Source organism: Streptomyces sp. NPDC088354, assembly GCF_044753585.1.
GTDB lineage: Bacteria > Actinomycetota > Actinomycetes > Streptomycetales > Streptomycetaceae > Actinacidiphila.
In genome coordinates, this window is the sequence record NZ_JBIVNJ010000049.1 from 1 (window position 1) to 43,775 (window position 43,775).

At 71.1% G+C, this 43,775-nt stretch carries 42 protein-coding genes and 2 pseudogenes; 20 read left to right on the plus strand and 24 right to left on the minus strand.

Annotated features, from left to right (window positions below):
* The first annotated feature begins 119 nt into the window (after positions 1–119).
* Positions 120–833 carry an SDR family oxidoreductase gene (locus ACIP98_RS37395; RefSeq protein ID WP_319663632.1) on the plus strand — a complete coding sequence of 238 codons (714 nt, stop codon included), beginning with the start codon at positions 120–122 and terminating at the stop codon, positions 831–833.
* A gap of 1,032 nt (positions 834–1,865) precedes the next feature.
* On the opposite strand, the gene ACIP98_RS37400 is transcribed toward ACIP98_RS37395, so the two are convergent.
* Together ACIP98_RS37400 and ACIP98_RS37405 are read right to left on the minus strand one after the other, a co-directional pair.
* Positions 1,866–2,156 (minus strand): hypothetical protein, encoded by a 291-nt coding sequence (locus ACIP98_RS37400; protein WP_401980706.1) that lies wholly within the window; start codon positions 2,154–2,156, stop codon positions 1,866–1,868.
* A 179-nt stretch (positions 2,157–2,335) separates the two neighbouring features.
* On the minus strand, positions 2,336–2,701 hold the full coding sequence (locus tag ACIP98_RS37405; protein WP_401980709.1) for a DUF3099 domain-containing protein: 366 nt from the start codon (positions 2,699–2,701) through the stop codon (positions 2,336–2,338).
* A 2,460-nt stretch (positions 2,702–5,161) separates the two neighbouring features.
* Between ACIP98_RS37405 and ACIP98_RS37410 the strand changes: the two genes are divergently transcribed.
* Both ACIP98_RS37410 and ACIP98_RS37415 read left to right on the plus strand, forming a co-directional pair.
* A complete protein-coding gene (locus ACIP98_RS37410) occupies positions 5,162–6,280 on the plus strand; it encodes a SpoIIE family protein phosphatase (protein ID WP_401980711.1) in 1,119 nt (372 codons plus the stop codon).
* 471 nt (positions 6,281–6,751) lie between these two features.
* Positions 6,752–7,510: a phosphotransferase gene (locus ACIP98_RS37415; RefSeq protein ID WP_401980712.1), complete on the plus strand. Its 759-nt coding sequence runs from the start codon at positions 6,752–6,754 to the stop codon at positions 7,508–7,510.
* A 211-nt stretch (positions 7,511–7,721) separates the two neighbouring features.
* On the opposite strand, the gene ACIP98_RS37420 is transcribed toward ACIP98_RS37415, so the two are convergent.
* The 4 genes from ACIP98_RS37420 to ACIP98_RS37435 all read right to left on the minus strand — a co-directional run bounded on the left by ACIP98_RS37420 (position 7,722) and on the right by ACIP98_RS37435 (position 10,506).
* Positions 7,722–8,087 (minus strand): hypothetical protein, encoded by a 366-nt coding sequence (locus tag ACIP98_RS37420; protein WP_401980715.1) that lies wholly within the window; start codon positions 8,085–8,087, stop codon positions 7,722–7,724.
* Positions 8,084–8,341 (minus strand): hypothetical protein, encoded by a 258-nt coding sequence (locus ACIP98_RS37425; RefSeq protein ID WP_319663638.1) that lies wholly within the window; start codon positions 8,339–8,341, stop codon positions 8,084–8,086. The genes ACIP98_RS37420 and ACIP98_RS37425 overlap by 4 nt, the downstream gene beginning before the upstream one ends.
* Positions 8,342–9,141: 800 nt before the next feature.
* Positions 9,142–9,459, minus strand: coding sequence for a hypothetical protein (locus ACIP98_RS37430; RefSeq protein ID WP_401980718.1), 318 nt, complete (start codon positions 9,457–9,459; stop codon positions 9,142–9,144).
* Between the two features lie 453 nt (positions 9,460–9,912).
* Complete coding sequence (locus ACIP98_RS37435) at positions 9,913–10,506, minus strand: TetR/AcrR family transcriptional regulator (RefSeq protein ID WP_401980719.1); 594 nt, start codon at positions 10,504–10,506, stop codon at positions 9,913–9,915.
* A 111-nt stretch (positions 10,507–10,617) separates the two neighbouring features.
* Between ACIP98_RS37435 and ACIP98_RS37440 the strand changes: the two genes are divergently transcribed.
* A complete protein-coding gene (locus tag ACIP98_RS37440) occupies positions 10,618–11,643 on the plus strand; it encodes an NADP-dependent oxidoreductase (protein ID WP_319663641.1) in 1,026 nt (341 codons plus the stop codon).
* Between the two features lie 400 nt (positions 11,644–12,043).
* Here ACIP98_RS37440 and ACIP98_RS37445 read toward each other — a convergent pair whose 3' ends face one another.
* Positions 12,044–12,910 (minus strand): helix-turn-helix transcriptional regulator, encoded by an 867-nt coding sequence (locus ACIP98_RS37445; RefSeq protein WP_319663643.1) that lies wholly within the window; start codon positions 12,908–12,910, stop codon positions 12,044–12,046.
* 472 nt (positions 12,911–13,382) lie between these two features.
* On the opposite strand from ACIP98_RS37445, the gene ACIP98_RS37450 reads away from it, so the two are divergent.
* Together ACIP98_RS37450 and ACIP98_RS37455 are read left to right on the plus strand one after the other, a co-directional pair.
* The gene (locus ACIP98_RS37450) at positions 13,383–13,853 is read left to right on the plus strand and encodes a VOC family protein (protein WP_401980723.1); all 471 of its coding nucleotides are present in this window, start codon (positions 13,383–13,385) and stop codon (positions 13,851–13,853) included.
* Positions 13,854–13,987: 134 nt separating this feature from the next.
* Positions 13,988–15,454 (plus strand): dihydrolipoyl dehydrogenase family protein, encoded by a 1,467-nt coding sequence (locus ACIP98_RS37455; protein WP_401980726.1) that lies wholly within the window; start codon positions 13,988–13,990, stop codon positions 15,452–15,454.
* A gap of 698 nt (positions 15,455–16,152) precedes the next feature.
* Here the strand turns inward: ACIP98_RS37455 and ACIP98_RS37460 are convergent.
* Positions 16,153–16,755 (minus strand): CGNR zinc finger domain-containing protein, encoded by a 603-nt coding sequence (locus ACIP98_RS37460; RefSeq protein WP_401980728.1) that lies wholly within the window; start codon positions 16,753–16,755, stop codon positions 16,153–16,155.
* Positions 16,756–16,832: 77 nt separating this feature from the next.
* Between ACIP98_RS37460 and ACIP98_RS37465 the strand changes: the two genes are divergently transcribed.
* Positions 16,833–17,627 carry an MBL fold metallo-hydrolase gene (locus ACIP98_RS37465; protein WP_319663647.1) on the plus strand — a complete coding sequence of 265 codons (795 nt, stop codon included), beginning with the start codon at positions 16,833–16,835 and terminating at the stop codon, positions 17,625–17,627.
* Positions 17,628–17,663: 36 nt separating this feature from the next.
* Here ACIP98_RS37465 and ACIP98_RS37470 read toward each other — a convergent pair whose 3' ends face one another.
* Positions 17,664–18,299, minus strand: coding sequence for a hypothetical protein (locus ACIP98_RS37470; RefSeq protein ID WP_401980730.1), 636 nt, complete (start codon positions 18,297–18,299; stop codon positions 17,664–17,666).
* A 266-nt stretch (positions 18,300–18,565) separates the two neighbouring features.
* Positions 18,566–19,342 carry a hypothetical protein gene (locus ACIP98_RS37475; protein ID WP_401980731.1) on the minus strand — a complete coding sequence of 259 codons (777 nt, stop codon included), beginning with the start codon at positions 19,340–19,342 and terminating at the stop codon, positions 18,566–18,568.
* Positions 19,343–21,040: 1,698 nt separating this feature from the next.
* Between ACIP98_RS37475 and ACIP98_RS37480 the strand changes: the two genes are divergently transcribed.
* The 6 genes from ACIP98_RS37480 to ACIP98_RS37505 all read left to right on the plus strand — a co-directional run bounded on the left by ACIP98_RS37480 (position 21,041) and on the right by ACIP98_RS37505 (position 25,484).
* Positions 21,041–21,373: a MerR family transcriptional regulator gene (locus ACIP98_RS37480; protein WP_319663650.1), complete on the plus strand. Its 333-nt coding sequence runs from the start codon at positions 21,041–21,043 to the stop codon at positions 21,371–21,373.
* 62 nt (positions 21,374–21,435) lie between these two features.
* Positions 21,436–22,239 carry a hemolysin III family protein gene (locus ACIP98_RS37485; protein ID WP_401980734.1) on the plus strand — a complete coding sequence of 268 codons (804 nt, stop codon included), beginning with the start codon at positions 21,436–21,438 and terminating at the stop codon, positions 22,237–22,239.
* A 421-nt stretch (positions 22,240–22,660) separates the two neighbouring features.
* On the plus strand, positions 22,661–22,861 hold the full coding sequence (locus tag ACIP98_RS37490) for a cold-shock protein (protein ID WP_319663652.1): 201 nt from the start codon (positions 22,661–22,663) through the stop codon (positions 22,859–22,861).
* 299 nt (positions 22,862–23,160) lie between these two features.
* Positions 23,161–24,675 carry a DEAD/DEAH box helicase gene (locus ACIP98_RS37495; RefSeq protein WP_319663654.1) on the plus strand — a complete coding sequence of 505 codons (1,515 nt, stop codon included), beginning with the start codon at positions 23,161–23,163 and terminating at the stop codon, positions 24,673–24,675.
* A 46-nt stretch (positions 24,676–24,721) separates the two neighbouring features.
* Positions 24,722–25,126: a CBS domain-containing protein gene (locus tag ACIP98_RS37500; RefSeq protein WP_401980736.1), complete on the plus strand. Its 405-nt coding sequence runs from the start codon at positions 24,722–24,724 to the stop codon at positions 25,124–25,126.
* Between the two features lie 46 nt (positions 25,127–25,172).
* Positions 25,173–25,484 carry an SCO5918 family protein gene (locus tag ACIP98_RS37505; RefSeq protein WP_319663656.1) on the plus strand — a complete coding sequence of 104 codons (312 nt, stop codon included), beginning with the start codon at positions 25,173–25,175 and terminating at the stop codon, positions 25,482–25,484.
* A gap of 178 nt (positions 25,485–25,662) precedes the next feature.
* Here the strand turns inward: ACIP98_RS37505 and ACIP98_RS37510 are convergent.
* The 4 genes and pseudogenes from ACIP98_RS37510 to ACIP98_RS37525 all read right to left on the minus strand — a co-directional run.
* Positions 25,663–26,015 (minus strand): annotated as a pseudogene (locus tag ACIP98_RS37510) (helicase); the annotation flags it as partial.
* A gap of 39 nt (positions 26,016–26,054) precedes the next feature.
* Positions 26,055–27,101, minus strand: a complete 1,047-nt coding sequence (locus tag ACIP98_RS37515) for an amidohydrolase family protein (RefSeq protein ID WP_401980740.1) — start codon at positions 27,099–27,101, stop codon at positions 26,055–26,057.
* A gap of 388 nt (positions 27,102–27,489) precedes the next feature.
* The gene (locus ACIP98_RS37520; RefSeq protein WP_319663658.1) at positions 27,490–28,074 is read right to left on the minus strand and encodes a DUF6518 family protein; all 585 of its coding nucleotides are present in this window, start codon (positions 28,072–28,074) and stop codon (positions 27,490–27,492) included.
* Between the two features lie 321 nt (positions 28,075–28,395).
* Complete coding sequence (locus tag ACIP98_RS37525; protein ID WP_319663659.1) at positions 28,396–29,004, minus strand: TetR/AcrR family transcriptional regulator; 609 nt, start codon at positions 29,002–29,004, stop codon at positions 28,396–28,398.
* Positions 29,005–29,112: 108 nt separating this feature from the next.
* On the opposite strand from ACIP98_RS37525, the gene ACIP98_RS37530 reads away from it, so the two are divergent.
* From ACIP98_RS37530 to ACIP98_RS37540, 3 genes are all read left to right on the plus strand, one after another.
* Positions 29,113–30,123, plus strand: coding sequence for a zinc-binding dehydrogenase (locus ACIP98_RS37530; RefSeq protein ID WP_319663660.1), 1,011 nt, complete (start codon positions 29,113–29,115; stop codon positions 30,121–30,123).
* Positions 30,124–30,142: 19 nt separating this feature from the next.
* The gene (locus ACIP98_RS37535; protein WP_401980743.1) at positions 30,143–30,745 is read left to right on the plus strand and encodes an NADPH-dependent F420 reductase; all 603 of its coding nucleotides are present in this window, start codon (positions 30,143–30,145) and stop codon (positions 30,743–30,745) included.
* Positions 30,746–30,808: 63 nt separating this feature from the next.
* Positions 30,809–31,897 (plus strand): alkene reductase, encoded by a 1,089-nt coding sequence (locus ACIP98_RS37540; RefSeq protein ID WP_401980744.1) that lies wholly within the window; start codon positions 30,809–30,811, stop codon positions 31,895–31,897.
* Positions 31,898–32,319: 422 nt separating this feature from the next.
* Here the strand turns inward: ACIP98_RS37540 and tatC are convergent, their stop codons facing one another.
* From tatC to ACIP98_RS37575, 7 genes and pseudogenes are all read right to left on the minus strand, one after another.
* Complete coding sequence (gene tatC / locus ACIP98_RS37545; RefSeq protein WP_401980747.1) at positions 32,320–33,273, minus strand: twin-arginine translocase subunit TatC; 954 nt, start codon at positions 33,271–33,273, stop codon at positions 32,320–32,322.
* Positions 33,274–33,528: 255 nt separating this feature from the next.
* Positions 33,529–33,816: a Sec-independent protein translocase subunit TatA gene (tatA, locus tag ACIP98_RS37550; protein ID WP_401980749.1), complete on the minus strand. Its 288-nt coding sequence runs from the start codon at positions 33,814–33,816 to the stop codon at positions 33,529–33,531.
* Between the two features lie 34 nt (positions 33,817–33,850).
* A pseudogene (locus tag ACIP98_RS37555) lies at positions 33,851–33,955 on the minus strand (LexA family protein); the annotation flags it as partial.
* A 211-nt stretch (positions 33,956–34,166) separates the two neighbouring features.
* Positions 34,167–34,580 (minus strand): hypothetical protein, encoded by a 414-nt coding sequence (locus ACIP98_RS37560; RefSeq protein ID WP_319663665.1) that lies wholly within the window; start codon positions 34,578–34,580, stop codon positions 34,167–34,169.
* 217 nt (positions 34,581–34,797) lie between these two features.
* Complete coding sequence (locus ACIP98_RS37565; protein WP_401980751.1) at positions 34,798–35,226, minus strand: ATP-binding protein; 429 nt, start codon at positions 35,224–35,226, stop codon at positions 34,798–34,800.
* Between the two features lie 533 nt (positions 35,227–35,759).
* A complete protein-coding gene (locus ACIP98_RS37570) occupies positions 35,760–36,557 on the minus strand; it encodes a zf-HC2 domain-containing protein (RefSeq protein WP_401980753.1) in 798 nt (265 codons plus the stop codon).
* 93 nt (positions 36,558–36,650) lie between these two features.
* A complete protein-coding gene (locus ACIP98_RS37575) occupies positions 36,651–37,007 on the minus strand; it encodes a sigma factor (RefSeq protein WP_401980756.1) in 357 nt (118 codons plus the stop codon).
* Positions 37,008–37,660: 653 nt separating this feature from the next.
* Here ACIP98_RS37575 and ACIP98_RS37580 point away from each other — a divergent pair.
* From ACIP98_RS37580 to ACIP98_RS37595, 4 genes are all read left to right on the plus strand, one after another.
* The gene (locus ACIP98_RS37580) at positions 37,661–38,215 is read left to right on the plus strand and encodes a cupredoxin family copper-binding protein (RefSeq protein WP_319663668.1); all 555 of its coding nucleotides are present in this window, start codon (positions 37,661–37,663) and stop codon (positions 38,213–38,215) included.
* The gene (locus tag ACIP98_RS37585; RefSeq protein ID WP_401980759.1) at positions 38,212–39,225 is read left to right on the plus strand and encodes a metallophosphoesterase family protein; all 1,014 of its coding nucleotides are present in this window, start codon (positions 38,212–38,214) and stop codon (positions 39,223–39,225) included. The genes ACIP98_RS37580 and ACIP98_RS37585 overlap by 4 nt, the downstream gene beginning before the upstream one ends.
* Positions 39,222–39,677, plus strand: a complete 456-nt coding sequence (locus ACIP98_RS37590; protein WP_401980760.1) for a hypothetical protein — start codon at positions 39,222–39,224, stop codon at positions 39,675–39,677. Before ACIP98_RS37585 ends, ACIP98_RS37590 begins: the two co-directional genes overlap by 4 nt.
* A 67-nt stretch (positions 39,678–39,744) precedes the next feature.
* Complete coding sequence (locus ACIP98_RS37595; protein WP_319663671.1) at positions 39,745–40,035, plus strand: hypothetical protein; 291 nt, start codon at positions 39,745–39,747, stop codon at positions 40,033–40,035.
* A gap of 556 nt (positions 40,036–40,591) precedes the next feature.
* Here ACIP98_RS37595 and ACIP98_RS37600 read toward each other — a convergent pair.
* From ACIP98_RS37600 to ACIP98_RS37610, 3 genes are all read right to left on the minus strand, one after another.
* Positions 40,592–41,386 carry an anti-sigma factor family protein gene (locus ACIP98_RS37600; RefSeq protein ID WP_401980763.1) on the minus strand — a complete coding sequence of 265 codons (795 nt, stop codon included), beginning with the start codon at positions 41,384–41,386 and terminating at the stop codon, positions 40,592–40,594.
* Between the two features lie 25 nt (positions 41,387–41,411).
* Positions 41,412–42,014 (minus strand): sigma-70 family RNA polymerase sigma factor, encoded by a 603-nt coding sequence (locus tag ACIP98_RS37605; protein ID WP_319663673.1) that lies wholly within the window; start codon positions 42,012–42,014, stop codon positions 41,412–41,414.
* 277 nt (positions 42,015–42,291) lie between these two features.
* Positions 42,292–43,494, minus strand: a complete 1,203-nt coding sequence (locus ACIP98_RS37610; RefSeq protein WP_401980765.1) for an IS110 family transposase — start codon at positions 43,492–43,494, stop codon at positions 42,292–42,294.
* Between the last annotated feature and the right edge of the window lie 281 nt (positions 43,495–43,775).

Genomic DNA, 43,775 nt, shown 5'->3' on the forward strand with positions numbered 1-43,775 from the left:
CCGCATACTGATCCGTCGAGCAACGAGCCGCTACCGCTGGGACGCCCGACCCACCACCCGACGCCTCACATGATCCATTTGCCGGTCGGTCTAAGACGTTTCTTCGGAAGAAGGTCACCATGGGCACTCAGGATCAGAAGGTTGCTGTCATCACCGGCGCGTCTCAGGGTCTGGGCGCCGGGATGGTCGAGGGCTACCGCAAGCTCGGCTACGCGGTCGTTGCGACCTCGCGCACCATCCCTGCATCGCACGACGAGGGAGTCCTCACCGTCCAGGGCGACATCTCCGACCCGGCCACCGCCGAGCGTGTCATCGCCGCGGGCGTGGAGCGCTTCGGCCGGATCGACACCCTGATCAACAACGCCGGCATCTTCATCGCCAAGCCCTTCCACGACTACACGCAGGACGACTTCGCCGCGGCGATCGGCGTCAACGTGGCCGGCTTCTTCCGCATCACCCAGCTCGCCGTCCCGCACATGCTCGCCCAGGGCGGCGGTCACATCGTGAACATCACCACCAGCCTGGTCGAGGCTGCCAACTCCAACGTGCCCTCGGTGCTCGCCTCGCTGACCAAGGGCGGCCTGCAGTCCGCCACCAAGTCCCTGGCCATCGAGTACGCCACCCGCGGCATCCGCTCCAACGCCGTCGCCCCGGGCATCATCAAGACCCCCATGCACGCCGTGGAGTACCACGAGACCTACGCGGGCCTGCACCCGGTCGGCCGCATGGGCGAAATCAGCGACATCGTCGACGCGGTGCTCTACCTGGAGAACGCCTCGTTCGTCACCGGCGAGATCCTGTACGTCGACGGCGGTCAGAGCGCCGGCCACTGACGCGCACACCTGCAGGCCCCGGACACCGGGACGCTGGTGACCCGGTCCCCGGCCGGCCAGGAGAAACCGGCTCCTGCTCGGGGCATCCCTGCTCACGCAGGAGCCGGGATGCGCCGGCGCCGCGGCTGGGACGGCAGTGGCGGACGGCATGGTTCTTTGGGTGGGGTCGAGGGCCGGGTCGTGGGGCGCCGGCCGGGCCCGCCTCCCGGCTGCGCCCTGGTCGAGGCCGACCGTGTCCGCCCCGGCGCCGTCGAGCACATCGCGGCCCTGCCCGTGGATCACGTCGACCTCGACCTGTCGGTAGTCCTCGCCGTCGCCTACCGCCCGGCCCACCCCCGAACGCCTCCGACGGCGCGGTCAGCGCCGCCCCACCAGCGACCCGCGCCAGTGGCCTCGGCAGCCCGTCGGGTTCCCCAGCCCCACCCCAGGATCGCGCCGCTTGCGCGGAGCACGAGTCGCCAAGGGCGCATACTGGGCAGCAATGAAGAACACTCCCGTGGCTCGGCGCCAACCGGCGCCGTCAGGCCCGTCCAAGACTCCCGTGGTGCCCCTGTTCTCCGCGCCGGAACCGGTGATGCCCCACCCGACCGCGCCGCGCCTGCCGCGCCCTGCGACGACAGGCCTCTTCCAGGCCCCGGAGGGTGCCGTGCACCATCCGGAGGAAGACGAAAAAGACACGCACGAGCCCTCCGTCCAGGCACGGCGGCCCCGACCAGGCCGCATCTGACACATCGTGCACACGGTGCGCGCGAGACGTCGAGCAGTCACGGCCTTCGGCAAAGACCGGGGCGGTTGCCGAGACGACGCGGCTGCGGCAGTGATGGTGCCAATCGGGTACGAGGCTGAGGCTTGTGTTCGTGGGCCGCCCGTGAGGAGTGCCGACGGTGGTACGGCAACGACCGCCGGGGGTCGCTCAGCCGCTCACCAGGACGGCAACTCGAACCACCAGGGGCTTTGGTGCCCGGCCTGACGACCCGTTCTCCCCCAGCCATCGGTGAGCGGGTGCCCTGCCGTTGATCGCCAGGGGTACGGCTACGGCTTTTCGACGTCGAGGACGTCGCCCAGGAGGCGACGATGCAGCGCGAAGAGGTTCACGCGGCAGCTGCGGCCTTGCCGGTGGGCAGCTGCGGGCAGCCGTTCTCCCAGGGCATCGCGCAGGGGACGGTCGATCAGGGTCCGCAGCACTGGCCACGGGGCGATGAGCAGGTCGCGGTTCAGGAAGGCGATCAGGTCCCGAGGCTGCCCCTCGCCCTGGGCCAGAACCGTGCAAGCCGACGAGTATCGCGACGGTCTGGCCGTGGTCGGTGATGGCGACCGGTTCACCGGTGGCGCTGACCTCGCGGGCGACGGCACCGAGACGGGCTCCGGCTTCCATGAGCGTGGTCTGCGTCGTGCACACCACCTTGCGCCGATGCACCTGGTACCCCCTGCATCATCCTGTGCGCTGTCCCGTGCGGTACGGCGTGCACGGGCGGCCTTGAGCCCGGGCGTCTGCGTCGGGCTCAGCTGCGGCCGGAGGGCGAGCCTGCGTCCTGTTCCGGATTCCGCTGCGACGGCAGCGGTGCCCTGCCGGGGCCGAGGGTGGGCGGTTCCGGTGGTGCGAGGTGGGTGGTGGGCACTCCGCGGGCGTTCTCCCGCCCGGCGTTGGCGACGACGACCTCGACATAGGGCAGTACGAGCCCCAGGACCAGCGTGATCCAGGCCAGGGGCGTGGAGACCTGCCACAGCACGACGGCGAGGACGAACGACACCGTCCGGACCGACATCGAGATGATGTAGCGCCGCTGTCTGGCCCGGACGTCGTCCGAGAGCCCGGCCGCGACCCCGGTAATCCGGAAGACCTGGTTGCCGCTGTGCTTCCACGTCACGTTCCACCACTCGTTCCACACGCCGGAAGCCCCCGGTTCCGGCACCGTCCACGGCACGCCGTGGATCTGCCATAACCAAGACCGGGCAAGCCGCCGCGGTGTGACAGCGCCCGCCCGTAGAGCCCGGGTGCTGAGCGGCGGTGGCCGGCAGGCCGGGAACCCTCCCTGGGACCTGTCGGACGGCCTCGGGGTGCGGTAGGAGTCCCCGCGCCGAGCAGACCGCAGCCGGTGCGCCTCGACGCGTCACCGGATGCCCACGCCGAGCTGCTGGTGAACTGCTTCCCGCGCCCGGGGAGAAGGACCCTTCGCCGGGGAAACGCCGCCCACCAGCAAGGACCCCACCACCCGTACGCTGAGCCCGTTCCCCTTCGAGACCGACCCCGCGGGGCTCGCGCGGCAAGCCACCGAGGGGTAAGCCCCATCCGCCTGGCGCGCCCTGATGGCGGCGCTTTGAAACCGGCTCTCCGCGGAGCCTCGGGCCGGATTCCAGAGGATCCGCGCCGGTAGCACGCTGCGGGGAGGGCCGGGCGGGAAGAGGGGGCAAGTCGCCCCAGTGACGAACCGGTGCAGGCCCGACCCGCAACCCTGCCGAAAAGACTCATTTCCCGGAATATCCCTCAGACAACGATGCCGTGCCGACCTGTATTTCCGGGGCGGGTGTTCGTCGTTTCTGCTCGACTCCCCATGGTTTTGTCGGCACTTTACACTCTCCCAACCCCTCCGGCGTGAGACGCAGTTGATGGCCGCGTCGCCTGTGCTGCGCCGGCGCGGGTGAAGGGCGACCGGTATTCGCTTGACGTGCGTGACCCGCGGTCGCAGAATTTAATCGAATAACGGTAAACGGTTTCCACGATACGGAAAAGCGAGGGTGGAGCCATGATCCCAACAGAGCCGCGCGCATTCCCTTCCGGCCTGGACCCTCAGGCGCTCCCCGTGCTTCTCGGGGCCGCAGGACACGCGACCGCGAGCCGTCCTCGGCGACAGCCGCGCCACCGGGCCGATCCCCGGGCTGTCCTGCCGGCCGGACGATCACCTGCCTGACCGCCCGCCGTGCGCTGAACGCGGCACTTCGCCTCGCCGAGGAGACCGTTCGCCGGGTCGTGCCGCATCCGGCGGGCCGGAGGCGGCCCCCTAGCGCCCTCCCACGCCCTGACGGCACGAAAGGCGACGCTGTGTCGATGCGGCACAGCCCTCCAGGCGAATCCGATCGCCCCCGACCGCAATGCATCTGTTCTCACTCACCCCTGCCACCCGGCGTGCGACCGTTGACGGAGCCCGCATGTTCCGGGCACGCAGCCTCGACGGCCCAGTGCGGCCGAGAGTCCGGGGTCGCAGCGCCGGCCCCCTGGGCCCTGACGGTGAGGCGGTGCCTCCCGCAGCCACCGTGGACGCCCGCGCGGTCCCCTGGCCTCACCGTGCGGCAGCCCGGCAATACGGCATCCTTCGAAGACGTGCGGCCGTGAGGGAACGCAGCGTTGGCTGACACCCGGTCGAGCCGGCCGGCAACGCCTCGGCAGCCGCTGGCGATGTGTCGCCACCGTGCTGATCGAGCTCCCACCCGATGAATCCGTCGCACCCCATCCCACCCTGGAGAAGCACGTTCTGAATCCTCCCCCCAGTTGAAGCAGGGGGCTGGCTCACGTGGGCCGGGACCTGCGGTCCGTCAGCTCTTGCACGATCGGCACCGGCCGGGTCGAGACCAGCCCGGTTTGATGAAGCACATCCAGGAGGTGCATGTGCTGTCTTGGCTCTCGATCAGCACGGTGTACGCGCTGCTCGGTTCTCGCAACGCACGGCGATCAGCGTATCCGGCCGTGTGGGCGGTCTTTCGCCCTGACGGCGAGACCCCGTTCCCTGCCCTGCTCCGCAGGGGTCCGATTCCTCCCCGGCCTGAAGGCCGGGGCATCCTCGGAAGTTCCCGGTGAACACCCACGGCCCGAAAATCCGCACACCCGCGCACCGGCCCAGGCCCTTGCGTCACTGGCGATACGCCCGGTGTCGCAGGCACTGCGCGTCCCACCCGGAAGGACGGTGACGACGATGGCCACGCCCAGACTCCTGTTGTTGCGGCGCCCCAGTGCACTGCTGGTCGTCTGCCTTGCCATCACCTGCGTACTGCAACTGCGGTCTCCTGCAGTCGGCTTGGTCCGCTGGTCGGACTACGTGGCGTTGGCTCCCCTGGTGGCGGCGGCCCTGCTGCCCCTCAGGCACACTTTGATCGTCGGAGCTTCGACGCTGGCAACCAGCGCGGCCGTCTACGGACACGCGATTCCCGACGTGCCGGAGCGGGCCCGGGCGGCCGGCATCACCGCGGCCGTCCTGTCCGTCGGTTTGAGTGTTCTCATCTCCAGGGCCCGGCTTCGCCGCAAAACCAGATTCCACCTCCCCGCACCACCACGTGCGGGGCGGACGGGCCGCAGCGCCAAGCCCCCTCGGGCCACCGGCGATCGGGGAGTCTCCATGGTGGCGTGCCGAACACCGCCCGGGCGCCTGCCGCAGCCCGCGGCCGTGGAACTGGCGTACTGCCGGGCTGACGACGGTGGGCCGCAGGCCCACTGGACGGACGCGATCCCGCTGTCCGGAGCCCGGGTGGCGCTGGTCGCCGGCAGCGTGACCGAGCACGGGCACCCGGCCCCCGGCCTGGTGCCCGAACTGCGTGCCGCGGTGCACACCCTGGCGGACATCGACGTGCAACCGGACGAGGCGCTCATCCATCTCCGTGACATTCTTCGCCGGTTGCGGCCGGACGAGAGAGCTCCCGACGTCACGGCACGCTGCCTGTACGCCGTCTACGACCCCGTCACGGCAGAGTGCACCCTGGCCTGCGCCGGGCATCCGGCCCCCGCCGTCGTCACCCCCGACGGAGCCGTCACCCCCGTCGCTCTTCCCGCCGGAGCGCCGCTGGGCCGGGCGCGAGCCCAGGTCGAGACCGCCGAAATGCCGCTCCCCGACGGCAGCGTGCTCCTGCTGTCCACGCACTCCGCCGAGCCGGCCGATCCCGCGACGGGCACCGACGGACCCGGGATGCCGGAGCAGGTGGCAAAGCCGAAGCCCTCGCTCGCCGACACCTGCCGTACTGCGGTGGCCTGCCTGCTCGCGAAGGGAGGCCACCGCCAGGTGGCCGTGCTCGCCGCCCGTACCCGCACGCTGGACGGCACCGCCCTGGCGACCTGGAACCTCCCCGCCGATCCGGTGGCCGTGTCCGTGGCGCGCAGACATGTCACGGCCAAGCTGAGGGCATGGGGCCTGGACGACGCCACGACCACCACCGTCCTGATCGTCAGCGAGCTCGTCACCAACGCCATCCGCCATGCCCAGCCACCGGTACGGCTCCGCCTGATCCGCTGCGACGCCTGCCTGGCCTGCGAGGTCACCGACGGCAGCACCACCTCCCCGCACCTTCGGCGTGCCCGCACCTTCGACGAGGGCGGCCGGGGGCTGTTCATCGTCGCCCAGTTGACCCAGCGCTGGGGCACCCGCCACCACGCGCGGGGCAAGACCATCTGGGCCGAATACTGCCCCCGGGCCGACGACCCCGAAGCGGACGAGCAGGCCCTGCCGGGCGGCCTGGTCTCGTGACCCGCACGGGGCACGGATCCCGCGCCCTCCTCGGCGACGCACAGGAGCAGCACGCGGCCGACCGCATGTCGGCCTCGCGCGGGTTCCCGGCCCGGCCCGGCCGGGGGGAACGGCGCGATCGACGTGATACGCGTCCAGGCCGACGCCCACAACGAGGACGACCGGACGCCCATGGCGCCGGACGGCCGGACATGGGGTACCTGGAAGCCCCCGGAACCACAGGGGGAGGAGTTCCGGGGGCCTCGAGCGTTGTCCGGCCGGCTGATCGACAAGGCTGTCCCGGTACGCTGCCGTGGGCCGGGCTGGTCCGTCGCGACGCCAACCCGGCGCAGCGAGAAGCCCCCGGCGTCAGCCGGGGGAGGAGTCACGGTGCTTGGCCGGGTGCCCGAGGAACTGCTCGCTGTCGCCGCGGCCGTGCTGCCCGGAGAAGATCTTCGCGGTGCGGCTTTCGATAGTGGCGGCTCTCACCACGTGGTGCTGCTTGCCGGTGTCGCCGTCGTGCGCATCGCCAAGAACTCCACCGCGGTCGCCGCGCTGCCCCGGCGTACCGAACTTCTGCGCCGTCTGGCGGAGGCGGACTTGCCGTTCGCGGTGCCGGTCCCCTTGTCCGAGGTGGTCCGGGCGCAGGGGCACACCGCCGTCGCGCTGTCGTGGCTGGAGGGCAGGCCTTGCCGGCGGGGCGAGGGCGGAGAGCCGAAGGAGCTCGCCCGGCTGCTGGACGCGCTGCGGCAGGTGGACTGCCGTGACCTGGACGGTCTGCTGGGGGTGCCGCACGAGTACGCGGGAGGTGAGCGGTGGGCCGAGATCATGGAGCAGGACGTGCTGCCCCGGCTGCCGCGCGGGTGGCGGTCCGAAGCGCGTCGCCGTGTCCATGCCGCATTGGACCTGCCCGCCGTCATGCCGTCGCTCGTCCACGGCGACCTGGCCGGCGGCAACATGCGCTGGAGCGAAGACGGTCGCCTGCTCGGTGTGCTGGACTGGGATCTGGCCCAGCCCTTCGACCCCGCCGTCGACGCCGCCTGTCTGGCCTGGCACGGCTGGGACAAGGTCGCGGCCGCCGTCGACAGGCGCACCCTGCACCGTGCGTGGACCTGGTATCTCACCTTCGGCCTTGAGCAGATCCCCTTCGCCCTGCTCAATGGCGAACCCGACGACGTCGTCGCCCAGCGCGGCGCCGCCGCCGCGGCATGGCTGGACCGCACGGCACAACTGACCTCACCCCTGGCCTGACCACGGTCCGCCATCCGTCTCGGGGCGGTCTGCCTGCTGATCCTGTTCGCTCCGGTCGAGCACCCCACCCCACCCGCTGACGGGCCCGACCCCCACGACGCCCCGGGAACCCGAGCCGTCCCCCGGGTTCCGCCGCCCCCGGGTACCGCCCGCCGGCCGGTGGAGCCGCTACCGCCTCATTCCGTTCCGGATCAGGGAACCGACGAGAGGATCAGCTTGTCCAGGTCGTGATCTGAGCGGCGATCTCCCGCACCGGGAGCCCGTCGCGGGCGGCGCGGGCCAGCGGGAGAACGGTGTCCAGGCCAGGGCTCACCGGCAGGCCGCACGCCGACAGGTAGGCCGCGGTGACGGTGGCCGCGAAGAGCAGGTTCCTCAGCTCCAGGCTCGGGTTTCTCGCCAGCTCGCACAGCAGCGCCGCTGCCTTGTGATGAGGCTCGGGGTGGACCTCGCGGTCAAGGATTTCCGCCCGGTGACGTGCTTCCGCCGCGACCGCGACGCCGTAGTCGACGACCTGGGGATCTCCCGGAATCTGCTGTGCGACTGCCAGGATCCAGGCGAGATCGATGCGGAGGTTCACGCGGCGTCCCGTGACTTCGCCGGCTTGTCCGGAAGGCCCGGGTACCGGTCCTCGCCGACCTCCGCCTCGAACTGTTCCGCGTACGCGGCCAGGAACGCCGCGGCGCCGGCCATGAAGGCGGCGCGTGACTGGTTCACATCGGCCTCGATCAGGTCGGCCACATATCCCTGCAGGCTCAGGCCGCGGCGCTTGGCCCGTTCCTCGGCGGCTGCTTTGACGGCTTCGTCCAGCCGGATATTGGTCTGCTTTCCCATACCGGCACTATAGCTATGCGCTGGTATCGGCACATAGCAAACGGGGGTTCGGGTCTGGGGCCGGGCCCCATGGGATGGAGCATGCTTCGGGCCGAGTACGACCGCGAGCTCGTCGACGGCGGCGCGGGGGAGGTGGCGGGTGGTCACGATGTGCGCGATGCCGCCCTCGCGCGCCCCATGCCGGCGACGCGCCGGCGCGGCCGGGGGCCGGTCGCAGCACCGTCTCGTCGTTGCCGGTGGTGGCGAGCCGGGTGCCGTCGGGGCGGGTCGCCACCCGAGAACACCGGACCAGTGCGGCCGGTGAAGGGTGGCTGTGCAGGTGCCGGTGGCCGCGCAGGGAAACCTCACCCGGTCGGCCGGTGCGGGTGCAGCAGTGATCTCCCGGCATGAATCTTGCTGTGGGTCGCTGCCGGTGTGTCCGCGGTGCAGCGCCCACCCACCCGAACGCCTGCTCTTGGAGGATGCATGGGGATCCGCACAGCCGCGCTCTCGACGACGAGGAGGAGGGTGCGGTCGCGCAGGGCGGGCGCGTGCATGGCGGCAGTGATGGCGGCCCTGGCGTCCGGCACCGCGGTCCCCGCTGCGGCTCGTGGTGGCGCGCAGAGCACGGCCCACCCGTGCTTCTCCGTCCCGGCGTTGCCCGGCTACTGCCCGAACCGTTCGGGCCGGCCCGGGCCACCCGGTCCGCCCGGTCCGGCGGGCCCCGCGGGTCCGCCCGGTCCGTCGGGTCCGCCGGGCCCCGCGGGTCCGCCCGGTCCGTCGGGTCCGCCCGGACCTGTCCGCACGACAAGGGTCACCAGTCAGCCGGTGCCGACGAACACCGAGGGCGACTCCGTGGCGACCGTCCAGTGCCCACCGGGCACCACGGTGACCGGGGGCGGCTTCACGTTCCTGACGGGGCCGTCTGTCCCCGTGCGGTCCTCGGACCTGATCGGCAACGGTTGGACGGTGATCGTCCCCGGATCGGACCAGCCCAGCACTTTCGTGGCGTCGGCGGTCTGCGCCGGGTGACGTGCGAACGCTTCGACGGAAGGGGGGCCGGGCCGGCCCGGGGCCTTTCTTGCTGCCGGTGGCCGGCTGATGGCCTGCGGGGGAGTGCCGGTGGAACTGAACGTCATCGTCCGAGGGTTCGTGGCGCAGGTTCAGCGACCCGGCGCGTGGTACTGACAGATGGTGCCCACGCGGTGTTGGCGTGAGTGACGAACAGTCATGTCGTTCTCACGCCGGCCACCCCCCCGGGGGGGGCGCATCTCGCCCGGGAACCGGTGCGGTTCGCGGTGGTCGGGCAGTTCGGGCGCAGTGGCGTTGGGCGGCGTGTCCGGGCGGGCGTGGCCGGTCGGGGGTGAATCCGAGTGCGCGGCGCGACGATCCGCATGCGGCAGCCTGCCCGACGGGGCCGGTGACGGTGACCGTTGTCGGCGGCCGTGCTGTCAGGCGGCGGCCCGGCGGCGCGGCCGGCTTCGGGGGAGCGCGCGCTTCGGTGCCGGTGACTTCGACCGCCTGGGCGAACTCCGCGTCGATCCGGTCCGGTCGAGCCCGGGGCCGAGTTCCGGTTCGCGCACGCGACGGTCTCAGCCGCGGGTGCGAGGGCGGCGTTCCCCTGCGGTACCGCTGCTCGTCGCGCCGGTCAGGATGGCGCTTGCGACGATGCCGAAGAGGTGGTCGGCGCGTGACGCGAGCGAGTGCTGATCGCCGATCCAGGCGAGCGCCGCCACCAGCGCGAACAAGTCCGCGCCGTCCATGTCGGTCCGCGCCGTGCCCGCGGCCTGGGCGCGGGTGAGCAGCCGCGCACCGGCCGCACGCAGCGTGACGCACGAGGTGTGGAGTGCGGACCCGGTGTCCTCGATGGCGGCTGCCATCAGCACGACCGCGCCCCGGTACTCGGTGGTCCACGCGACGCAGTCGCGCAGCCACGACACGAGAGCGTCGTCGGGCGAGCCGGCCGTTTCCAGGGCGCCCGCCTTGGCGGTCAACTCGTCGAAGCTCGTGCGGAGCAGGGCGTCGAGCAGCGCCTCGCGCGTCGGGAAGTGACGCAGCAACGTCGCGAGTCCGACATCGGCCCTGCGTGCGATGTCGCGCAGTGACACCTCGACGCCCTGCTCGGCGATGGCGGTGCCCGCGACCGCGAGCAGGTGGTCGCGGTTCTTCCTGGCGTCGGCCCGCATCTGGCCCCCCTTGACTATCCGGATCAGTGGTCCATATATTCGGATCAGTGGTCCGTTTATGTGGAGCGCTGATCCGAATAAGCCTATCCCGCGGTGCGGGCAGGAGAGACGATGCCGACACACACGATGAGGGCGGTCCGGCTCCATGAGCACGGCGGTCCTGAAGTTCTGCGCTACGACGAGGTGCCGATGCCCGAGCCGGGGCCGGGTGAGGTGCTCGTTCGCGTGCACGCGGTCGGCGTCAATCCCCCCGACTGGTACCTGCGCGACGGGATGTCCAACCTGCCCCCGGAGGTGAGGCCGAAGTTCGGCCTGCCCGTGATTCCGGGGACGGACCTGTCGGGCGTCGTCGAGGCCGTCGCCGCGGATGTCGACGGCTTCCGCGTCGGGGACGAGGTCTTCGGCCTCCTGCGCTTCCCCAGCTTCGACGGCAGCACCTATGCCGAGTACGTGGCCGCGCCCGCGTCGGACCTCGCGCTCAAGCCGGCCGGCATCGATCACGTGCACGCCGCCGGTACTCCCATGGCCGGGCTCACCGCGTGGCAGTTCCTGATCGAGCTCGGCCACGACCACCCCTCGCCCTTCCAGGCGGCGCAGCACCGCCCGGTGCCACTGGACGCCGGCACGACGGTCCTGGTCAACGGCGCCGCGGGCGGCGTGGGGCACTTCGCTCTGCAGCTGGCGAAATGGAAGGGCGCACGGGTCATCGCGGTGGCGTCGGGCGCGCACGAACTGTTCCTGCGCGAACTGGGCGCCGACGAGTTCATCGACTACACCACGAGCCGTCCCGAGGAACTCGTGCACGACGTCGACCTCGTTCTCGACGCCGTCGGCGGCCCCCACAGCAAGCGCTTCCTGCGCACGCTCAGGCGCGGCGGCTCCCAGTTCCCCGTGTTCTTCGGTGCATTCGACGACGAGGAGACCGCCGAGCTGGGCGTCACCGTCACGGGCACCCAGGTCCGCTCGAACGGCGCGCAGCTTGCCGAACTGGCACGCCTGCTCGAGGCGGGCACGGTCCGCGTCGCGATCGACAGCACGTTCGCGCTCGCGGATGCCCGGGCCGCGCACGAACGCGCCGCCCGAGGGCACATCCAGGGAAAGATCGTGCTGACCGTCGCCCAGGAGCGAGCCGCCTGACCGGCCCGCACGCGGATGTGCCAGGTGGCGGCGGTCGGGGCGGGGAGTCGCGGCGGGATGCGGACGGCCGCGCCGCGAGGTCTGTAGGCCCCTGAGGGTGTCGTCGACCGACTCGACCGATCGGCTGCCGCAGCGGCCTGCACAATGCCGCGCCGGTCTGTTCGGGTCCGCCCTTGCGGGCCGGCCGCGGCCGGAGCGCACTCGTCGCCTGCGCCGGTCGCCGTCCGAACCCCCGTCCGCGGCAGTGCCGGTCGCCGATCGGTGTCCGGACCGGGCGGTGACCGGTCAGCGCGGGTTCGACGGCCGGCATGTCCGGCGGGGTCCCCGTGTCGGCCTTCGCGCCGGTGAGCACGAAGACCCCCGGCATCCCGTGCGGGGCGCGGCCCCAGCGTGCCGTCGACTAGGCACCCGGGTCGCCGATCCGGTCGGCGAGGGCGCGCAGGGCCGCGGAAGACCGTGAGCCGGGTCGGGCTGTGCTCACGAACAACCACTGGCCCGGGTCACCTGGAAGGACAAGGGTCTCGTAGTTCAGGGTGACTTCGCCGAGCAAGGGGTGCCGGTAGCGTCTGGTGCCGTGGGAGAACTCCTCCACGTCGTGCGCGGCCCACCATCGGCGAAAATCTGCGTCCGCCGCCGATAGCTGATCGATCAGCTCGGTCAGTTGCGCATCGCCCGGATTCCGGCCCGCATACAGGCGCAAACCCGTGACCACCATGCGGGCAGCCATGTCCCAGTCGACAAACAGTTCACGCGCCACAGGGTCGAGAAGCACAAATCGCGCCAAATTGCGCTCGCGGACGGGCACGGCCTCGAAATCGACGAATACCGCGCGCGCCATCGCATTGAGGGCGAGGACGTCCATGCGGCCGTTCAGGATCATCGCGGGGCTGTCCCGCAGAGCCTCGAGCAGTGCGTACGCACCCGGGCGCACTCGCCGCGGATGGGCGGACCGGCTCACTTTGGCCACGGACTGCGGCCTGGCCAGGTCGAACAGGTGCGCACGCTCGACATCGTCCAGCCGCAAGGCGCGGGCCACGCCCTCCAGCACCGCGTCGGAGGCATTGGCCACCCGTCCGCGTTCCAGGCGGATGTAGTAGTCCGCGCTCAATCCGGCCGACAGGGCGACCTCCTCGCGGCGCAGTCCCGGAACACGGCGGCCCGCCCCCGGTGTGACCCCGGCCTGCTCGGGAGTCACCTGGGCGCGGCGCGACCGCAGAAAATCGCTCAGCTCCTTGTTGTCACCCGAAGCGGACGATGTCCTGGCCATATGGTGAGGCTAGCCCTCGTCGCGCTGCCCCGGCAATACGTGCAAGGGAATGATACGTGCCGCACAAGCTGCGCCCCGTCACCGGGAAACAGGCCAGCGGCGGCGCCCGGGAAAAGGGAAATGGGGCGCGCGACTTTTTTGCCCGACGGGCGGCGGAAAACGACGGGTGGTCGTTTTCGGTAAATGCGTTCGCCGGGGGTGGTCGCAAAAGTGGCCGTCGGGGAAGTACGTGTTCCGGGGGCAGGCGCCCGTGCCGGGCACGTGTCCTCGCCGGTGTCCGTGCCGGCGAGGTCGAACTGCCTTGTCCCGAAGCCGCCCACCGCGCACTGCCCGGTGATGGGGCTGGGGGGGCCTGCCAGTACCCGGACCGGCAGGCCCGGGCCGAGGCGGGCCTGCCGGACCCCTCCGCGGCGCCTTTTCGGCTGGTTCTCTGGAATTGCAAGCCGACATCAAGGAACAAGGACTTCCCCCCATGAACCTGAAGCTCGAAATGATCGTGCTGCCCGTGTCCGACACCGACCGGGCCAAGGCCTTCTACGAGAAGGCCGGATTCCGCCTGGACGTCGACTACACGGCCGACGAGGGCGTGCGGATCGTGCATTTCACGCCGTCCGGCTCGGAATGCTCGATCATTTTCGGCGAGGGGCTGACGCCCGTCGCACCCGGCTCGGTCCAAGGCCTGTATCTCATCGTCTCCGACATCGAGGAGGCCCGCGCGGAGCTCGTCGGCCGCGGCATCGAGGTCGGCGAGATCTTCCACGACGCAGGCGGCCTCTTCCACGGCCACGCGGGCGGGGACGTCACCCACAGCGGCCTCGGCCAGGAGCGGCTGGCCGGCCTGCACCCCGAGCGCGCCTCCTACGGCTCCTTCCTCACCTTCAGCGACCCGGACGGCAACGGCTGGGTGCTCCAGGAGGTCTCGCAGCGCCTCCCCGGCCGCTGACCGGTCCGCAAACCACCGTCCAGGGGCTTGCATCGCAACGGACACGGCCCGGAGGACGGCGCCGGCCTGCGCGGGCGCCACGGCGCCGTCCGGCAGGCCCGCCCGAGTCACCGAAGCCAAGGAGAACCCGAACAGTGAGGAACACCGCAGTGAGGAACGAGACCAGCCGCACCTACGACGTGATCGTCATCGGCGGGGGGCCGGTCGGCGAGAACGTGGCCGAACGCGCCCGCGCCGCAGGGCTCAGCGCCGTGATCGTGGAACGCGAACTCCTCGGCGGCGAGTGCTCGTTCTGGGCCTGCGACCCGAGCAAGGCGCTGCTGCGGCCCGTGGTGGCACGTGCCGACGCGAGCCGCGTACCCGGACTCGACCCGGCGGTGGCCGGCCCGCTGGACGTCGAGGCGGTCCTCGCGCACCGCGACAAGATGTCCTCGTACTGGAAGGACGAGGACCAGGTCGACTGGCTGACCTCGGTCCGCGTCGACCTCGTGCGCGGCCACGGCCGCCTCACCGGCCCCAAGCAGGTCGCGGTGCAGACCCCTGAGGGCGACACGGTCGCCCTGACCGCCCGGCACGCGGTCGCTGTCTCCACCGGCACCCGCGCCGCCCTGCCCCCGATCCCCGGACTCGACACCGTCCGGCCGTGGACCAGCCGCGAGGCCACCAGCGCCGACAAGGTGCCCGGCCGCCTCGCCGTCGTCGGAGGCGGTGTGGTCGCCGTCGAGATGGCCACCGCCTGGCAGGCCCTCGGCTCCCAGGTCACCATGCTCGTCCTCGCCGACGGACTCCTGGAGCGGATGGAGCCGTTCGCCGGCGAGCTGGTCACCGACGGGCTGCGCGAATCCGGCGTCGACATCCGTTTCAACACCACCGTCACCTCCCTGGCCCGGGAGGACGGCGAGGGCGGCGAGGGCGGCGAGGTGCGGATCACGCTCCGCGACGGCGGGCAACTGGCCGCGGACGAGGTCCTGCTGGCGACCGGCCGGGCCCCCCGGACCCGGGATATCGGCCTGGAGACCGTCGGTCTCACCCCCGGCGACTGGCTGACCGTGGACGACACCTTCCGTGTCACCGGCGTGGACGGCGGCTGGCTCTACGCCGTCGGCGACGTCAACCGCCGCGCCCTGATGACGCATCAGGGCAAGTACCAGGCCCGGATCGCCGGCGCCGTCATCGGCGCCCGCGCCAAGGGCGAGCCGGTCGACGACGCCCCTTGGGGCGCGCATGTCGCCACCGCCGACCACGCGGCCGTCCCGCAGGTCGTCTTCACCACCCCCGAGGTCGCCTCCGTCGGCCTGACCAGCCGCGAGGCCGAGCGGAGCGGGCGCAGCGTCGAGGTCGTCGACTACGACCTCGCCCGCGTCGCCGGTGCCCACCAGTACGGCGAGGAGTACCGCGGCCGGGCCCGCATGCTTGTCGACACCGACCGCGGCACCGTGGTGGGCGTCACCTTCGCCGGCCCCGGCGTCGGGGAACTGGTGCACTCGGCCACCATCGCGGTCGCCGGCGAGGTACCCCTCGACCGGCTCTGGCACGCCGTCCCCGCCTTCCCCACCCTCGGCGAAGTCTGGCTGCGGCTGCTGGAGACCTACCGCGGCTGAGCATGCCGGCCGGCGTCCGGTGCAACCCGGCCTCGGCCGTGGCACCCCACCGGCGAACACGAACGGCTCACAGCCTTGCGAGAAACAGCCCGGCACTGCCGGTGCCCCGTACCTGGCGGCCGCTTTCGGGCGGAGCCCGGGACTTTTCGGGCCTCGCCGACAGCCGAACGAGAAAGGCGCGCACCATGCACGTACTGCCTGCCCCGACGAACCGGCCGGCCCCGCCGCCCCGGGCGGTCCACCTCTGCGACCGCCCGGGCGCACCGGGGCGCGGGCCCACCGCACCCGTCCCCGCGGGAGCACCCGCCGCCGACAGGCCGCCGGGCCACCGGCAGACGGACGTCCACTGGCTTGTCGGACTGCGTTTTCGTTCCACTGCGGGGAACCTGACCAGGCACTACTACCTGATCGACGGCGGAATCACCCGGCAGGACGCCCTGCGCCTGGCCCGGCGGAAGGCAACAAGCCCCGCGGAACGGCGCGCCCGACGCGGCGCGCCGGTCGACGGCGCCTGGGCCGAGGCCCGCGCCATGAGAATGAACGACCTGGGCCTGCCGGAAATGGCCGACGAGCAGCAGTCGCCGGCAAAGGCTCCGAACCGGCCGTCGCCGCTTTCGGCGCCTTCGGCGTCACCTCCGGCCAGGCCTTGCCCGGCGTCGTCGGTCCCCCGGGTCTGATGGTTGCCGGGGGGCGGGGCGTCAGGGGGAGGCGGTGCGGCGGGCGTAGGCGCGGGCGGCGCGGGCGCGGTCGCCGCAGCGGGTGGAACACCAGTGGCGGCGGCCGTGGCGGAGCAGGAAGCGGTTGCAGGGGGCGGAGCCGCAGGCGGTGAGGCGGTCCGCGTCGGGGCCGGTGAGCAGGTCGGCGGCGTCGGCGGCGAGGACGGCCAGGGCGTGGTCCACGATCGCGGTGGTGGGGTGGGGGGTGGCGCGGTAGGGACCGGTCACCTCGTCCCACTGCAGCAACGCCGCGGTGGGCAGGCGGGTCATGGCGTCGTTGACGGCCCCGATCGCGGCGGGGAGGGCGGGCAGGCCTTCGGCTCGGGAGGCGAACAGCGACCTGATCTGTTCGCGCAGTGCGCGCAGTTGCGTCGCGCACATCTCCCGCATGCCGGCGTCGACCGGTGCCAGACCGCGTTCCCCCAGCCAGTGGTTCGCCTGCGCGGGAGAACCCAGCAGATCGACCGTGTGCCCGCCCGCCAGCGCGATCGCGCTGTTGGCCAGGGCGAGAGCCAGATGCTCCGCCTCGCCGTGCGCGGGCGGCAGGCCGGGTTGTGCGATCAAGGGCTCCTCCACGTTCCTCATGGTACGGCTTGCTTGCATCCGTGAGAGGCGGCTACGGTCGTATCACGGTTAAACACTGCTCATCCGTGAGGTGCTCCATGTCCTCTTCCCTTCCCGCGGCGACCCACCCGTTTCCCGTCCGCGTCCTCGGCGGCCCGACCGCCCTCTTCGAGTACGGCGGCCTGCGCTTCCTCACCGACCCCACCTTCGACTCCCCGGGCGACTACCCCCGCGGCGACGGCCGGTCCCTGACCAAGACCGCCGCCTCCGGCGCGGCACCCACCGACCTCGGCGCCATCGACGTGGTCCTGCTCTCGCACGACGAACACCCCGACAACCTCGACACCTCGGGCCGCGCCCTGCTCGCCGACGTCCCGCTCACCCTCACCACCCCCGGTGGCGCACAGCGCCTGGGGGAGCGGGCCAAGGGCCTGGCCGACTGGGAAGGTGTCGAGCTGAACCGCCCCGACGGCGGCACGGTCACCGTGACCGGCGTCCCCGCCGTCCACGGCCCAGGCTCGCGCGAGAAGGTGGAGCCGATCACCGGCCAGGTCGTCGGCTTCGTCCTGGCCGCACAGGACCTGCCGACCGTCTACGTCAGCGGCGACAACGCGTCCCTCGACGCGGTCAAGGAGATCGCCGAGCGCTTCGCCCCCGTCGACACCGCCCTGCTGTTCGCCGGCGCCCCCCGCTTCCCCGAACTCTTCGACAACCAGCTGATCGTCCTGAACAGCGCCCAGGCCGCCGAGGCCGCCGGACTCCTCGCCGCCCGCCGCGTGGTCCCCGTCCACTACGACAGCTGGGCCCACTTCACCGAAGGCCGCGACGAACTGGCAGCCGCCTTCACCGCCGCCGGCCTGGCCGACCACCTGGACTGGGGCCGGCGGGACTGACCCCGGCGCCCGAACTCGTCGACACCCGCCCGTTCTTCACGTCGCGTGTCGCAGTGGTGCGCTGATGGCCAGATCGTCGTCGAGTCTGGCTGCCAGGGCCGGGGCGAGAGCCGGAACATGGCGAGTGGCCCACTGCTCGGTGAGGCAGAGAAAGCCCCGCAGTCCCTCCTGCACGGTGTGCAGGATCCCCGGCAGGTCACCTGTCAGGATCTCGACGGGCGGCCCGGAAGGAGCTTGCCGGGCACCTGCTCCGTCCGGCCACAGCCGTACGACCCCGGCGGCATGCTCAAGCCGTGGTGAGGGGTCGTGCCCGAGCCACAGGGTCTGTCCGTCTGCGACGCCGAGCCACTCGCGCCAGTCCTCCAGGCCGCAGCAACATCCCGGCCGGACGGTGACGTCGGTCCGGGTGTCGTGGACGCGCAGCCCTCCCGGCGCGATCACCTTGTCTGTCTCCAGCAGGCGGCGAATCGCCTCGCCGGCGTCCGTCAAGGGGCGATCTTCGTCGCTCGTCCGCGAGTTGTAGTCGGCCAGCACGGCCAGCGCGCTGCCGACTTCGAGCGGGGACATCCTGCCCGACAGGGCCATGAACTGGTACGGAGGCAGGTCGGCCACCGGCCAGCAGGAGAAGCCAACGGTGTCCGGAGTTTCCAGGACGGCATCCACGATCAACACCGCGTCATTCTCGCCTCGGCCGGAGTGCCACGCAGGGACCCCCCCGGGTGTCCGGCGAGAGCCGGCTGGGGCGGCCCGGCGGGAAGCCGGGGTGCGGGCCTGATGAGCGGCCGCGAGGGCGGCCCGGGGGCTTCCGGACGGCACGAGGCCCCCGGAACCACGGGGAGGAAGTTCCGGGGGCCTGGCCGTGCACTTCGCGTTCGCCGGGTTCAACGACCGCCTGCGGCCGATGTCACGCATCCTTCGATGCTCGGCGTGCCGGTGTGTCAGAAGGGCTGCAGGCGGGTTTTGACGCCGTCGGCTTCGAAGTCGTAGATGGTGCGGTTGATGCGCAGGCCGTCGACGGCGCCGATCCACATGTTGTCGCGGCCCTTGCCGACCGCGACGCTGAGGATGGTCGGCTGGCCGACGCCGCCGGTGAAGGAGGCCTTCAGCTGGGTGAACGTGCACGGGGTGGCCTGGGTGCAGGAGGTCTCGTTGCCGGACAGGAACCAGGTGCCGCTCGTGGTGGCGTCGATGTACGGGCTCCAGCGGTCCACCGTCGTGACTGCGGGCGGGGTCCACACCAGGGTGGAGTAGTTGTCGCCGGCGGTCATGTTCGGATCGATCTCGATCCTGATGTTCGGCATGTTGGTCGGGCCGCCGTAGTTGACGTTCTCGCCGGTCTGGAAGACGTGGAAGCCGACCTTGTTCAGGCCCAGGACCGGGTTGCCGTAGAAGTCGACCTCGTTGCCGAAGTCGACCTTCTCGCTGGGGGGAGCCAGCGTGGTGGCGTTGTTCGCGACCTCGATGCCCAGGCTGCCTGTGCCGTAGGGCGGCCGGGCGGCGGATCCCGTTACGCCGAAGGAGCCGAACGGCCCGTTCCTCAGTTCTGCGATGGGGGAGCCGATCGTGTTACGGGTGATCACCCCCCAGTGGTCCGACAGGAGGCTCTTCTCGTCCGCGACGGCAGTTATCGCTCCCGGGACCATCGACGCCGCTATCGCGGCCAGTGCTATGGCCGCGAGCGCCTTGCCTCGGCGCACGCCAAATCGAGTGTTCACTGGTGTTCCTTTCCTGGGTGAAGGACGGCCACGAGCCCTTGGCACATGCCAGGTGCATAGCACTCTGACGGACACGCAAAGTTACGGTATATGCCACTCAGTGACGGTGCCTGTTGGGGTAATCCATCGGGTGGGCGCGCTGCGCCCGGCTGGGCGGAGGAGCCGGACGCGATGCCCGTGCGATGAAACGGGGGCCGCCCCCGGAGCCGGGTCCCGCGCCCTGGAACGGGGCCGGGTCGGGCAGGGTGGGTGGTCTGACGACGGGGTCGCCGCCGGGGTGCCGGTGGCGCCGGCTGGGGCCCGACTTGCGTTGGCCGCCACAGATGTTCGTCAACGGATCAAGTTCACCTTGCGGTCGCCCCTCAGGCCGGCAGGCCGGGGAGGGCCCGCTGAGCAGGCGACGTGTGGGCTGGGCTCATCGTGGATGGCGTCGGTATATGCGTTTTGACCTACGTAGGCGCCGTGGGTGCTGTTCCATCCGGTGCCACAGAAAGTGATCGGTGAACTGCCGTCAGCGGCCGAGGCGGATCCATTGGCCCGGGGACGCCGTGTCGCGGGGGGCTCGAGCGGCTGGGATGGCTGCGAAGGGGCGTGGTACTTCCTTGCCTTCTTCGATCCATTGGCGCAGGACGGCGCGGTAGATCGGCGGGTCCGCGCTGGCCTGGTATCCGCTGGGCTGACGAGCGTGGCCGGCGGTGCGGAGTGGGGGAAGGGCTGTGGTGTCCTCCATACCCCCTCAACGACCGCGAAGAGCACGGGTGGTGGCCCGCGAGGAAGTCCTGGGCCGCGACTCGGACCGAAAACGATCGTTCACTGGTCGGGGTCCGCACGAGTCCGCCGCGACTGCTGTTCAGGTCTTGGGAGGGACGCCCACCCCACACCTGCTGCTCACCGGGCGGCTCGCCGGCCCCTTCGGGGGCCAGGCGTTCGTGGGAGGTGGTTGTCAGTGCGCCCGCCTGCCTGTCCACGTCGCTGCCGAGGTCGATTACCTCACCGTCCAGCATCCAAAAATCTACGTTGGCCGAAGTAGACATTCGGCGGTGACATGGTTATGGTTTCTCTCGTAGCCAGAGAGATGCAGGGCCTGGCAGAGACGACCTGCCGGGCAGTAGTACCGCAGTACAGCCAGTTGAAGTGCGCAGGTCGGTGCGGTGGTGGAGTTCCGGAGCCAGAGCGGTTGCAGGACGGCGACGGGACTGACGACCGGACCGGGTGGCCCGCAGTGATCAGGGGCCACCGTGAGCAGTACCTCGGTGAAGGCGTCGGCTGCGGACGCGCGCACCGGGAGGTTCGGCAGTGGGGTTCCAAGCCGGAGCAGACGCAGGACGGGCGAAGGGGCCGGCTGCCGGACAGTGGTGCTACGCAGGCCACGGAGTAGTTCGCATCACCAGCAGTACGCAGGAGAGCAGTACCCGCGGTAGGTAAGTGATTGATCCCAGAGGGAAGAATGGAGGAGCAGAGCGCCATCAGGATCGCCCGGGCGGAGGTCGTGAGCCCGGGTACCGCAGGACATTGACAGTGAGGTGGTCTCCGGTCACGCATCCGCGATCCCCGCACCCCCGGCAGCATGTCGGTCGGGTGGGCGGAAACAGTAGGCCGGCGTACTTCCAGGGCCGGCAGATGGTGTAGCAGTTCCTTCGGGGCCCTGGTGCCAGCACGGCACCAGGGCCCCTCAGCGCGGTTTCACAGAGAGGTGCAATGACAGCAGACGACTCGTTCGGCCGTCTCGACGACGACGACTACCCCGCATTCACCATGGGACGGGCTGCCGAGATGCTCGGCACCACCCAGGGCTTCCTCCGTGCCATCGGCGAAGCCCGCCTGATCACCCCGCTCCGCTCCGAGGGCGGACATCGCCGCTACTCCCGCTACCAGTTGCGCATCGCCGCCCGCGCCCGGGAACTCGTCGACCACGGGACCCCCATCGAGGCCGCCTGCCGCATCATCATCCTCGAAGACCAGCTCGAAGAAGCCCAGCGCATCAACGCCGAATACCGCCGCGCCGCATCCCGGCACGCGGCCGACACCTGACCCCGCAGTCCGGGGCGACGTGCCGGGCCGCGCATTCCTCCGCCCACTCAGAAGACGAGCACATGATCGCCGAAGAGACCCAGCCGCCGGCACGCGGGCGGGAGTCCCAGCCTCGCCCCGGCACCACGCCCGACTCCCTGCGTACTCGCGCAGTTGATGCGCCTGTCGGCGCCCCCGGCCGGCTGACTGCCGGGCAGAGAGCCGCCGGCCCGGAAGGCGGGATGGAGCGCGCCGCGGCTGCGCTGAAGCCGAGGATGCGTGGCTGGCTCCACGCCGGCGTGTTCCCCCTCGCTCTGGTCGGCGGCATCGTCCTGATCGCTGTTTCGCGCTCGGCCGCGGCAGTGGCGGCCTGCTCGGTGTACGCGCTGTCGGCCTGCCTGCTGTTCGGTACCAGCGCGGTCTACCATCGCGGAACGTGGGGTCCGCGGGGGGAGGCGGTCCTGCGGCGGCTGGACCACGCGAACATTTTCCTGATCATCGCCGGCACGTACACCCCACTGGCGGTACTTCTTCTGCCCGCGGGTCGGCAGCTGGTGCTGCTGACCGCGGTGTGGGCAGGCGCCCTGGCCGGCATCGCCTTCCGCGTGCTGTGGATCGGGGCTCCCCGGTGGCTGTACACCCCGTGCTACCTCGTCCTGGGCTGGGTGGCCGTCTTCTACCTGTCCGACTTCGCGCGCACCGGCGGCACCGCGGTGGTCGTGCTCGTCATTGCCGGTGGCCTGCTCTACACCGCGGGCGCCGTCGTGTACGGACTCAAGCGCCCCGACCCCTCACCGGCCTGGTTCGGCTTCCACGAGGTCTTCCACGCCCTCACCATCGCCGCCTTCACCGCGCACTACACGGCCATCGTCCTGGCAGTCGCATGACTGCCTCGGCGAGGCCGAGCCCCAACCCCTCCTGCCGTGCTCAGCCACCCGGGGTCGGGGGTTGATCGGGGGCACGGCAGGCAAAGACCCTTCGAGGCGAACGGCAACCATTTTCCTCAACTCTGCGCTCCCGGCAGGCCAGAATCTATGACCGCGAGGCGAGGATTTGGCGCGCAGCGCCGGAAGAGTTTTTCCCGCAATGAACAGAGTGAAGTCATGCAACGTACGCGGGCCGACACGGCATGCTACTGTCGACCTCAGTTGCAGTCGCGGTTCCCAAAACTTCAAGCGCCTCCGTGAGTATTTTCAGCCACTGGAAGCGTTTTTATATATCCGGTCATTTTCCGGGCGGGGCGTCATTGCGGCGACCCGGTGTCCGTACAGTGCGGATGCTGGTGTACTGCCCCAAAGGAGATGTGACATGGCGACTGGCACTGTGAAGTGGTTCAACACGGCCAAGGGTTTCGGCTTCATCGAGCAGGACGGTGGCGGCGCTGACGTGTTCGCCCACTTCTCGAACATCGCCACGGGCCTTGGTGAGCTGCTCGAAGGCCAGAAGGTCACCTTCGACATCGCGCAGAGCCAAAAGGGACCGACGGCCGAGAACATCGTTCCCGCCTGACACTGGCGCCCACTTGGCAGCTGGTGCCCGAACGTGCGGCACCAGTTGCGGGAATCCCGCAGCGGTGTCACCTGCGGGACAACCCCCGCCCGTCGGCGCGCGCCTCTTCGGAGCTGCACCCGTCGACGTCCACGATTCACGTCCACGTCGACGCCACCGATTTCATCGCCTGCACCCCGCTCCGGATTTAGCAGGCAAGATTCGCTTTCGCATCCCATTCGGCCCGTTCTTGTGATTCCTCGCGCTGTTCTTCCGCTGCAGGAATTCCTTGATACGTGCCGTATCAAGGAAGGTTCTGAATGAACCCCACACGTACGAACGACCGCTCCTCCCGCACCCGCCTCCGCACCGACGGCCCCCCTTCCGGCTCCGCCGCCGGTTCGGTTCGTGGCCGCCGCTTCGCTTCGTCCGCCCCGAGCCGTTCCGGTGGTCCGAGCCGCTCGGGTGGTTACGGCCGCCGGCCCGGCGCGGTTTCGGGAGAGTTCGCCCTGCCGAAAACGATCACTCCCGCGCTGCCTGCCGTCGAGGCGTTCGCCGACCTCGACATGCCCAGGGAGTTGCTGGCCGCGCTCACCGCGCAGGGCGTTTCGGTGCCGTTCCCGATTCAGGGCGCGACCCTGCCGAACACCCTCGCGGGCCGCGACGTCCTGGGCCGCGGGCGCACCGGCTCCGGTAAGACGCTGGCCTTCGGCCTGGCCCTACTGGCCCGCACCGCCGGCCGGCGTGCCGAACCCCGCCAGCCGCTTGCCCTGATCCTGGTCCCCACCCGGGAACTGGCCCAGCAGGTGACCGATGCACTCACCCCCTACGCCCGCTCGGTGAAGCTGCGCCTGGCCACCGTCGTCGGCGGGATGTCGATCGGCAAGCAGGCGGCTGCGCTGCGGGGTGGCACCGAAGTCGTCGTGGCCACCCCCGGACGCCTCAAGGACCTCATCGACCGCGGCGACTGCCGGCTGAACCAGGTCGCGATCACCGTGCTCGACGAGGCCGACCAGATGGCCGACATGGGCTTCATGCCGCAGGTCACCGCACTCCTGGACCAGGTACGCCCCGAGGGCCAGCGCATGCTGTTCTCCGCGACCTTGGACCGCAACGTCGATCTCCTGGTCCGCCGCTACCTCACCGACCCCGTCGTCCACTCCGTCGACCCGTCCGCGGGCGCGGTCACCACGATGGAACACCACGTCCTGCACGTGCACGGCACCGACAAGCACCGGACGACGACGCAGATCGCGGCGCGCGAGGGCCGCGTGATCATGTTCCTGGACACCAAGTACGCCGTGGACCGGCTCACCCAGGACCTCCTCAACAACGGTGTACGGGCGGCCGCCCTGCACGGCGGGAAGTCCCAGCCGCAGCGCACCCGCACCCTCGCCCAGTTCAAGACCGGGCACGTCACCGTGCTGGTCGCCACGAACGTCGCGGCACGCGGCATCCACGTCGACAACCTCGACCTCGTCGTCAACGTGGATCCGCCGACCGACCACAAGGACTACCTGCACCGCGGCGGCCGCACGGCCCGCGCGGGCGAGTCCGGCAGCGTCGTCACCCTGGTCACCCCCAACCAGCGCCGCGACATGACCCGCCTCATGACCGCCGCCGGCATCGTGCCCCAGACCACCCAGGTCCGCTCCGGCGATGAAGCCCTCAACCGGATCACCGGCGCCCAGACCCCCTCCGGCATCCCCGTCACCATCACCGCGCCGGCGCCCGAGCGACGCAAGCGCAGCGCGGCCTCCCGCAGTCGACGCGGTCCCGCTTCGGGTGCCCGGCGCGTGAGCGTGCGGCAGTCCGCCTTCGACGCGGCGGCCTGAACACCACATGCTCAGGAAGCCGGCCTATCTCTGCAGGAGGCACCTTTTGACGCTGGTTCAGATGCAACCCCGCTCGGCGAGTGCCACCCCCGTGCACAAGACGGTGGCCGACGCCATGGACACCGCCGGTCCGCAGGTCAGTGACGACATGACCGTCGAAGTGGCCCTGTCCGTCATGGCCAGTGCCCGCGTCGGGCACCTGCTCATCTGCGACAACGACGGCCTGTGCACCGGCCTGGTCACCCAGGTCCAGCTCACCGCCGTCCGTGACAGCTCCGTCTACACCGACCGGGTCCAGCTGCGCGACATCCTCGGCGACCGCGGGCCGTTCACCTCGCCTGTGACCACGATGGCCGAAGCCGAGCACACCATGCGCTACCGCCGGGTCGATGCCCTGCCTGTCGTCGACGAACAAGGTAGCGCTCTCGGCGTCCTCGCCCTTGCCCGCTGAACCGCCTCACCGCAGAACCATCCCCTCCTTCTCCCTGTGAGGCATCATGCGCTGTGTCATCGCCCGCTTCCCGTTCGACCTCACCAAAAGCGGCGTCCTGCAATCCATGACGGGCGTCAAGCCCGAGCCGGTCACCGGCGAGTCCGTGATCATCGGCCGCCGCAGCTACCCCGTCAAACAGGTCGGCCAGGTCATCACACGCCAAGACCGCCGCGATTTCAGCGCCGGCGAAGTCCTCCGGGCCATGACCCAGCTCGGCTTCACCTGCCGCGGCCTTCCCCGGACGGCCGCACCCACGCGTGCCCTCAGCCCGCTCCAGCAGGCTTCCGCGATGCTCGGCGCCCCTGCGGCCGTCTGATCGACGGGCAGGTGCGAGCGGGCTGTTCACCGTGTGCCGCCTCGTGGCAATAGCCGGGCGGGTTGGCTGCCTGGTGTCAGCAGGCCGTTCACGGCGGCATACAGGGACGAGGCCCGGGGCTCCCCGTCAAAGAGCGCCATCAGTGGACGTGGATGGTGCGCGGTCCGCTTCAGGGCACGTTGGCGAGTTGTTCGACGAGGTGTTCGCCGTGTGAGCGCAGGCCGGCCTTGCAGGACGGCGACCAGGGGCGGTACGAGTCGGAGGCGATCACGTTGTCCGGGCCCTCTCCCGGTTCGAGGAACGGGCACGATGATGCGGGCAACCTCGGTTCGTGCCGCCGGGGTTGGGGCGTGGGCTCTGCCGATGTTCCGGACGATCTCGACCAGGAGCCGCGGGTGTCGGCGAAGCAGATGGCTTCGACTCCCCGCTCGCCGGTGATGTCGACGCCCTCCCCGAGGAGTCGCACGCCGGCGAGGAGGCCCGGTGGACCCGTCTGCACTGGGCTTCGATGCCGTTTGCGAACCGCTGGAGTGGAGTCATGGTCAAGAGTTGTGGACCGACGTCCGGCGTTCAGGCCATGACCCGGCCTCGGAGAATGATGCGGCTGGGGTGGGCCAGAGCGGAGGCGTCGAGTGTGGGGTCGGTGTCGTAGGCGACGAGATCGGCGGGGGCTCCGTCGACCAGGCCGGGCAGGCCGAGGTAGGCGCGGGCCGACCACGAGGCCGCGCCCAGCGCCGCCTCGGGCGACATGCCCGCACGGACCAGCCATGCGATTTCCGAGGTGACGGTGCCGCACGGGAAGCTGTCGGTGCCGGCCAGGATGGTGACACCGGCCTCGTGTGCGGCCCTCACATTGGGCAGCATGGTGTCCCATCCGGCCAGCCACCAGTCCCGGCGGGCGCTCGGTTCGGCGGCCCGCCGTCGGTCGGCTCCGGAGCCGAGGACGCTGAGCGTGGGGACGAACGCGGTACCGTGGTCCACCATCCGATCGATCAGGCTCGGGTCCAGGTGCATGCCGTGCTCCAGGCTGTCGACTCCGGCCAGGACGGCGTTGCGACTGCCCTCGCTGGTCTGGCAGTGTGCGGCCACCCGGCCGCCGATCGCGTGCACGGCCTGGACGACAGCAGCGAGGACGTCCAGCGGCAGCGCGGGCTCGTCGTGCCTCCAGTCCGCGATGACCTTGCACCAACCCGAGGACGCGGTGGCCTCCTCCACGGCTGCGTGGACCAGGTCGGCCTCGCTCACGTCTCTTCCGAAGCCGGGAAAGAAACGGCCCGGGGTGGCCAGCCAGCGTCCGGCCGAGCGGACGCGGGGCATGTCCGGGTCTTCGCCCACCCAGTCGGGGATGCGGGCCGCGGACCCGGGCGTGCGTACCAGCAGCACTCCGGCGTCGCGGTGATCGGTCAGGTGCCGTCGAAGCGTCGCATCGCTGAACGGGGCCTCGAGGTGTTCGGTACCGGGATGGGTATGTGCATCGACCAGGCCCGGCAGCAGCCAGCCGCCGTCAACGACGAGGTCGGCATCGGGGGCAGCCCCGGCCCTCAGCTGGTCGCCGTCGATCCAGAAGGATCGTTCCTCCCGTTCGGGCAACACGACGCCACGTACCTGAAGCACCACCAGTGACCTCCCCCACGAATCCGCCTGCGCGTCGGTCGATCTCGCTGATCCTATTGGGGGACCGCGGCAGGAGAACCTCGGCATCAAGCCGCCGCACAGGGGGCCGGGACCCATGTGCGGGACGGCCTGGCCTTTCCCCCTGCTGTGGCGGCTGCCGGCGCATGCCGAGTGCGTCGGGTCCGGCGCGCCGTGCCTCGGCCGACTTCCCGATCCGGCGGCGGTGTTGTCCGGGAACTGACCGAGTCGAACCTCTACGACCGGCTCGTCGGGCTCGGTGAGCCGCTCAAGGTGCTTCCTGCCCGCCCGCCAGGGGGCTTCCCTCGCGGGCGTGGAACTGCTGAGCGGTCGTTCTTGTCGGCGGGGGTCCGACGCACGCCGATGGCGAGTGCTACCCCACCGGGGCCGTGCGCCGCGCAGCCCAGAAGCGGTAGAGGGCCCAGCCGGTGCCCAGGATCGCGGCCGTCCAGACGATGACCTCGGAGACGATGACGGACGGGGTCACGGTGAAGTGTGGTCGAGGTGGCATGACGATCATTTGAGCAGCGGCGCCCATGGGAACGGCGAGCGCCGCGAGCATGCCGATCAGCCCTGGTTTTCTTATGGCTGCGCCCGTCGCGCCCAGGGCCGGCCCGAAGAGAACGCCGGCCACCAGCCAGTAGACGATCGACGTCATGTTCTCGTCACCGACGACCGCGTCCGTCACGAAGTAGGTCATAGTGGCCCCGATCAGTGCCAGGGGTCCGGCCACCGCGCCGCGCAGCGGTGTTGCAGCGAGCCAGCCCATTGCGACCGCGAGCGCTGCCCAGCACCAGCCCGAGTCCATCAGCAGGCTGAGCACTTTGGCGGATTTTGCCCAGATGGTGCCGTGGAGCGGCATCCCTAACGTCGTGAACGGCGAGGAAAGGATGTCCGCGAGCGAAGTTGCCGCCCCGAATACCAGGCCCACCACCAGGCTCCCGGCTGTGATCTTCATCAGGGGATGGTAGCGAGCGTCTTCACGTGTCGCGGGTCAGCGCAGCATGTACGTGACACCGGCGAGGTGGAGGAGGCCTCGCTGTTGGTCAGCACGTGGTCTGGCCCCGCCGTACCAGGTTCATCTGGATCCGACGGCCGCTCCACTGTCGGGCCGGTGCCGGGCTGGCGCACAGGTGGGTCTTCCTGTGCGGGTGCGCACGCTCTTGGCCGTAGCGGGAGCCGGCCCGGGGGCCGCCGGCGCTGGGCTGACGGGAAGCGGGGTGCGGCCCGGTAAGCGGGCCGCGGTGGCGGCCCGGGGGCTTACCGGCCCCGAGTCGCATCAGTCGAGGGCGTGGCTGCGGCCGGTCCGCAGGATCTCGTCGGAGAGCTCGGGTTCGACGTGTCGTACGGCGCGGGCGAGCATCAGCGCGCCGACCATTTCGCTGAGCAGGCGGACGGCCCTGTGGCGGGCCTCGGCCGGGTCGAGCTCGTGGCCCTTGTCCTGGGCTTCGCGCAGGAACTCGGCGGCGAAGCCGGTGAGGTAGCCCTCGACGCCTTCGGCGTACGCGCTCTGCACGGCTTCGCTGTGCCGTCCGGCGTCGGTGGCCAGAGAGGCGGAGGGGCAGCCGCCGTCGGGGGCGTCACGGTGCGTGGTGGACAGGTACTCGGCCACGACCCGCTCCAGCGGGGAGCCGTCCTGGCCCGGGCCGTCCTCGATCGTTTGGGCCAGGCCCTCGAGCGAGGCGGCGTAGGAGGCGCCGCACACCTCCACGGCCAGGTCGTTCTTGGAGGCGAAGTGGTTGTAGAAGCCGCCGTGGGTGAGTCCGGCTTCCTTCATCAACTCGGCGATGCCGACCGCGTCGATGCCCTGCGAGCGGAACATGCGGCTGGCCGCGTCGAGGATGTTCTGCCGGTTGCGGGCCTTGTCCTCCTTGGTGATCCGCGGCATGGCCGTCCTCTCGCGTCGCTCTCGACTTGACATTTTTAATGATGCCTCTCATCGTAGCAGGAGGTTTTCAATGACCCCCATCATTAATAATTCTGGAAGGGGAGCGCCATGCGCGCCATCACCTACGACCAGCACGGAGAGGCCGGGCAGGTACTACGCCTGAGCGAACAGCCGGTCCCTGCTGCGCCCGCGGCCGGGCAGGTGCGGGTGCGGGTGCTGTCCCGGCCGATCCACCCCGGCGACCTGGCGGCAGTGGCGGGCCTTGCGGGCGGGCCGCGGCAGCGGTTCGCCACGCCACGGATTCCCGGCGTTGAGGGAATGGGCGTCATCGAGACCGTCGGCGAGGGCGTGCGGGACCTGCGACCCGGCCGGCGGGTGGCGTTCTTCCCGGTGCCGGGCGCGTGGAGCGAACTCGTCACGGCGCCGGCCGATCTTGTGGTGCCGGTGCCCGAGGACCTCAGCGACGAGACCGCCGCTTTGATGCTGGCCAACCCGCTGACCCTGCTCTCCTTGCTGCGGGCGGTCCAGGACGCCCAGCACGGCCAGGCCGGTCCGGTGGTGCAGACCGCCGCCGGTTCGTCGGTGGGAAAGCTGGTCAGCGCCGCGGCACTCAAGCACGGCATCGAGCTGGTCAACCTGGTCCGCAGCGCCGCGGGGGCGCAGACCATGCGGCAGCGCTTCCCCGCACTGCCGGCCATCTCGACGGCCGACGCCAACTGGCGCACTCAGGTCCGGGACGCGACCGGCGGCCGGGGTGCCCAGGTCGTACTGGACGCGGTGGGCGGATCCCTGACCGGTGAGCTGGCCGGGCTGCTCGCCGACGGCGGCACGCTGATCACCTACGGACAGCTCGGTTCCGGCAGCACGCCGCTGGAGTCGCTCGCGCTGACCCCGCGGGCCCTGACCGTGCGGGGCACGTCCGTCCTCCAGTGGATGGCCGCCCGCACGCCCGAGGAACGGGGTGAGGACGTCGCCTTCGCCGCCCGTCTGGCCGCGACCGCCCCGGAACTCTTCGAGGTCGCCGCCGGCTACGACCTCGCCGACTTCGCGAAGGCCATCGACCACGTCCGCCGCCCCGGCAGGAGCGGAACCGTCCTGCTCACCAGCCCCGCACCCTGAACCCCACGAAGGGCACCTCATGAAGATCGGAACCCTCGGCGCCGGAACCGTCGCCCAGGCCATCGCCCGCCACGCCGTGGCCCACGGCCACCAGGTCGTGCTGAGCAACAGCCGCGGCCGCGCCTCCCTGGCCGGCCTCGCCGACGACCTCGGACCGCTCGCCCACGCCGGCACCCCTCAGGAGGCTGCTGCGGCGGAACTCGTCGTGCTCGCGGTCGGCTGGCCCCAGATCCCGGACGCGGTGGCCGGCCTGCCGCCCTTCGACGGGCGCATCGTCATCGACGCCACCAACCAGTTCGCCTCCCCGCCGCCGCCCGTGAAGATCGCCGACCTGGGCGAGCTGACCGGCAGCGAACACGTCGCCTCACTGCTGCCCGGAGCCCGCGTCGTCAAGGCGTTCAACACCCTCTACGGCCAGTACATCGCCGCCGACCCGCGGCACCGGGCCGGACGCCAGGTGCTGTTCCTCGCCGGTGACGACGCCGACGCCAAGACCACCGTCACGGACCTGACCGCCGCCTTCGGCTTCGCCCCCGTCGACCTCGGCTCCCTGCGCGAGGGCGGACGCCTCATGCAGCTCGGCGGCCCGCTGTCCGGACTCCACGCCCTCCAACAGGACTGAGCCGGGCCCTCGCCCGTTCCTCACTCCCCTCCTCATCCCCCCTTCAGTACAAGGAAGTTGCTCATGACCACCACCCAGCCCCTGCTGCAGCCCGTCCGCCTCGGCGCACTGGACCTCGCCAACAGCGTCGTCATGGCCCCCATGACCCGCGCCCGCGCTCAGAACGCCGAGCTGGCCCCCACCGACCTCCACGCGACCTACTACGCGCAGCGCGCCGGCGCCGGCCTGATCGTCACCGAGGGAACCTGGGTCAACGCCGACGCGATCGGTTTCATCCACGCGCCCGGCATCTACACCGATGCGCAGACCGCCGGCTGGGCGAAGGTCACCGAAGCCGTCCATGAGGCCGGCGGGCGGATCGTCTCCCAGTTCGGCCACCTCGGCGCGGCCTCCCACCCCGACCACCTCGGCGGCCGCCTGCCCGCCGGACCCTCGGCCGTCAACCCCGGCGAGAAGTCCTTCACCCCCTCCGGCCCGAAGGACACCGTCACCCCGCGCGCCTACACCGCCGCCGAGATCGCCGCCACCATCGCCGACTACCGCCACGCGGCCGAGAACGCCCGCCGCGCCGGCTTCGACGGCGTGGAGATCCACGCCCAGCAGTCCCACTTGATCCCGCAGTTCCTCAACCCGCGTCTCAACCAGCGCACCGACGCCTACGGAGGCAGCAGCGAGAAGCGGGCCCGGTTCCTCCTCGACATCCTCGACGCCGTCAGTGACGTGTGGGGCAGCGACCGCGTCAGCGTGAAGATGTCGCCGGGCTGGAACAACGGAGGCACGTTCACCGCGGACGAGGAGACACTCGCCGACTACGACCAGCTGCTCAAGAAGCTCAACGACAGCAACCTGGCCTACCTGCACCTCCTGGGCACCCCCGGCACGATCGAGGAGCGGATCGCCCTCTTCTCCCGCTACCGCGCCCACTACCAGGGCAACATCGTCGCCAACCTCGGCTTCACGCAGGCCCTCGGCAACCAGATCCTCGACCACGGGACCGTCAACGCGGTTTCCTTCGCCGAACCCTTCATCGCCAACCCCGACCTGGTCGAGCGCTTCGCGCAGGGCCACCCGCTGGCCGACGGCGACCGGTCCACCTACTACGCCGGTCACTCCGAGGGCTACACCGACTACCCCGCCTTCACCGCCAACTGAGCAAGCAGGACGCCGGCGCTGCGTTGGTGTGTGGGGCGGCAGGAAACCTCCTGCTGCCCCACACCCAGTTCGTGCCGCTCTGCCGGACTGGCTCACCAGCCAACGCCAGTACGGCACATGGGGCCGCCTGGGTGACGGGACCGGCCCCGACGCGGACAGCGTGCGGGCCGCCTGTGTGTCCTTCCACTATCGCCGCCGCCAGCACACCTCCACGACCAGCCTTCCGAAAGGGTGTGTCCGCCGCGGGTCGCGGGCTGAAGCACGTCAGCACCGGAGGGTCCGCCGCGGCCTGACCTCAGCACCGGCATGCCCTCTCACCCGGCCTCGACCTGTCCTGGCCCGGATGCACCCCCATCCGATGGACAGCGCCCGCCCTCACAGGCCGTCGCGCCAGGTCCCGACCCTGCTGAAGGCCTCTCAGGTCACCTCGTCCCACCGTCGAAGCGGTCGTCGCCTGCGTCCGGCTGCGCAGGCAACGCCTGGCCGGCGGGCACTGATTCCGCCTCGCCGATGTCCTGCGGTGCGAGGTCGAGGTCGAGGTCGCAGGTCTCGTGGTCGCCGGGTTCCGCTGCCCGTCTTCGGGCCTTGCGCCGGTCGTTGAGAAGCGAGAAGACAACGGCGGCGAAGTAGAGCACCCAGATCGGTGCGGCCAGCGCCAGCATGGTCAGCGGGTCCGTGCTCGGCGTCGCCACGGCCGAAAAGACCGCGATCCCCATGATCATGCCGCGCCACCATCCGATGATCCGCCGGCCGGACACCACTCCGGTGAGGTTCAGCATCACCAGCAGCAGCGGCATCTCGAAGGAGAGGCCGAAGACGACCACCATGCGGGTGACGAGGTCGAGCAGATCGTCCAGCGGCAGCAGGTTGTCCACCCCGTGCGGGGTGAGGCCGATCAGTACCTTCGCGGTCGTGGGCAGCACCTTGTACGCGATGAAGGCGCCGCCGAAGAACAGCGGGACCCCCGCGCCGACGAACCCGTAGGCGTATCTGCGCTCGTGCCTGTGCAGGCCGGGGGCAACGAACGCCCACAGCTGGTACAGCCATACCGGCGAGGCCAGCACGACGCCGGCCATGAGGGACACCTTCAGCGCCAGGGTGAAGGGCGCGAGCAGACCGTTGATCGTGATCCGCGCGCAGGTGGTGTTGGCGGTCCGCTCGGCCAGATCGGCGAAGGACGTCGGGCAGCCGACCGAGTCCAGCACCGGCCTGGTGGAGAAGTTGATGATGCCCTTGTAGGAGAAGGCCGCGGCGATCGTGACGACCAGGATGGCAAGGACGGCCTTGGTGAGCCGGTTGCGGATCTCACGAAGGTGCTCCGCGAGCGGCATCCGCCGCTCGGGATCCCTTTCCTTGGTGCGGGCCGATGGGGGCACGCCATGTCCTCATTTCGTGCGGCGGACCGGAGACTGCCGGCCCTGCGTCGGTTCAGCTCGGCATGGCGCCGGTTGGGCCTAGCGCGTTCAGGCGATAGTCGGTGCAGGTCGGTACCACTTACCGCGGTCTGATCTGTCCTGCCTGGACCGCGGACAGCGATGCGGGCGGCCGGGCAGCGCGAGAGGTGAGCCGGCCGGCAAGGCTTCGGGCAGCGTCTTGTCGCGGGGATGGGCCGAGGGCGGGCACGACCGGGCTCAGTCCCGGCGGCCGGTCGTGCTGTCCGCAGGCGCGGTGCGGGCGGTGGCGGTGTCTTCGGGAGCGTCCGGGAACGTCCTCGGTCCCGGTCCTGGCGCGGGCTCAGGCTCGGGGCGTGGCTCGTTCGGGGCGCTGTCGTCGTTCATGGCCCTGGTCTCGCTCTTGAGGATCCGCATGGACCTGCCCAGCGCCCGGGCCGTGTCGGGGAGTTTCTTCGAGCCGAAGATCAAGACCAGCACCGCGACCAGGATCAGCAGGTGCCAGGGCTCCAGCGCATTGCGGAACATCGTCACACCACCCTTTCGAACGCGTCGGCCTTCATCCCTGCCTCGGTGATCCGTGCTTGACCGTGGCCTCGCCCGCGATCGTCGCGGCGACGATGTCGCCGTTCCCGGCGACCGGCTGACGGCGCACCGTCACCCAGTCCCGGCTGCTGCCCCTGGGGGCAACCGCGTTCGGGCGCCTGGAACAGCCGGTGCGTCTTCGGGTTCGGCCGCGGTGCGTTCAGCGGCTTTGACTGGGGTGACCGTTCCTGTCGCCGGCTGGCGAGTCGGCCGGCTGCTGCGGGGGCGTGCCGGGTGTCGAAGTCGCTGCGGGTCATGTGTCCTTCTTCCTGTCGGGTAGGCCGGTGTCGAATTCAGGTTCCGGGGCGCCCGGCGGCCGTCCAGGCGGCGTACTCCTGGCGGACGTAGCAGCGGCGGCCGGGGGCGGGCGTGGTCGTGTCGGGGTGGTGCGGGCCGGCCACGAGGTCGGGATGGCGGCGGTCGTGCAGGAGGAGTTGTTCGGCGGTTTCCGCGGCTGCCGCCAGGGGGCCGGGGCGGGGGTCGTCCATGGCCATCCGGTCCATGAGGGCGGCCCGGCGCAGCAGGCGGGCCCGTTCGGCGGCCGTCGGGTCGACCGGGGGGCCGGTGAGGGGCCGTGCCTGGCGGCCGTCGCGTTCGGCCTCGAGGGCGAGGACTTGGTGCATCTCGCGGCGCAGATCGGGCGCATTCGCGTACGCCTCGCGCTCAGGCGGGGCACCGAGGCCGTTCGGGGTGAGGTCCACGCTCACCACTGCTCCGATACGCCAGCGCCGCGGCGTCGGGAGGGCGCCCTGTCGTGGTCGGGGCCGCGGTGATCGAGGGCCGGTGGATGCGCCGCGGACCGCGGGGCAACCTTGGCCGGGCCGGGGCGGCCGTCGACGGGGCGGGGCCCCCGGGTCGCAAAGGCCAGTGCGCGGGGTCGTCGGGTGGCCCGGCGCCGCGGCTCGCGCGGAACGCCCGGGCCGGTCATGCCGAACACCTCAGGCAGGCGCGGACCTCGCGGCCGCTGCCCGTCTGGTGGACCTCGGTCGACTGGGCGAGGTCCTGGACGATGCCGGTGCCGCGGCCGTGTTCGTCGGGGGCGATGTCGCGACGAGGGCGCTCCACGGTCGTGCCGGAGTCGGTGACCACGATGTGAAGAGTGCCGTGGTCGAGGACGAGCACCAGGGTCATGCGCTCGCGGCCGTACTGGGCGGCGTTGGTGGCGAGTTCGTCGACGATGAGAACGGCGGAGTCCCGCTCGCTTGTGGGCACGCTCCAGGTCTCGAGCAGATCGGCCGCGAAGTGACGAGCGGCGGAGACGTGCGCCTCCCGCGCGGGCAGGGTGAGCAACGCCTGGTGGGCGCAGGGTTGGTCGGGCAGCGAAATCGGGCGGGGAGAATCGGTCACGAACATGGTCTTGTGGCTCTTCTGTGGAGGTGCGGAGCTCGGAACGGGGGGAGGCCGCCGGCGACGTCGGGGCGGTCGGTGGGGCCGGTCCTTGAGTGGGCGCGCTCATTCAGTTCCACGGACGGCGCATGCCCATCGGTTCGACCTATTCGTACCTTTTGCTTGATTTCTTGTGGGTTCGTCGGTACGGCGGCCTGGCCGGACCCACGCGCCGGTGTCAGGGCTTGATCGATGCCGTACCCGGGCGGGCGGGACGGCGGTGGTTCGGTCCCCTCGCGTGATCGGCGGGGCACTCACGCAGCAAGCCGGCCCGGGGCCGGGCCGGTTCGCGGGAGCCGACGGTGAGGGTGCCCCGGCTCCCGGGAGGTCCCGGTGCGGGGTGGCCGGCCCGGTCCACCGCTGTCGAAGCCGCGTGACGGGAGCGGGCCGCGGCCCGGCGACCGAGGCCGTTGAACTGCCCCGGTGCCGACACGGCCGGCCTCCGGTGACAGGTGGTGCGGGCGGGGCGGCACCACGGCGTGATGGCTGTCGTCAATGCCTCACGATCGGATGGTGAGCAGCTTTCGGCCGTTGCCTGCGAGCATCTCGAAGTGCTCGATGGCTCCCGGGGACATGGCAACCGCCCCTGGGATCGTGGTGCCGGGAGGGTACTGGCCTGCCCGCCAGGTGGCGCTGTCCGTCCTGGCGCCGCCCGGCCCCACCGCCTGCAGCCGGCAGGTGATTCCGGCGGGCGCGCCCTTGGCGGAGACCTTGAGGACACTGCCCCAGGCGGAGGGGTAGACCTGCACCGTGGCCGAGACGCCGGTGGCGGGATCGCTTCCGGAGAACGTGCGCCAGGCGGCCGGCGCGGTCGGCCCGGGCGGCGTCGCCTGACTGCTCAGGGATCCGGTGGCCGCCAGCCATGTGCCGCCGGCCGCTGCCGCGACGAACGTCAGGGAGGCGGCGGCGCCGGCCAGTTGCAGACGCCAGGTCCTGCGGCGCCGGGCTGCGGCCTGCCCCAGCAGCCTGTCCAGGACACCCGCCTGTGGTGCCGGCGTTTCCGGTGTTTCCGGCAGCGCAGGCCGTGCGGGCGAGGGGCCCTGCGTGCTTTTGGCTGCCCGTGCCACCAGCCGGTCGGCCGGCTTCCCGTCCGCCGTCGCCGGCGCGGCGCGGCCGGCGGCTTCGGCCGCGGCCACCGTGGCCAGCAGCGAGGGCAGTCCCGACAGCCGGATGTGTTCGGCCCGGCACTCGTCGCATTCCGTGAGGTGGGCGCGTACCTGTTCCGTTTCTGCCGGGGGCAGTGTGCCCAGGACGTATCCCCCCAGCGCCAGTCGGAGGGCGTGGTGCTTCGCACTCATGGTCGCCACCTCCTGCGCACCGCGGTCATGGCTCGGTCCCCCGCTCCCGGGGCGCCGGCCGCGGGGCGTGCGGGGCGTGGTGGGTCCGTGGCTTCACGGTGCCCGGCGCGATGCCCGGCGCCCGTGCGGCCTCCACCACGCTCCGGCCCCGGCAGCCGGTCTCCGGCAGTGCCGCGCGGTGGTCCGGGGGCAGCGTCCGCACGGCGTCGGCAGCCACCCGGCTCTGCGGTGCCTGCTCGCTTGTGTCCTCGCCCGGTGGGCGTCGATGACCGGATGCCGGGCGACCGGGCGCAGCCGTGCCAGGGCCGGGCCGCGTGCGGGATCGAATGCGGCGGGATGCCGCCACGCCCGCGGCGGCGTCTTCTGCACCACGTTCTCCGCCCATTGCCGGTCTCCTGAGGTCGCTCGCAGCAGGTAGTGAGACAGGGGCCCTGCGTGCTCCGCGTGCACGGTGCGCAGCAGTTCCTCGCCCTCGGTCGAAGAGTCCCTCTACCCAAGACACGGCGCGGGGAGCGATCCGGATCGGTCTGCAGGCCATGTTTCAGGAACTCCGGGACATGAGCCGATCAGCGCACATCTGTACGGCTCCTTTCTGTAACGCACGGAGAGGGGCGGGAAGCACTCGGTGACTGCCACGGGAGGTGCGCCGGCGGCTGGCCCCACGCGATCACCGCGACCCCGGCGCCGGGCAGGCCGACCGATCTGCGGTGGTACCGAAAAGCCGCATAAAAGTGCATATGCGTCGAACCGTATGGCCCTCGCCGTCCGTGGAGTTGGGCAGAAGCCGGCTTTCACGCAGTTCCTCAATCGATTCCCCCCGTGTCAAAGGACGGATCGCAAGCGACCGGGACACGCCACGCGACGCGTGCGTTCCTGGCGCCGGCCACGCCCGCGCCGTGCCCTCGCACATCGAAGTCGGCGCCACCGCGCGGCCTCGGCCCGCCCCCTGGCGCACGCCACGGCGACGGCTCCGCGCGGCGCCGGTGCGCGTGCAGCGGTCGGGACAGGCCGTGAACACGGCATCCACCCCACATCCCTGCGGTCGCCTGCGCCCCTGCCGTCGCAGCCCCCCGTCCCCGCCTGACCAGTCAGGAGCCACCACCATGCATCTGAACTTCCGCACACCGGACCGGCGATCACGCGTTGCGGCCGGGCTGGCCGTCGCCACCATCGCCACCGTCGGCGCGCTCGGGCTGCTCAGCTCGTGCGCTCCGTGGTCGCACCCCTCGTCCTCCGGAGCCGGCGGCGTCACACCCGGTCCGGGTCAGCACCAAGCGGCCGGGATGCCCGGTGCCGCAGGGCCGGGGAAGGCGGCGGGCACCGCTCCCGGCGCCTCGCCGATGCCCAGCATGAACATGCCCACGACTCACTCGGGCGCGGGCGCGCCGGCCGCGCCGGTGACCGGGAACGCCGTGGCCATCAAGAACTTCGCGTTCTCCCCGGCCACGCTGAAGGTGAAGGCGGGGACGACGGTGACCTGGACCAACCAGGACACCGACGCCCACACCGTCACCAGCGCCCAGGCGGGCGGCCCGTTGCAGTCCGCCGCCCTGGCCACCCACGCCACCTACCGCTACACGTTCACCAAACCCGGCACCTACGCCTACCTCTGCACCATCCATCCGTTCATGACCGCCACCGTGGAGGTGACCCGATGACCGACTCCTACGACAGCCACGACGCAGCGCGGGACCGCGACGCCGGCCGGCCCGATACCGAACACGGCATGACCCGACGCCAACTCATGCGACATGCGGGGTGGTTCGGCGGCGCGGTGGTACTGACCGTGGCCGGCGGGGAGGTGATCAGCCACATCGCCGACGCCCGGGACACCCACGCCGGTGCCGGAACCGGTGCCGGGGCCGGTGCTGCCGCCGCGGGAAGCGGCACGCTGCGGTTCGTGCAGGTCTCCGACAGCCATATCGGGTTCCAGGGTCCTGCGAACACCGACGTGGCCGGCTCGTTCACCGAAGCGATCAACCAGGTCAACTCGCTGGGATTCAGGCCTGACTTCGTCATGCACAGCGGCGATCTGACCCACCTGTCCACGGCCGGGCAGTTCGACCAGGTCAAGCAGATGATGGCCGCAATGAAGACAGACCGTGTCTTCACCGTGCCGGGGGAGCACGACTCCATCGGCGATGCGGGCCGCACCTACCGGCGGACCTTCGGCACGGGCACGCTCGGCGACGGCTGGTACAGCTTCGACACCCACGGCGTGCACTTCATCGCCCTGGTCAACACCTTGAGCCTGGAGAAGCTCGGCCACCTCGGCAACGAGCAGATCGACTTCGTCCGCAAGGACGTCGCCGGACTGCCGTCGGACACCCCCATCGTGGTCTTCAGCCACATCCCGCTGTTCGCGATGTACCCGCAGTGGGGCTGGAGCACCGACGACGCCCTCAAGGTCATCGCCCTCCTGCGCCGCTTCTCCTCCGTCACCTGTCTCAACGGGCACGTCCACCAGCTGTTCACCAAGACGGAGGGCAACATCACCTTCCACTCCGCCACCACCACCGCCTACCCCCTGCCCAAGCCGGGCCGTGCCCCCGCGCCCACCCCGCAGGTCGTCCCCGCCCGGCAGCTCAAAGACGCCCTGGGCATCCGCAGCGTCGGCTACCACCAAGGCGATCGCGAACTGGCCGTCAAGGATCAGAGGCTGGCATGAACACCCGAAGGCTGCCCATCCTCGTCCTGCGGTGGGCGACTGCCGCAACCCTCGCCGCCGGCGGATACATCCACGCCGAGCTCTACCTCGACGAGTACCGCTTCGTCCACCTCATCGGCCCCCTGTTCCTCCTCCAGGCCGGCACCTCCTTCGCCCTCGCCGCCCTGCTGCTGTGGGGGACGCCACCCCTGCTGCTGAGGGCCGCCGCGGCAGGCGTCGCGCTCGGGGCCCTCGGCGGTTTCGCCGCCTCGCGCACCGTGGGCGTGTTCGGATTCACCGAGCGCGGTCTGCAGCCCGCACCGCAGGCCCTCCTCAGCCTCCTCGCCGAGACCGGAACGCTGCTGCTCCTCGCGGCCTGGCAGATGGCGCTGGCCGCACAACACCGCGCTGCCCGACCACTCCTCACGCCACCGATCCGGCCCCGGGCCACCACCCGCACACCACCGGACTGAACCGCCACGGCGAAGCCCGCCGTCCACGCCACCTGCCGACCTTTCCGGAACCAAGGGGGTATCTCCCATGCACCTGGAACCACGCCCAGGAATCGCCTGGCCGAGTCCGCACCTGCGCGAACTGAGGGACGCTGTGCGCATCCTGCTCGGCCTGGACGACGACACCGCCGTCATGATCCGCCAGTTCGGCTGCGGTGAGCTCGGCCACCCGCCGTGGGAAACCGTCGTCGAGGTGCTGCCCATGGACGGCGGGGTCCACCGCTGGACACTCCACCGCCCCGCCGACGAGATCACCGAGCACGACCTGGCCACCGCTTTCCAGTCGGCTCCGGCTGAGCCAGGACGACGGCATCGGTGATGCCCTGCCGGCCGTGTGCGGTCGCGGGACGTGCCGAGGGCCCGGCGCGCACAGGCCGGGCCCTCCAAGGGGCCTCGACGCGTGGGCGGGCGGCAACGGCCCGTGCCGGCTCGGGTGGCGGGCCGGGCAGGGTCTGCAGCCGGGTGAAGGCGGCCGCCAGGTCGTGGCGCCCAGGGCCAGGCTGCGGGCGGCGGCGTGCAGGAGCCGGTAGGGGAGTTTGTGCGGCCAGGCAATGGCCAACTCGCCGTCGAGCAGGAAGGCGACAGTTGCCGGGACCAGCGACTTCGGAGCTGACCGAGCCCCTGCGCGCCATGGCCGAAGACCACGCCGCCCTTCGCCCCCGGCCCTCACACGACACGTCGCGCAGCGCTGACCCCACACCACCGGTCCGACGTGCTGCGCCCTCTCACCCAGGGGGTCCCAACGCGGACACAGCCGTCGCGTCGCACATGATCGTCGAAGCCGCGCACATCCCCTCCATGCGGGCCTCGGTGCCGAACGAGAGCTGATGGCCGACTATCAACGCCGGCCACGAGGTACGAGCCGGGGCGAGGCCTCACGCCGAGATGGTGAGAAGCTTCTGGCCGCTGCCGGCGTAGATGTCGAAGTGGCTGATCGTTCCCGGGGACATGGGTACCGTCCCGGAAATCCTGGCGCCGCCCGGGTACTTGCCGGCCTGCCAGGTGGCGGCGGTCGCTGTGGTGCCCGTGACCCCGACCGCTTGCAGCCTGCACGTGATCCCGGGGGGCGCTCCCTTGGCCGAGACCTGCAGGGCACTGCCCCAGGCGGCGGGCGAGACCTTCACCGAGGCGGACACGCCTGTGGTGGGGTCTGTTCCGGAAAACGTGCGGGCCGGGGCCGGTGACGTCGGTGCGGGCCGCGCCACCTGGCTGCCAGTGGAGGCGATGGTAGCCAGCCACGTGCCGCCCGAGGCTGCCGCCGCGATGAGCGTCGCGGCCGTGGCGACCCCGACCAGCTGCCTCCGCCAGACGGTACGGCGCCGGGACGCGGCCTGCTGGAGCAAGCGGTCGAGCCGGCCCGGTTCGGTTCTGCGCGAGGTGCCCGGTACGGCAGCGCGTGCGGGCTGCGGCTGTGCGCTCGCGGCGGCCCGCTGTACGAGCCGATCGGTCAGGTCCTCGCTCGCTGCGGGCGCGGCCGCGGCCTCGGCTTCTGCCACGCTGACCGTAGCGAGCAGCGCGGGCAGTCCCGCCAGCTCGGCGTGCTCGGCGCGGCACTCCTCGCATTCCGCGAGGTGGGCGCGTACCTGCTCCGTCTCCGCCGGAGACAGCGTTCCCAGCACGTACCCGCCCAGGGAGAACCGGACGACGTCGCAGCCGCCGTTCATGGTCATGGTCCGCACCTCCTCCATGCCGCTGTCACGGCTCGATACCCCGTTCCTGCAGCGCCAGCCGCAGCGCCTTCAAGGCGTAGTACGTCCGCGACTTCACGGTGCCCACCGGAAGGCCGAGCACCCCCGCCGCCTCGACCATCGTCCGGCCCCTGTAGTACGTCTCCAGCAGCACGGCCCGGTGCTCCGGGGACAGGGTCCTGATGGCGTCGGCCACCGCCCAGCTCTGCAGCGCCTGCTCGATCTCGTCCTCCCCGGCCGTCCGCTCCGCGACCTGTTCCAGCACCTCGCCGTCCACCTCGGTCGGCCTGGCCCGGCGGGCCCGGCGGGCGTCGACGACCAGATGCCGCGCGACCGTGCACAGCCACGCCCGGGCCGGACCGCGTTCGGGGTCGAACGCCGCGGGATGCTGCCAGGCCCGCAGCAGTGTCTCCTGCACCACGTCCTCGGCCCATTGCCGGTCTCCCGAGGTCAGTCGCAGGACGAAGTGGAACAGCGGCCCGGCATGCTCGGCGTACAGCGTGCGGAGCAGTTCCTCGTCCGCGTGGGAAATGGTCCCCCTGTCGGAGACGCGATTCCCGCGGCGATCCGGCTGGCTCGTCGGATCGCGCTTCGGAAGACTCCACGGCATAAAGCAATGATCCCATATGGGGCATATATTCAAAAGTTCGTAAAAGGTCCTTACGTGTCGAACTGCGCGGCCCCGGCACCCGCGAAGCCCGACAAGCACCGATCCCGGGATTCCCCTCCCGTCCTCCCTGGTGGGCGAGCCCTGCGGGATGGGGACGCCCTGGCGCCCGGTGGGCGCGTTGCGCGGCGGGGCAGGTGGTGTGTGAGGCGGTCGCCGGCCGTATGAGGTGTCCTTCGGGGATCGGGGGGAGTGCCGGGGGGTGCCTCTATGTCTTTCGTCAAGCCAGGCGTGGGGTTCTGGGTTCGTAGAAGGTTCCGTCGCGGAGCATGGCGAACAGGACGCTGATGCGGTGGCGGGCGAGGCGGAGGAGGGCTTGGGTGTGGGTTTTGCCGCGGGCCCGGCACTTGTCGTAGTAGGTGCGTGAGGCGGGGTCGTGGAGGGCGGCGAAGGCTGAGAGGAACATCGCGCGTTTGAGCTGCCGGTTTCCGCCTCGGGGTGCGTGTTCGCCGTGGATGGAGGTGCCTGACTGCCTAGTGGCCGGTGCGAGGCCGGCGTAGGAGGCGAGGTGGGCGGCGGTGGGGAAGCTGGTGCCGTCGCCGACGGTGGCCAGGAGGACTGCGGCGGTCCTGACGCCGACGCCGGGCAGAGACGTCAGGACCTGGGAAAGAGGGTGGGCCTCCAGCAGGGCCCCGATCTGGGCTTCCAACGCGCGTCGTTGCTCGTGAACGGCCGCGAGAGAGCGGGCCAGCGAGGGCACCACAATGTCGAGAGTGCCGGTCCCTGGAACCACGACGGTCTGCTCGTCCAGGGCGTCGAAGACATCGTCGATCAGCCGGGTGGCCATGCGCGGGGCCTTGGGCCGGATCACTTCGACGAGCCTGCGGCGGCCGGCTTTCCGCAGGGCAGCCGGGGAACCGTAGCGTTCCAGCAGCCAGGTGACGGCCTGGTGGTCGAGCCGGGGCCCGAGGACGCGTTCCAAGCTGGGGTGGAACTGGGTGAGCAGGCCCCGTATTCGGTTGGAGGTGCGGGTGGCCTCAGCAGCGAGGTCCTGGTCGAAGCCCACGAGCACGGTGAGCTCGGCGGTGATGGCGTCGGTCAGCTCCAGCGAGCGCAGGGTGTGCGGCATGGTGCGGGCGGCGTCCGCGATCACGGCCGCGTCCTTCGCGTCGGTCTTCGCCTCACCGGGGTAGAGGTCGGCGATCCGTCGCATGGCAAGGCCTGGCAGGTAGGCGACCTGGCAGCCCGTGTCGCGGGCTACCGCCAGTGGCAGGGCGCCGATGGAGGCGGGCTGGTCCACGATGACGAGGACGGTGCCGAACTTCGCGGCCAGTTTCTCGAAGACGGCCCGCAGTTTCGGCTCGCTGTTGGGCAGGGGTTTGTCGTAGACCCTCTTGCCGGCCGGGGTCAGCCCGTGGCCGTGGTGCGTGCTCTTGCCGACGTCCAGGCCGAGGAAGACGCCCACGTCGCCTGTTTCGATCATCGTGCCCCCACTTGCTCGATGCCGTGCTGGCCTGGGCGCCGGGGCCGTTCTCGCGCATCCACGTTATGCAGACCTGCCGCCCGGTTGCGGCCGGGCATTGCGCCCGGCCGGGCGGTGGTCAGACCTCTCATCAGCGTCTCCGACGGCACCCCTCGGGCCCGGTGACACCACCCCCCAGGTCATCGGTTCGACAGGGGGCTTCCCAATGCCGTTGTCAAGCCGTCGAGGTGCTGGGGGACACGGCTTGGTAGCACGCTCCGTCACGGATCATGGCCCACAGG

Bases quoted from the DNA above. Each gene is read 5' to 3' on its own strand.
- ACIP98_RS37410 (WP_401980711.1), top strand. From the start codon at position 5,162: ATGGTGGCGTGCCGAACACCGCCCGGGCGCCTGCCGCAGCCCGCGGCC.
- ACIP98_RS37450 (WP_401980723.1), top strand. From the start codon at position 13,383: ATGAACCTGAAGCTCGAAATGATCGTGCTGCCCGTGTCCGACACCGAC.
- ACIP98_RS37570 (WP_401980753.1), bottom strand. From the start codon at position 36,557: ATGAGTGCGAAGCACCACGCCCTCCGACTGGCGCTGGGGGGATACGTC.
- ACIP98_RS37595 (WP_319663671.1), top strand. From the start codon at position 39,745: ATGCACCTGGAACCACGCCCAGGAATCGCCTGGCCGAGTCCGCACCTG.
- ACIP98_RS37440 (WP_319663641.1), top strand. From the start codon at position 10,618: ATGCCGACACACACGATGAGGGCGGTCCGGCTCCATGAGCACGGCGGT.
- ACIP98_RS37520 (WP_319663658.1), bottom strand. From the start codon at position 28,074: ATGAAGATCACAGCCGGGAGCCTGGTGGTGGGCCTGGTATTCGGGGCG.
- ACIP98_RS37490 (WP_319663652.1), top strand. From the start codon at position 22,661: ATGGCGACTGGCACTGTGAAGTGGTTCAACACGGCCAAGGGTTTCGGC.
- ACIP98_RS37525 (WP_319663659.1), bottom strand. From the start codon at position 29,004: ATGCCGCGGATCACCAAGGAGGACAAGGCCCGCAACCGGCAGAACATC.
- ACIP98_RS37435 (WP_401980719.1), bottom strand. From the start codon at position 10,506: ATGCGGGCCGACGCCAGGAAGAACCGCGACCACCTGCTCGCGGTCGCG.
- ACIP98_RS37605 (WP_319663673.1), bottom strand. From the start codon at position 42,014: ATGCCGTGGAGTCTTCCGAAGCGCGATCCGACGAGCCAGCCGGATCGC.
- ACIP98_RS37565 (WP_401980751.1), bottom strand. From the start codon at position 35,226: ATGTTCGTGACCGATTCTCCCCGCCCGATTTCGCTGCCCGACCAACCC.
- tatA (WP_401980749.1), bottom strand. From the start codon at position 33,816: ATGTTCCGCAATGCGCTGGAGCCCTGGCACCTGCTGATCCTGGTCGCG.
- ACIP98_RS37505 (WP_319663656.1), top strand. From the start codon at position 25,173: ATGCGCTGTGTCATCGCCCGCTTCCCGTTCGACCTCACCAAAAGCGGC.
- ACIP98_RS37580 (WP_319663668.1), top strand. From the start codon at position 37,661: ATGCATCTGAACTTCCGCACACCGGACCGGCGATCACGCGTTGCGGCC.
- ACIP98_RS37585 (WP_401980759.1), top strand. From the start codon at position 38,212: ATGACCGACTCCTACGACAGCCACGACGCAGCGCGGGACCGCGACGCC.
- ACIP98_RS37445 (WP_319663643.1), bottom strand. From the start codon at position 12,910: ATGGCCAGGACATCGTCCGCTTCGGGTGACAACAAGGAGCTGAGCGAT.
- ACIP98_RS37425 (WP_319663638.1), bottom strand. From the start codon at position 8,341: ATGGGAAAGCAGACCAATATCCGGCTGGACGAAGCCGTCAAAGCAGCC.
- ACIP98_RS37395 (WP_319663632.1), top strand. From the start codon at position 120: ATGGGCACTCAGGATCAGAAGGTTGCTGTCATCACCGGCGCGTCTCAG.
- ACIP98_RS37480 (WP_319663650.1), top strand. From the start codon at position 21,041: ATGACAGCAGACGACTCGTTCGGCCGTCTCGACGACGACGACTACCCC.
- ACIP98_RS37465 (WP_319663647.1), top strand. From the start codon at position 16,833: ATGTCCTCTTCCCTTCCCGCGGCGACCCACCCGTTTCCCGTCCGCGTC.
- ACIP98_RS37600 (WP_401980763.1), bottom strand. From the start codon at position 41,386: ATGACCATGAACGGCGGCTGCGACGTCGTCCGGTTCTCCCTGGGCGGG.
- ACIP98_RS37460 (WP_401980728.1), bottom strand. From the start codon at position 16,755: ATGAGGAACGTGGAGGAGCCCTTGATCGCACAACCCGGCCTGCCGCCC.
- ACIP98_RS37540 (WP_401980744.1), top strand. From the start codon at position 30,809: ATGACCACCACCCAGCCCCTGCTGCAGCCCGTCCGCCTCGGCGCACTG.
- ACIP98_RS37590 (WP_401980760.1), top strand. From the start codon at position 39,222: ATGAACACCCGAAGGCTGCCCATCCTCGTCCTGCGGTGGGCGACTGCC.
- ACIP98_RS37430 (WP_401980718.1), bottom strand. From the start codon at position 9,459: ATGACGTTCAGTTCCACCGGCACTCCCCCGCAGGCCATCAGCCGGCCA.
- ACIP98_RS37495 (WP_319663654.1), top strand. From the start codon at position 23,161: ATGAACCCCACACGTACGAACGACCGCTCCTCCCGCACCCGCCTCCGC.
- ACIP98_RS37530 (WP_319663660.1), top strand. From the start codon at position 29,113: ATGCGCGCCATCACCTACGACCAGCACGGAGAGGCCGGGCAGGTACTA.
- ACIP98_RS37535 (WP_401980743.1), top strand. From the start codon at position 30,143: ATGAAGATCGGAACCCTCGGCGCCGGAACCGTCGCCCAGGCCATCGCC.
- ACIP98_RS37610 (WP_401980765.1), bottom strand. From the start codon at position 43,494: ATGATCGAAACAGGCGACGTGGGCGTCTTCCTCGGCCTGGACGTCGGC.
- ACIP98_RS37485 (WP_401980734.1), top strand. From the start codon at position 21,436: ATGATCGCCGAAGAGACCCAGCCGCCGGCACGCGGGCGGGAGTCCCAG.